Origin of the sequence: Agromyces archimandritae, assembly GCF_018024495.1 — a bacterium.
GTDB lineage: Bacteria > Actinomycetota > Actinomycetes > Actinomycetales > Microbacteriaceae > Agromyces > Agromyces archimandritae.
This window is the reverse complement of the sequence record NZ_CP071696.1, coordinates 569,644-626,477: the sequence shown is the minus strand read 5'-3', so window position 1 is coordinate 626,477 and position 56,834 is coordinate 569,644. Positions and strand designations below refer to the sequence as shown.

The following is a 56,834-nucleotide window of genomic DNA, read 5'->3' as shown; positions in this document are numbered from 1 at the left end:
GGCCGCCTCATCGCCCGCCGCCCGCGCACCGTCTGGATCGGGGCGACGCTCGCGCTCGCGGCGATGTGCCTCGGCCTGTTCGGGCTGAAGGCGGACGGGGTCGCCTCGAGCGAATTCGTCCTCGGCCACTCCGAAGCACGCGACGGGCAGGCCCTGCTCGGCGAGCACTTCCCGGCCGGTTCGGGCACGCCGGCGATCGTCATCGGCGAACAGGCCGAACTGCAGGAGATGGCCGATGCCGCGCTCGCGCAGGGCGGCGTCGACTCCGTCTCCGTGCAGTCGGCCGACTCGCCGTCGGGCCTGGCCCAGGTCACCGCCGACGGCATCCAGGCCTTCGGCCCGCCCGGCACCCCCGCCCCCGAGCCCACCGTCGTCGACGGGAAGGTGCTGCTGCAGCTCACCCTCGCCGACGCCGCCGACTCGCTCGCGGCCGAGGAGACCGTCGGCGCCCTCCGCGCCGGCTACGCGGATGCCGGCATCCACGCCCTCGTCGGCGGCGAGACCGCCGTCGACCTCGACACGAACGCGGCCGCGATCGCCGACCGGACCCTCATCATCCCGCTCGTGCTCGCAGCGATCCTCGTGATCCTCATGCTGCTGCTGCGCTCGATCGTCGCGCCGATCCTGCTCATCGCGAGCGTCGTGCTCTCCTTCGCTGCAGCGCTCGGCGTCTCGGCGCTCGTCTTCGACGGCGTCTTCGGTTTCGCGGGGGCCGACCCCTCGGTGCCGCTGTTCGGCTTCGTGTTCCTCGTCGCCCTCGGCGTCGACTACAACATCTTCCTCATGACCCGGGTGCGCGAGGAGTCGGCGCTGCACGGCACCCGCCGCGGCATCCTCCGCGGCCTCACCCTCACCGGCGGGGTCATCACCTCGGCCGGGCTCGTGCTGGCCGCGACCTTCGCCGCCCTCGGGGTGCTGCCGGTCCTCTTCCTGGCGCAGATCTCGTTCATCGTCGCCTTCGGCGTGCTGCTGGACACGTTCCTGGTCCGCACGCTCCTGGTGCCGGCGCTCGCGACCGATATCGGCCGGAAGGTCTGGTGGCCGTCGAAGCTTGCTCGCGGGGCAGAATAGCCGCAGCGCACGCGAACGGGGCCGGTGGATCATCCACCGGCCCCGTTCGCGTCAGCGCGAGAGGATCAGAGATCGAGCGCGCGCCGGATGAGCTCCGTCTGCTCGGCCGCGTGGCGCTTGGCCGAACCCGTCGCCGGGGCCGCCGACGCCGGGCGCGAAACGACCGAGACGCCGCGGGAGCCGAGCTTCCGGGTCTGCAGGAAGAAATAGGGCCAGGCGCCCTGGTTCTCGGGCTCGTCCTGCGCCCACACCAGCTCGGCGTTCGGGTAGGAATCGACCACGGCCTTCAGCTCGGCACCCGGCAGCGGGTAGAACTGCTCGAGGCGCACGACGGCGACCTCGGGGTTCGGCCGCTTGTCGAGGTCGGCGATCAGGTCGTAGTAGATCTTGCCCGACACGAACACGACCCGCTTGACGGCGGCCTTGTCGGTGATGCGGGCATCGTCGATGACCGGTTCGAAGCGGCCCTGCGTGAAGTCGGCGACCTCGCTCGTCGCACCCCGGAGCCGCAGCATCGCCTTCGGCGTGAAGACCACGAGCGGCCGGCGCGGCCGGGCGTAGGCCTGGCGGCGCAGCAGGTGGAAGTACGAGGCGGGAGTCGACGGCCGGGCGACCGTCATGTTGTTCTCGGCGCACAGCTCCAAGTAGCGCTCGATGCGGGCGCTGGAGTGGTCGGGGCCCTGACCCTCGTAGCCGTGGGGGAGCAGCAGCACCACCGAGGAACGCTGACCCCACTTCTGCTCGGCCGAGGAGATGAACTCGTCGATGATCGTCTGGGCGCCGTTGGCGAAGTCGCCGAACTGCGCCTCCCACAGCACGAGGGCGTCGGCGCGTTCGACCGAGTAGCCGTACTCGAAGCCCATCGCCGCGTACTCCGAGAGCAGCGAGTCGTAGATCCAGAACTTCGCCTGGTTCTCCGAGAGGTTCTGCAGCGGCAGCCACTCCTGGCCGTTCGCGCGGTCGTGGAGCACCGCGTGGCGCTGCACGAAGGTGCCGCGGCGGGCGTCCTGACCGGCCAGGCGCACCGGGGTGCCCTCGACGAGGAGCGAACCGAGGGCGAGCAGCTCGCCGAAGGCCCAGTCGATCTTGCCGTTGCGGCTCATGTCGAGACGCTTGTTCAGCAGCTGCTGGAGCTTCGGATGCACCGTGAAGCCCTCGGGACGGTTGTTGAACGCGTCGCCGATGTGGTGGACGACCTCGACGCCGATCCCGGTGGTGTCGAGTTCGGCCGCGGGCTCGGGCACCGGCACAGGGGCGGTGCCCGGGTTGCCGACGATCGGGATCGCGCCGGTCTGGGCGGCGTGCGTCTCGGCGAAGGCCCGCTCGAGGCGGCCCTGGAAGTCGCGGTGGGCCTCTTCGTACTCCTCCTGCGTGATGTCGCCGCGGCCGACGAGCGCTTCGGTGTAGAGCTTGCGCACCGAACGCTTGGCCTCGATGAGGTTGTACATGATCGGCTGCGTCATCGAGGGGTCGTCGCCCTCGTTGTGCCCGCGGCGGCGGTAGCAGACGAGGTCGATGACGACGTCGCGCTTGAACTCCTGCCGGTAGCGGTAGGCGAGCTCGGCGACCCGGACGACGGCCTCGGGGTCATCGCCGTTCACGTGGAAGATCGGCGCCTGGATGGTCTTGGCGACATCCGTCGAGTAGACCGAGCTGCGGCCCTCGGACGGGATCGTCGTGAAGCCGACCTGGTTGTTGATGTTCACGTGGACGGTGCCGCCGGTGCGGTAGCCGCGCAGCTGCGACATCTGCATCGTCTCGACGACGACGCCCTGGCCGGCCATGGCCGCATCGCCGTGGATGAGGATCGGCAGCGTCGAGAAGGTGCCGATGGGCTTGCGGTCCTGCTTGGCGCGCACGATGCCCTCGAGCACGCCGTCGACGGCCTCGAGGTGCGAGGGGTTCGCGGCGAGCGAGACGGGGATCTGGCGGCCGTCGTCGGCGGTGAAGGTGCCCTCGGTACCGAGGTGGTACTTCACATCGCCGGAGCCGGATGCGCTGAGGTCCTGCGTGCCCTCGAACTCGCGGAAGATCTGTCCGTAGGTCTTGCCGGCGATATTCGTCAGCACGTTCAGCCGGCCGCGGTGGGCCATGCCGATCGCGACCTCGTCCAGGCCCTCCTTCGCGGCGCCCTGCAGCACCTCGTCGAGGAGGGCGATGACGGACTCGCCGCCCTCGAGGCTGAAGCGCTTCTGGCCGACGTACTTGGTCTGCAGGAACGTCTCGAAGGCCTCGGCCTCGTTGAGCTTGCGGAGGATGCGCATCTGCTCGTCGTGGGTGGGCTTCTCGTACTTGCGCTCGACCTGGTCCTGCACCCACTTGCGCTGCACCGGGTCCTGGATGTGCATGTACTCGATGCCGATCGTGCGGCAGTACGAATCGCGGAGGATGCCGAGGATCTCGCGGAGCGTCGAGGTGCGCTTCTCGCCGAAGCCGCCCGTGACGAATTCGCGGTCCAGATCCCAGAACGTCAGGCCGTGGCTCTCGATCTCGAGATCGTGGTGGGAGCGCTGCAGGTACTCCAGCGGGTCGGTGTCGGCCATGAGGTGGCCGCGCACGCGGTAGGAGTTGATGAGCTCCTGCACACGGGCCGTCTTGTCGACGGCGCTGGCGAGGTCGACGTTGATGTCGGGCGCCCACTTGATCGGCGCGTAGGGCAGCCGGAGGGCGGCGAAGACGCCCTCGTAGAAGCCGCGCTGGCCGATGAGCAGCTCGTGCACCTTCTTCAGGAACTCGCCCGAGCCGGCGCCCTGGATGACGCGGTGGTCGTAGGTCGAGGTCAGGGTGATCGTCTTGCCGATCGCCAGGCCCGCGAGCGTCTTCGCGCTCGCGCCCTGGAACTCAGCCGGGTACTCGAGGGCGCCGGCGCCGATGATGCAGCCCTGCCCCTTCATGAGGCGCGGGACCGAGTGCACGGTGCCGATGCCGCCCGGGTTGGTGAGGGACACGGTGGCGCCGGCGAAGTCGTCGGCCTTCAGCTTGTTGGCGCGGGCACGCTGGACGAGGTCCTCGTAGGCGGCGAGGTAGTCGTTGAAGCTCAGGGTCTCGGCGCGCTTGATCGCCGGCACGAGCAGGGCGCGCGATCCGTCGGGCTTGGGTACGTCGATCGCGATGCCGAGGCCGATGTGGGCGGGCTTGACGAGCGAGGGCTTGCCGTCGACGACGTCGTAGAAGACGTTCTGGCTCGGGAACTCCTTCAGCGCCTGGATGAGCGCCCAGCCGATCAGGTGGGTGAAGGAGACCTTGCCGCCGCGCGAGCGCGCGAGGTGGTTGTTGATGACGATCCGGTTGTCGATCATGAGCTTGGCCGGGATCGTGCGCACGCTCGTGGCGGTCGGCACGGTCAGGCTCACGTCCATGTTCGCCGCGAGGCTCTTGGCCATGCCCTTCAGGGGCTTCGTCTCGTCCTGCGGTTCGTCCTCGGCGGCGACCGCCTGCGGGCTCGTGATCGGCAGGTCGGCCGGCACGGCGCCGGTGCGCGGGGCGACCGAGGTCGTGCGCGCGGCGGGGGTCTGGCCGATGACCGGGGCCGGGGCGGTCGCCGGCGCGGGCGCCGGGGCTGCCGGGGCGGATGCCTCGGGTTCGGGCAGACCGGGAGCGGACGCCTGCCCTTCCGCGGCGGCCGGGGCGGCCGGCTGCGCGGGGGCGGCGCCCGTCTTCACCTGCTGGTACTGCTCGAGCACCGGCCACCAGGTCTTGTCGACGGATTCGCGGTCGACGATGAACTTCTCGTACATCTCGTCGACGAGCCACTCATTGGCTCCGAATTCGCCGGACGTCGTCTCGTCGGGTCCCGACCCGGTCAACTGGCTCGACACAGCCTCTCGCCCACTCTCTCCGTTGGTGCTGGAATAGCTCATGATGATTGGACGGCGGCCGGCCTCTTCGGGCCGTGCGCACGGGCAGCACGCAGTGAAAACCGCCTCGTCAAGCCTACCCCGTCCCGGATGCGGGACCGGCCGGGAGCGCCGCCGTCGACGGTCGGCGGGCACCGGCGGCCGGTACCCTTGGAGCATGCAGTTCTATCGCACGGAGCCGAGTCACGACCTGACGTATTCGGACGTGTTCCTCGTTCCCAGCCGCTCCGATGTGACGAGCCGTCTCGACGTCTCGCTCGCCCCCGACGACGGCTCCGGGGCATCCATCCCGCTCGTCTCGGCGAACATGAACTCGGTCACCGGCGGGCGCCTCGCCGCGACCCTCGCGCGGCGCGGAGGCATCGGCGTGCTGCCGCAGGATCTGAACCTGCAGGAGCTCGACGCCGCCATCCGCTGGGTCAAAGACCAGCACCCCGCCTTCGACACCCCGTTCGCTTTCTCGCCCGAGCAGACCGTCGCCGACGCCCTCGAGCTCGTGCCGCCGGCCGCCGGCCAGGGCGTCGTGCTCGGCGGCGACGGCGGATACGCCGGCTGCATCCCCGCCGAACGCCTCGCCCGGGCCCTGCCCGACGCGCGCCTCGGCGACCTCGTGCACTCGGGGCTCACCGCGATCGATGCCGACGACGTCGACGGCCCGCGTGCCGTCTTCGACCTCATGGTCGCGGCCGATCTCGACTTCGCGCCGGTGCTCCGCCACGGCGAGCTCGTCGGCACGGTCAGCCGCAAGAGCGCGCTGCGCGGCACGATCTACCGGCCGAACATCGACGCCGACGGGCGTCTGCGGGTGGCCGCCGCCGTCGGCATCAACGGCGACGTCGCCGACAAGGCGAAGGCGCTCGTCGCCGCCGGCGTCGACATGCTCGTCGTCGACACGGCCCACGGGCATCAGGAGGGCATGATCCGGGCCGTCCGCACCGTGCGCGGGCTCGGCCTCGGCGTGCCGATCGTGGCCGGCAACATCGTCACGGCCGACGCCGTCGCCGACCTCGTGGATGCCGGCGCCGACGTGCTGAAGGTCGGCGTCGGCCCCGGCGCCATGTGCACCACGCGCATGATGACGGCCGTGGGCCGCCCGCAGTTCTCCGCCGTGCTCGAGACCGCCGAAGCGGCCCGCGAACTCGGCGCGAAGGTGTGGGCCGACGGCGGCGTGCGCTACCCGCGCGACGTCGCGCTCGCCCTCGCGGCCGGCGCCTCCTCCGTGATGATCGGCTCCTGGTTCGCCGGGACCGTCGAGGCGCCCGGCCGCCTCCGCGCCGACGCCGACGGGCGGCTCTTCAAGGAGAGCTGGGGCATGGCCTCGACCAAGGCCGTCCGTGACCGCTTCGGTCGCCTCTCCGCCTACGAACTGGCCCGCAAGGAGCTCTTCGCCGAGGGCATCTCCTCGAGCTCGATCTACCTCGACCCGCTGCGCCCCTCGCTCGAGGACCTGCTCGACATGATCACTTCCGGCGTGCGCAGTTCGCTCACCTACGCCGGGGCGCGTTCGATCGAGGAGTTCCGCGAGCGGGCGCTCGTCGGCATCCAGTCGGCGGCGGGCTACGAAGAGGGCAAGGCGCTGCCGGTCAGCTGGTAGCCGGCCGGCTCAGCGGTGCCGCCCGCGCAGCGCGCGCACGGTGAGCTGCACCGCGGCGATCACGAGGAGCGCGGCGAAGAGCCAGCCGCTCACCTCCGCCGGCACGAGGAACGCGAACGAGACGCCCACGAGCGAGCAGATCGTCGCCGCGAGCCCGACGACGGCGCCCGCCCGCAGATCCACGAGGCCGGCGCGAACGTTCGCGAAGGTGCCGCTCGCCGCCGTCGGCAGCATGATCGCCAGCGACGTGCCCTTGGCGACGAGATCGCCCGCACCGAAGAGGGCCACGAGCGCCGGCACGGCCACGACCCCGCCGCCGATGCCGAACAGGCCCGAGGCGATGCCGATGAGGATGCCGATGCCGAACAGCGCGAACGGCGTCCACCAGGCGAAGTCGATGCCGTCGCCGCCGCGGGGCGGCGCGACGAGCGCCATCCGGGCCGCCACGACGATGAGCAGGGCGATGAACGCCCAGCGCAGCACCCCGAGCGGCAGCCGCCTGAGCAGCCGGGCTCCGAGGAAGGAGCCGGTCACGCCGCCGGCGGCGACGAAGAGGGCGGCGAGCCAGTCGACCTGCCCGGCAAGCGCGTAGCTCGTGGCCCCGGCGACGGATGCCGGCACGATCGCGGCCAGCGAGGTCGCCGCCGCATGCCGCTGGTCCATCCGGCCGAAGCCGACGAGCAGCGGCACCATGAGGATGCCGCCGCCGACCCCGAACATGCCCGAGAGCAGGCCGCCGGCGGCGCCGATCACGGCGAGGCGGAGCCGGCGCGGGGGCGCACCGGCATCCATCGGGGAATCGTCGCGAGGCACCCCGACATGCTAGGTCGTGTTGCGGAACTCCGCACGCGCTGCGGCGCACGACGGGCGGCCGTTTGCTGCGTTGTCGTCGTCGGCCTCACCTCCAGTGAGGCTCTCCTCCTCCGCCTTGCATCCGGTCGCCCATCGCACGTCCTCGCCGCGCACGGAGTTCCGCAACACGACCTAGCGGCGGAAGACCGCCCGGATCCGGCCGATCCACAGATCCGCGCCGATATACTGCTGTGATCATGGACGACCCGCCCTCTGCGAAATCCCCCGGTCATAGACCCGTGCCCGTGATCGATCGGGGAGGTGCGGATGTCTGAGTGGATCCTGCTCGGCATCGGACTCCTGCTCACGATCGGCACGGGCTTCTTCGTCGCCAGCGAGTTCGCGCTGGTCAATCTCGATCGCGCCGAACTCGAATCCCGCCGCGCCAAGGGCGAGACCAGGCTCGGCCTCACCATCGCCGCGCTGAAGATCACCTCGACGCACCTCTCCGGTGCGCAGCTCGGCATCACCCTCACCACCCTGCTCACCGGGTACACGATGGAGCCGGCGATCACGTCGCTGCTGTCGGGGCCGCTGGCCGGCATCGGCGTGCCCGAGGAGTTCCGTGCGCCCGTCGGGGCGACGACGGCGATGGTCGTGGCGACGCTGCTGTCGATGGTGCTCGGCGAGCTCGTGCCGAAGAACTTCGCCCTCGCATTGCCGCGGGCGACCGCGAAGGTCGTCATGCCCTTCCAGGTCGCCTTCACCTGGCTGTTCCGCTTCGCGATCTCCGGGCTGAACGGCAGCGCGAACGGCATCCTGCGCGCCTTCGGCATCGAACCGAAGGAAGAGCTCTCCGGAGCCCGCAGCCCCGAAGAGCTCTCCTCGCTCGTGCGCCGCTCGGCCAGCGCCGGCATGCTCGAGCAGGACACGGCGACGCTGCTCGGGCGCACGCTGCGCTTCTCCGGGCATACCGCCTCCGACGTCATGACGCCGCGCCCGCGCATCGCGAGCATCCAGCGTCAGGACACGGCCGAGGCCGTCATCGAACTCGCCAAGCAGACCGGGTTCTCCCGCTTCCCGGTCTTCGACGAGAACCTCGACGACGTCGTCGGCATCGTCCACGTCAAGCAGGCCGTCGCCGTGCCGCGCGAGCGCCGCGCATCCGTGCCCGCCTCGGCGCTGCAGTCCGAGGCGCTCCGCGTGCCCGAGACGATGCACCTCGACGCGCTCCTCGAGGAGCTGCGCGGCCGCGGCTACCAGGTGGGCGTCGTCGTCGACGAGTACGGGGGAACCGCCGGTGTGGCGACCCTCGAGGACCTCGTCGAGGAGCTCGTCGGCGAAGTCTCCGACGAGCACGACCGCTCCCGCGCGGGGGTCGTCGTGCGCGACGAGGAGATCTCCTTCCCCGGCATCCTCCGCCCCGACGAACTCGTCGAACGCACCGGCATCCGCGTGCCCGAGGACGGCGACTACGAAACCGTCGCCGGCTTCGTGATGGCCCGCCTCGGCCGCCTGCCCGAGGTCGGCGACCACATCGCGATCGACTCCGGCACCCTGACCGTGCACCGCCTCGACGGTCGTCGCATCGACCGCATCCGCTTCACGCCGGCCCCCGTGCCGGCCGTCGCCGAGGAGGCCGGACGATGAGCGACTGGGCCGGAATCGCCTGGCTGTTCGTGCTGCTCGTGGCGAACGCCTTCTTCGTCGGCGCCGAGTTCGCCGTCATCTCGGCGCGCCGCTCGCAGATCGAGCCCCTCGCCGAGCAGGGCCGTCGCAGCGCCAAGACCGCTCTGTGGGCCATGGAGCACGCGACCCTCATGCTCGCGATGAGCCAGCTCGGCATCACCATCTGCTCCCTGCTCATCCTGAACGTCTCCGAGCCGGCGATCCACCACCTGCTCGAGCTGCCGTTGGCCCTCACCGGCTGGTCGGAGGAGGTCGTCGGCGGGATCGCGTTCGTCATCGCCCTCGTCGTCGTCTCGTACCTGCACGTCGTCTTCGGCGAGATGGTGCCGAAGAACCTCTCCTTCTCGATCCCCGACAAGGCCGTGCTCGTGCTGGCGCCGCCGCTCGTGTTCATCGCGCGCATCTTCCGCCCCGTCATCGTCTCGCTGAACGCGATCGCGAACGGCGTGCTCCGGCTCTTCCGCGTCGAGCCGAAGAGCGAAGCGGCCAGCACCTTCACGCTCGAGGAGGTGCAGACGATCGTCGACCAATCCCGTCGCGAGGGCGTGCTCGAGGATGCGAGCGGCACCCTGACCGCCGCGTTCGAATTCACCGCCAAACGGGTCAAGGACGTCGCCGTGCCCCAGCGCGACCTCGTGAGCCTGCCGCCGGAGGCCACCCCCGGCGACGTCGAGCGGGCCGTTGCCCGTCACGGCTTCTCGCGGTACGTGCTGCGCGGCGCCGACGGCGAACCCGACGGATACGTGCACCTGAAGGACGTCATCGATCTCGACGACGACGAGTTCGACCTGCCGATCCCGCCCAAGCGCGTGCGGCAGCTCGTCTCCATCTGGGACGGCACCGATCTCGAAGACGCGCTGGCGACCATGCGCCGCCTCGGCACGCACGTCGCGCGCGCCTTCGACGAGCAGGGCGCGACGACGGGCGTCATCTTCCTCGAGGACATCATCGAGGAGCTCGTCGGCGAGGTGCAGGACGCGACCAGGCGCAACTGAGCCGTGCCGGGTGCGGATGCCGGGGCGCGCCCTCGGCATCCGCACCCGGCCCCCGGGCGCGCTCAGCGCGCTTCGGCGCGCAGCCAGGCCTCGAGGGCGCCGGCGTCGGTGAAGACGTGGCCGCGGCCGCCGAGGGCGCGGGCGGCCTCGACGTTCTCGACCTTGTTGTCGATGAACACGAACTGCGACGGCGCGATGCCGAGCTCCTGCATGACGTGCTCGTAGATCGCGGCATCGGGCTTCACGAGCCGCAGCTCGCCGCTGACGAAGACGCGCTCGAACCAGTGCGCGAAGCCGCCGTGGGCGAGCCAGCCGCCGTAGTCGGCTGCGGCGTTCGAGCACACGGCCAGGCGTGTGCCGCCGTCGTGGAGGGCGCGGACGACGCGGAGCACCTCGGGGTTCACGCTCAGCCAACTGCGGTGGTCCAGGGCCCACAGCTCGGCGGCGTCGACCTCGTCCCAGTCGGCGCCGGTGTCGGCGGCGACCAGCCGCCAGTACTCCTGGATGGACGTCGTGCCCTCGTCGAGGCCGCGCCGGTGCGACCAGTACGCGGCTTGGAAGGCGGCGGGATCCACCCCCGAACGGGCTATGAGCGCGGCCTGGTCGGCGACGGAGGGCGCCAGCGAGACGACCTCGCCGTAGTCGAAGACGACGACGGCGTCGCGAAGCGTGATCGGTGCGGGGGCTGTATTCGGCATCCGCTCCAACATATCGTTGAGCCATGACGGAGACCTGGCGGGAATGGGCGGCCGAGGACACGGCCGCATGGATCCGGGTGCCGGGCGCCGGCGACGACAAGTACGCCAGGGGCGTGCTCGGCGTCATCACCGGCTCGCACGACTACCCCGGTGCCGCGGTGCTCGGGGTCGAGGCGGCCAACCGCGCCGGCATCGGCATGGTGCGCTATACGGGGCCGCGCGCGCTCGGCGCCCTCGTGCTCGCCCGCCGCCCCGAGACCGTGCTCGTGACCGGCCGCGTGCAGGCCTGGCTGCTCGGTTCGGGGATGGATGCCGGCAAACGCAACTTCCTGCTGCAGGGCGAACTCAGCCACGCCCTGGCCTCCGGCCAGCCCGTCGTGCTCGACGCCGGCGCCCTCGACCTCGTCGGTGTGCACACGGGCCCCACCGTCATCACCCCGCACGCCCGCGAACTGCAGCGGCTGCTCGACGCACGCGAGATCCCCGCGAGCCTCGAGGAGATCCGCGAGGCGCCGGGGGAGTGGGCCGTGCGCGCCGCGAACGAGCTCGGCACCGCCGTGCTGCTGAAGGGCGCAGTCACCCATATCGCCGACCCGACCGGTGCCCGGTACACGGTCACCGCGCCCGGCCACTGGCTCGCCACCGCCGGCACCGGCGACGTGCTCGGCGGCATCCTCGGCGCCTTCGCCGCCGGCCATGCCGACGCCCTCGCGCTCGAGGCGGGCGCCATCACGGCGCTCGCGGCATCCGCCGCCTTCGTGCACGGCCAGGCCGCGGCGGTCGCGAGCCTGGCGCGCGGCGGCGGGCCCGTCACCGCACTCGACGTCGCCGACGCCGTGCCGCCGGTGATCGGCGAACTCGCGGCGATGTAGCGCGCCGGGGCGGCCATCCGAGGGCTTCAGCCGAGGAAGCGGGCGAGGAACTCGCGGGTGCGCGCCTCGCGCGGGGCGCCGAAGAACTCGGCCGGCGGCCCCTGCTCGAGCACCCGCCCCTCGTCGAGGAAGACGACCCGGTCGGCGACCTCGCGTGCGAAGGCCATCTCGTGCGTCGCCATGAGGATCGTCGTGCCCTCGCCGGCGAGCCGCCGCACGAGCTCCAGCACCTCGCCGACCAGCTCGGGGTCGAGCGCGCTCGTCACCTCGTCGAGGAGGAGCAGCTCCGGTTCCGTCATGATCGCCCGCACGATCGCGACCCGCTGCTGCTGCCCGCCCGAGAGCCGGTCGGGGAATGCACCGGTGTGCTCGGCGAGCCCGATCGAGTCGAGCAGTTCGCGTGCCCGCTCCTCGGCCGCGAGCCGCGGCATCCGGTGCACGAGGCGCGCCGCGAGCGTCACATTCTCGAGCACCGACAGGTGCGGGAAGAGGTTGTAGTGCTGGAACACGGCGCCGATGCGGCTGCGGACGCGGTCGGCATCCGCTCGGGGGTCGGAGATGTCCTCTCCGCCCAGCAGGATCCGCCCGTCGTCGATGTGCTCGAGGAGGTTCACCGTGCGCAGCAGCGTCGACTTGCCCGACCCCGAGGCGCCGACGAGGGCCACGACCTCGTGCCGGTCGACGTCGAGGTCGATGCCGCGGAGCACCTGCCGCTCCCCGAAATCGCAGCGCACGCCGCTGAGGCTCAGCAGGCTCATACGAGGCCTCCCACCTGTTCGCGGGCGCGCATGCGCGCCGACACCCAGTCGGTCAGGCGGATCATCGGCCAGGCGAGCACGACGAAGCAGAGGCCCGCGACGACGTAGGGGGTGAAGTTGAAGAACTGGGCCGTCTGGATCTGCGCCGCACGCACCGCGTCGACGGCGCCGAGCACCGAGATCAGCCCGACGTCCTTCTGCATCGCGACGAAGTCGTTCATGAGGGCCGGCGTGACGTTGCGGATCGCCTGCGGCAGCACGACGCGGCGAAGCGTCTGCCCGTGGCTGAGACCGAGGGCGCGGGCCGCGAGCCGCTGCGAGGGGTGCACGGCCGTCATGCCCGCCCGGAGCACCTCGGCGACGTAGGCCCCGTACACGAGGATGAGGGCGATCGTGCCCCAGACGGCCACGTCGACGCGCGGGAAGAAACCGAGGCCCGGCACGCCGAAGCCCACGAGATAGAGCACGATGAGGAGCGGCAGGCCGCGGAACAGGTCGGTGTAGCCGGCGGCGAGCGCCCGGAGCGGGAAGAACACCGGGCCGCGAAGCGTGCGGAGCGTCGCCGTGACGACCGCGACGACGGCGACGCCGATCGCGGCGAAGACGAGCACGCGCAGGTTCAGCCAGAGACCGTCGAGCACCTTCGGCAGCGAGGCGAGGGCGATATCCGGGTCGAAGAAGGTCTGCTGGACGCGGGCCCAGCCGGGCGTCTGCACGACGAAGAGCCAGACGAGCACGGCGAAGGCGAGGGTGGATGCCGCGCTCACCGCCACGCTCGTCGCCGTCTGCCGGCGACGGTACGCCCGTCGCCCGCGCTCGAGCTCGCTCGGCCGCCACGGTTCGCCTGCGGCCTCGACGGTGCCTGCGGCCTCGACGGTGCGGGCGGGCTCGGCGGGCTCGGTCATGGCCTCAGCGGAGCACCGGCGCGTCGCCGGCATCGGCGAGCCACGTCGCGGCGAGCTCGTCGAGGGTTCCGTCCTCCCGCAGGGCGTCCACGGCCGCCGACACCTTCTCGGTGAGCGCCGAGCCCTTCGGCAGCACGAAGCCGAACTCGTCGCCGGTGCCGGCCGACGGCGGCAACTGCCCGACGATGACGCCGTCGTCGAGTTCGGCGCCGGTCAGGTAGAACGCAGTCGGCAGATCGACGACGATCGCGTCGACCTGCCCGTTCTCGAGGGCGAGCTTCGCGTCGTCGTTCGAGTTGAACACCTGCGTGCCGGCATCCGGCGCGATCGAGGCCTCGACCGCGCCGAAGCTCGTCGTGCCCGTCTGCGCCCCGATGAGCAGCGGCTTCAGATCCGCCAGGCTCCGGGCATCCGCCGCGGGCGAGTCGCCCGTCGTCACGACCACCTGCGTCGTCTCGTAGTACGGCGTGGAGAAGTCGACGTTCTCGGCCCGCTCAGGGGTGATCGAGAACTGCTGCAGGTTCACATCGAAGTCCTTCGGCCCGGGCTGGATGGCCTCTTCGAACGTCGTGCGCACCCAGACGACCTCCTCGTAGCCGAGTTCGGCGGCCACCGCATAGGCGACGGCGGACTCGAAGCCCTCGCCGCTCTCGGGCTCGTCGTCGACGACCCACGGCGAATAGGCGGGCTCGCCCGTGCCGACGGTGAGCACCCCGGGCGTCACCTCGCCCGTGCCGGTCGACTGCGGAGCCGGGTCGGCGGTGCAGCCTGCCGTGACCAGGGCGGCCGCGGCGACGACGAGGAAGAGCGGGATGCGGGTCATGGGAACCTCCGGGCAGGGTGTGGATCCAGCATCCCGCATCGGCACGCTCCGCATCGCCACGATGGCGGAATATGACCCGGCGCGTCGCCCGGGCGCCGCGGCGCCGTTCGCGGATCGGGCCCGCCGGAGCCGATATGCTCTCATCCATGTCGGTCGGAGGCACGCGCAGCGGCCGCGGGCGCCTCGGCCGGGCGATGAGCACGGCCGCCGCGCTGTGGATCGGGTTCGCGACCGTGCACGCGGGCCTGGCGGCGCTGAACCTCTTCGCCCCCGGGTACCCGCTCGGCGACGTCACCGGCGTGTACTTCGTCTGGGCCGAGAACGCCGCCCACGACTGGGTGCGGATGGGCATCGACGAGCCCTGGGTCTACCCGATCCTCGCCTTCGCCCCGATGGCCGCATCCCTCGCCCTCGGCCCCGAGCTCTACGCCTGGACGTGGCTCGGCATCGTCATCGCCCTCGACGCGGCCGTCTTCGCCGTGCTGCTCGGCCGCGGTGCCCGCAGCCGCCCGCGTCGCATCGCCGCCTGGTGGTGGCTCGCCTTCCTCGCCGCGCTCGGGCCGATCGCCCTCGGCCGCATCGACGCGATCACGGTGCCCTTCGCGATCGCCGGCCTGCTGTGGGCGGCCGGGCGGCCGCGCGTGGCCGCGGCCCTCATCACGATCGCCACCTGGGTCAAGGTGTGGCCGGCCGCGCTCGGCCTCGCGCTCGTGACGGCGTCCCGCAAACGCGGGGAGGTCGTGATGGTCGCCCTCGCCCTGTCGGCCGGGATCGTCGGCGTGAGCCTCCTGGCCGGCAGCGAACTGAACGTCTTCGGCTTCATCGGCGAGCAGACCGTCCGCGGCCTGCAGGTCGAGGCGCCCCTGGCCGTGCCCTGGCTGTGGGCGATCGCCCTGGGCGACACGGCCAGCCGCATCTCCTACGACCACGACATCCTCACGTTCCAGATCGACGGGCCGGGCGTGGAGATCGCATGGATCACGACGCCGCTCATGATCGCCGGGGTGCTCGCCTTCCTCGTGCTCGGCATCCGGGCCGTGCGCCGCGGCGCCGCCTTCGGCCGGGTGCTGCCGCCGCTCGCGCTCGGCTTCGTCGCCTGGCTCATGCTCGCCAACAAGGTCGGCTCGCCGCAGTTCGTCACCTGGCTGGCGGCGCCGATCGTCCTCGGCCTGGTGTACCGGCCGCACCGTTTCGTGCTGCCGGCGAGCCTCGCGCTCGCCGTTGCGGCGTTCACGCACGTCATCTACCCGTACCTCTACGGCTGGCTGCTGGTCGCCGACCCCGGGTTCGTGTTCCTGCTGACGGCCAAGCACGCCCTGGTCGCCGTCATCGCCGTATGGTGCGGGACGCGGTTGTGGCAGGCTGGGCGGCGGCGGCCGGTGGATGCCGCCCTCGCCGACACCCGCGGCCGCATCGCCGCCTGACGGCTCGTCGCCCGCACCTCCGAGGAAAGGACCCGCCCATGCTCGTCGCCTTCTCCGTCGCCCCGTCCGGAACCGGGCGCGCCGACGGATCCGTGCACGACGCCGTCGCCGCCGCGGTGCGGATCGTGCGCGAGTCGGGCCTGCCCAACCGCACGACGTCGATGTTCACCGAGATCGAAGGCGAGTGGGACGAGGTGATGGACGTCGTGCGACGCGCGACCGAGGCCGTGATGCCCTACGGATCGCGCGTCTCGCTCGTGCTGAAGGCCGACATCCGCCCCGGCTACTCCGGTGAGCTCGACGGCAAGATCGAACGCCTCGAGCAGGCGATCGAGCGCGACTGAACGCCCTCCGCCGGTCGAGGTGCGAGCGTCAGCGAGCGTATCGAGACCCTCCACACGTTGCAGGCACCGGGTCTCGATACGGCGCTGACGCGCCTACTCGACCGACGGGCGGCCTCCGCCGGTCGAGGTGCGAGCGTCAGCGAGCGTATCGAGACCCCGCTTGAGCGGGGGCCTCAGTCGGTCTGCAGGATGATGCCGTCGAGGATGGCGCGCTTGCGGAGGGCGACCTTCGTGCCGACGTCGAAGCCGTGCACCTTGTACTTCTCGCGGATGCGCTTCAGGTAGCTCTTCGCGGTCTCCTCGCTGATGCCGAGTTCGAACGCGACGCCCTTGACGGACTGGCCGTTGCCGTAGAGGGCCATGACGCGGCGCTCCTGTGCCGAGAGCTTCGGCGCGCCGGTCTCGTCGACGAGACGGCCCGCGAGCTCGGGGGTGAGGTAGGTGCCGCCGGCCTCGGCGATGCGGATCGCCTCGGCGATCTGCTCGACGGGTTCGGTCTTGACGATGTAGCCGAGCGCGCCGGCCGCCATGGCCTCGCGCACCACCGCCGGCTCGGAGTAGGTGCTCATGAGCACGGTGCGGACCCCGGCGGTCTTCAGCGTCGACAGCTTCAGCGAGATCGGGATGTCGTCCTTCAGGTCGAGGTCGAGCAGCACGACATCCGCCGGGAAGGCGGGGTCGGCCAGCAGCTCCGACCACGACGGCACGGCGCACACCACGCGGAGGTCCTTCGCACCGGTGCGGAGCCACTCGCTCAGGGCGCCCAGGAGGATCCGGTGGTCGTCGACGACGGCGAGTCGGATGGGCGGTCGGGATGGTGTCATTGGATTCCCCTTGTCTCTCGAGGAACGGTGCGCGGGGACGCGCCGTCGGCAGGTTCGCCCACGGTGATCCGACAGGCGATGTCGATGCGGATGCTTTCGGCGTCGACACGCAGTTCGTGCGGTCCGACACTACCGATGGCATCCCAAGTCGCCGCATCGAGGCGACGCTTCAACTGACTCGGTGCCCGAATTGTGACATTCACGACCGGGCCAGGGGTGTTTTCATCCCCCGTTTGCGGGACATCCGCGCCGAGGGCGAGCTCGACGGGGCCGGCCGCCTGCCGCGGCAGATCTCCGACGATGAGCCAGACCGCCTGCAGCAGGGCGTCGCGCGCGGCCGGGGCGAGCCGGCCCGCGTCCCCGCGCGGATCGACCACCCGCACCGCCCCGGTGAGGAACTCGCTCTCGGCGACCGCATGCTTCAGCCACGTGTCGGTGCGCCCCTCGATGAGGCGCACCCGAAGGGCCGCGGCGAGGGACGCGGCCTCCTCGGCCGTCTCGGGGGCCAATGGCAGCGTCAGCCGGCCCGAGGCGACGCCCTCGAGCAGGGTCTCCGCCTCGAAGTCGAGCGAGGCGAGCTCCTCCGAGGCCCGCATGCCGACCGCCTGGCGGTTCGTGGCGACGGTGCTCTGCACGATCGAGAGGTCCAGCTGCTGCTCCACCATGCGGCGGAAGCCGCCGGAGGCGACGGCCGCGAGGACGACGGGCAGGGCGCCGCTGCCGGCGATCGCGATGAGCCGGGCCGAGGCGTGCGCCGCATCCGGCGACGATGCGAGGCAGACGCCGGCGAGCACCGCCGCGAAGACCAGCGCGCACGCCGCCGGCGCCCGGCGCGCGACGAGCCAGGTGAACGGGGCGAGCAGGGCGATCGCCGCAGGCGCCGCCGTCGGCGTCACCCCGGCGCCGGCCTGCCCGTGCGTGGCCACGAGGTCGAGGGCGACCACGACCGCCGCGAGGGCTGCGGCGAAGCCGAACAGCAGCCGCGGCGTCCGGCCCGAACCGAGCCTGAGGGCCGCGGCGATGCCTCCGGCGCCGAGCGCGAGCACGAGCCAGGCGAGCCACGGCATCCGCCCGCCCGGAAAGTACGGCAGCGCGATGACGAGCCGCACGAGATGCCACAGCACGAGCACGCACACCACGAGCGCCGTGCCGCCGGCCAGCCGCACCCCGCCCGGATCGGAGCGGGCCACGCGCATCACCCGCTCACTCGGCTCGGGGCGGCGGAAGCCGCGCTCGGCGGCGGAGATCGACGTGCCGTTCACGGTTTCGGCACCTCCAGCATCACGGTCGTGCCCGATCCCGGGGAGGAGAAGACGCGCGCCCGGCCTCCGACGTGCTCGAGGCGGCCGACGACGGACTCGGCGAAGCCCAGGCGTTCGGCGGCGACGCCGGCCGAATCGAAACCGACGCCCTCGTCGGTGACCATGGCGCGCACCGTCCGGTCGTCGTCGCTGATCGTGACGTCGGCCCGGCTCGCTCCCGAGTGCCGGCGGACGTTCTCGAGGCACTCGCCGAGCGCCCCGACGAGGGCGTCGAGGGTCTCGCGGGGCAGCACGAGGCGGCGGGCGCCGTGCCAGCTCACATCCAGGCCCATGCGGCCGAAGCGCTGCCGCACGAGCTCGAAGGTCTGCCCGAGGATGTCGCCGGCCTCGGCCTCGGGGGAGAACAGGGCGGCGGAGGGCTGGCCGAGCGGCGCGCCGAGGCGGAGCTGCCGCAGCAGCCGGGCATCCTCGTCGGCCTGCTGGCGGAGGGTGTCGGCGCGGACGCCCACGCCCGAATGGGCGAGGAGGCTGAGGGTGGCCAGGACGGTGTCGTGCAGCACGCGCGCATCCTGGCGGAACTGCGCCTCCCGCTCGCTCGCCTGCCGTTCGGCGCGGTGCGCGCGCCCGATCTCGGCGGCGCGGTCGGCGGCCCGGCGGCCCGCGGCCTCCAGCAGAGCCCCCGCGAGAGCGAACGCCGCCCAGCCCGCCGCGATCGCGACGACGACCCCCGTGACCGGGCGGCCCGCGAAGACGGGGGCGGCGGCTGCGGCGAGCACGGCCGCCGCGAGCCAGGCGACCGGGGCGACGCCCCGGCGTACGACGAGCGGCAGCGCGACCGAGGCCGCAGTGAGGCCGCCGGAGACGACGATCGCCGTCGCCGCATCCGGCGTCCGGTGCGGCCCGGCGAAACCGACGGCGAGGATGAGCGCGGCCGAGGCGATCACCGTCAGCACGGGCTCGGCGCCCGCGCCGCGCATGGCGAACCTGGTGAGGAGCACGGCCTGCCCCATCGACAGCACGACGCAGACGAGGGCCGCGAGCTGCGGCATGCCGCCCGGTGCGAAGGCGCATGCCGCCGTGGCGATCGCGCCCGTGCCGCCGGCGATGCCCGCCAGGCGACGGAGGAGCCGATCGCGCTCCTTGAGCACTCGTTTCATGTTCAGCCAGTCGTTCGGGTCGCACGAAGCGACGCCGGCGACATGTCACACGATAGCGCGAAGTCGAGCATGCCTCGGACCCTCGAACAGGGGCCGTGGCATGTCACGCAGCGAGCAGGGCACCGAGCGCGGCGCCGACCGCCTCGTCCTCGATGAGGAACGCGTCATGGCCGAACGGCGAATCCACCACCACCGGCTCCGGACCGTGCACGCTGCCGCGCAGTCGGCGGGCGATGCGACGCTGCCCGTCGAGCGGGAAATACCGGTCGGTGTCGACGCCCAGCACGAGGCTCTTGGCCCCGATCGCATCGAGCGCTGCATCCACCCCGCCCCGGCCCCGGCCGAGATCATGCGAGTTCATCGCCTCGGTCAGCACGAGATAGCTGTTCGCGTCGAAACGGCGCGTGAAGCGGTTGCCGTGGAAGTCGAGGTACGACTCGACGGCGAAGCGGCCGCCGCCCAAGGGATCCAGCTCCGACTGCCACTGCCTGGCGAAGCGCTCGTCGAGCTCGCCGGCCGTGCGGTAGTTCAGCATCGCCATGCGGCGGGCGAGCGCAAGGCCCCGGTGCGGGCCGTCGCCGTCGGCCGCGTCGTAATACTCGCCGCCGCGGAAGCCCGGGTCGAGCCGCACGGCCTCGAGCTGCACCGAGTTCCGGGCGATCTGATCGGCCGTCGTCTCGGCCGGGGCGGCGAGGACCGCGATCCGCTCCACGCGATCCGGATGCGTCACCGCCCACTCGAGCACGTGCATCCCGCCCATCGAGCCGCCGACGACCGCGGCGAACCGGCGGATGCCGAGGGCCTCCGCCAGGCGCGCCTGCGCGGCGACCTGGTCGCGGATCGTGACGGCCGGGAAACGGGAGCCCCACTCGAGCCCGTCGGGAGCGAGCGAGGCCGGCCCCGTCGAGCCCTGGCACCCGCCGAGGACGTTCGGTGCCAGCACGAACCAGCGATCCGTGTCGACCGCCCGGCCCGGGCCGACCAAGCCGTTCCACCAGCCCGTGCTCGCCTGCCCGGGGCCGGGGACCCCGCTCACGTGGGCGTCGCCGGTGAGGGCGTGCAGCACGAGGATCGCATTGTCGCCGGCCGGTGAGAGCGTGCCGAACTGCTCGTAGGCGAGGCGAACGGCCGGCAGGCTCCGACCCGATTCGAGGTCGAGCCGCCCGAGGTCGGCGAAGCGGCGCTCGCCGACCGGGTCGCCCTCGCGCCACGCTCCCGTCGCCGGTGCCCGGCCGGGCAGGGCGCCTGCCTCCATCGGCACGGGGCCCGCGGGCACCGTGGCACCGGGCGCCGTGTCGGCCGTGGTCTGCCAGTCCATGGATGCGATTCTGCCGTGCGCGGCTGCGCGCCGCCCGATTGTTACGGGCGGCGCGCGCGGGTGGTCAGACGGCCGCCGCCTGCACGGCCGCGCGGGCCGCGGAGAGCCCGAGCTCCAGATCGGCCTTCAGATCGTCGACGTTCTCGATGCCGACCGACAGTCGCACGAGGCCCGGCGTCACGCCGGCAGTGAGCTGCTGCTCGGGCGTCAGCTGCGAATGCGTCGTCGACGCCGGGTGGATGACGAGCGAGCGCACATCGCCGATGTTCGCCAGGTGGCTGAAGAGCTTCAGGTTGTCGACGAAGGCGCGGCCGGCATCCACACCCCCCTTCAGCTCGAAGGAGAGCACGGCGCCGACGCCCTTCGGCGCGACCTCGTTCGCGATCGCGTACCACGGGCTCGTCGGCAGGCCCGAGTAGTTCACGCTCGCCACATCGGGGTGGTCGTCGAGCCACTCGGCGATGAGCTGCGCGTTCTGCACGTGCCGCTCGATGCGGAGCGAGAGGGTCTCGATGCCCTGCAGCAGCTGCCAGGCCGAGTTCGGCGAGATCGCCGAGCCGAGGTCGCGCAGCAGCTGCACGCGCGCCTTGATGATGTACGCAAGGCCATCGCCGACCGCGGCCGTGTAGCTCGCGCCGTGGTAGCTCGGGTCGGGTTCGGTGAGGCCGGGGAACTTCTCGACGTTCTCCGACCACGCGAAGCGCCCGCCGTCGACGATCGCCCCGCCGACGACGGTGCCGTGGCCGCCCAGGAACTTCGTCGCCGAGTGGATGACGATGTCGGCGCCGTGCTCGAATGGGCGGATGAGGTAGGGGGTCGCGATCGTGTTGTCGACGATGAGCGGGATGCCCGCCTCGTGCGCGACATCGGCGACGAGGCGGATGTCGAGCACGTTGATCTTCGGGTTGCCGACGGTCTCGGCGAACAGCAGCTTCGTGTTCGGGCGGATCGCGCGGCGCCACTCCTCGGCGTCGTCCTGGTTCTCGACGAAGGTCGTCTCGATGCCGAGCTTGCCGAGCGTGTACTTGAAGAGGTTGTACGTGCCGCCGTAGATCGACGAGGAGGACACGATGTGGTCGCCGGCCTCGGCGATGTTCAGCACCGCGAAGGTCTCGGCGGCCTGGCCGCTGGCCACCAGCAGCGCACCGGTGCCGCCCTCGAGGGCGGCGATGCGCTGCTCGACGACGTCCTGCGTCGGGTTCTGGATGCGCGTGTAGATGTTGCCGAACTCGGCGAGGGCGAAGAGGTTCTTCGCGTGCTCGGCGTTGTCGAAGACGTACGAGGTCGTCTGGTAGATCGGGGTGGCCCGCGCCTTCGTGACGGGGTCGGGCGCGGCGCCCGAGTGCACCTGCTTGGTCTCGAAACGCCAGTCGGCGCTGTGCTCGCTCATGTGGGCCTCCTTCGCGGTCGCGCCGGCTGCGGGCGCGTTCCGATCACGGTAGACACGGCATCCATGCAGGGCAATGGATGCCGACACACGACGTAACCGCCGGCGCTACGGGCGTTCTCGGGGCTCCGGGCCGGACGCATCCGCACCCGGGGCATCCGGCGCCGCCGACGGCGGATCCTTCTGCTCGTCGAAGGGCAGCACGAGCGTGCCCGTCGCCGTCGTCGGCTCGGGGCGGAACAGCCAGCGCGCCCGCGGCTCCACCAGCGGGCGGAACACGCGCCGGACGGGCCGGAGCGACAGCACGATCGACACGCCGATGCAGAAGACCACCATCGCCGGCAGCACCCAGAACGGCATCGGCCCCTCGAGCACCGGGGTCTCCCGCAACGGGTACAGCACGAAGGAGTGCAGCAGGTAGATGTACAGCGTCGCCGAACCGAAGCCCGTGAACCAGTGCTTGCCGCGCGGCATCAGGGTGAGGAACGCGCACGCCAGCACGAGCCCGAGCACGAGCAGGGCGAGGCGGATGAGCCCCGACCACGGCTCGTCGTAGCCGAGGGCGACATAGGCGTCGTCGAAGAGCATGAAACTGCGCAGCTTCACATCCCGCCACGTCTCGACGACCAGGACGGCCGCCGCGAGCACCGCCCCGAACAGGGCGATCGCCCCCGCCCGCCACCGCCACGCGATCGACTCGGGCAGCTCGAGCCAGCGGCCCGTGAACCGCGACTGCCGCAGCTTCCAGCCGAACACGAAGAACGGCAGCATGCCGAAGGTGCGGGTCAGCGCGAGCGTCGAGTCGACCGTCTCGGCGTACCCTGCGCCCACCGAGATCACGATCGAGATGAGGAACGGCCAGCGCAGCAGCACCAGGTAGGGCAGCACGATCCGCCAGATCGCGAGCGCGATGAGGAACCAGAGGGTCCACGACGGCTTCGTGAAATCGAGCGGCACCGGTTCGCCCTGCAACCACTTCACCACCGTCCAGATGGTCTGGAAGATGAAGTACGGGAACACCACATCGGTGAGGCTGCGGCGCAGCGACCTCGCCGTCGGCGGCCCCGACTTCGCGAAGTACCCCGACACCGTCACGAAGACGGCGACGTGGAACGAATAGATGAAGAGGTAGAAGCTGTAGGCCGCGTCGTCCTCGGCGATGAGCGGCAGGATGCCGTGGCCGACGACCACGAGGACGATCGCGATCCACCTGGCGTTGTCCCACAGGGGGACCCGTCTCTTCTGGCCCGCCCTCGTGTGTTGCATCACCCCATTCAAGCAAACGGGGCACGCCGGCCGCGAAGGCGGGCCCGGCACGGCATGATGGTGGCATGGTCAAGCGTGCAGTGGTGACGGGTGCGAGTTCTGGGATCGGGGCGGCGACGGTGCGCGCCCTGCGCGAAGCGGGTTGGGACGTCGTCGGCGTCGCCCGCCGCGAGGATCGTCTCCGCGAACTCGCCGACGAGACCGGTGCCTCCTTCTTCGTCGCCGACCTCACGAAGCAGGAGGACGTGGATGCGTTGCGCGACCATCTTGCGGCGACGGGCGGCATCCACACCCTCGTGAACAACGCAGGCGGCGCGAAGGGCATGGACAGCGTCGAGGCCGGCTCGGTCGAGGACTGGCAGTGGATGTTCGACGTCAACGTCATCGCCGTCAAGCGCGTCGTGACCGCGATGCTGCCGCTGCTGCGGGCCGCGGCCGCCGAGACCGGCGAGGGCGTCGACATCGTGAACGTGACCTCGACGGCCGGGCACGTCGCCTACCCGGGCGGCGGCGGCTACAACGCCGCCAAGCACGCCGCGCACGCCCTCACCGAGGTGCTGCGCCTCGAACTGAACGGCGAACCGATCCGCGTCATCGAGATCGCCCCCGGGATGGTCCGCACCGACGAGTTCGCACTCGTGCGCTTCGGCGGCGACCGGGCGAAGGCCGACGCCGTCTACCAGGGCGTCACGCATCCGCTCGAGGCCGGCGACATCGCCGCGATCATCCGCGACGCGCTGCTGAAGCCGTGGTGGGTGGATCAGGACCTCATCGTCGTGAAGCCGGTCGCGCAGTCCGCGCAGCACCTCGTGGCGCGCGGGCCGCTGAAGCCGGCCGAATAGGGGCACGAGGGGGAACGATGTCCGGGGGGACGAACGGCGGTACGGCCGCGACCGAGCGGGTCGCCGCCGTGCGCCGGGAACGCTGGGAGCGGGCTGTTTCGGGCTGGCTCGTGGCCGCCGGCCTCGTCTTCATCGTCGCCTACTCCGTGTGGGTGCTCGCGCCCGCCCTGCCCGATCCGCTGCGTCGTCTGCTGCTCGCCCTCATCGCGATCACCTGGGCCGCCTTCGCCGTCGACGTCGTCGTGCGCATCGTGCTGACACCGGCCGGCGGCCGCTGGCGCTTCGCGTTCACGCATCCCGTCGACGTGCTCTCGGTCGTGTTCCCCGTGTTCCGCGCGTTCCGCGTGATCGCCCTCATCGACCGGGTCGCGTTCTTCCGGCAGCGGGACGGGGCCGCCGTGCGCTCGCGGATCGTGGCGCTCGCCGGATGCTACGCGCTCGTGTTCGTCTACTTCATCTCGCTCACGACGCTCGAAGCCGAACGCGAGGTGCCGGGGGCGACGATCACGACCTTCGGCGATGCCGTGTGGTGGGCGTTCGTGACGATCGCCACCGTCGGCTACGGCGACACCTACCCGGTGACGCCGCTCGGCCGGGTCGCCGGCGTCGCGCTCATGATGGGCGGAGTGGCGATCGTCGGCACGGCGTCGGCGACGATCCTCTCGTTCATCGACGAACGGATCGGCCGGCGCAGGCCGCGGCCCCCGTCGGTCGAGTAGCGCCGAAGGCGCGTATCGAGACCTTCACGCTGCAGGCGCCGGGTCTCGATACGGCGCTGACGCGCCACCTCGACCGACGGGCGGTCATCCCCGCCGGTCGAGTAGCGCCGAAGGCGCGTATCGAGACCTTCACGCTGCAGGCGCAGGGTCTCGATACGGCGCTGACGCGCCACCTCGACCGACGGGCGGTCATCCCCGCCGGTCGAGTAGCGCCGAAGGCGCGTATCGAGACCCCTCGCCGGCGCGGCGGAATCGCTGCTCGCGGACGATTATCCTTGTCGGATGACGTTCGATGCCGATGACTCCGCAAGCCAGACGGGCGCCGAGGTGCGCCGCGAGATCCTCGAGTGGTCCGATTTCGCCGACGCCTCGCGCAGCCTCGCCGAGGACGTGCTGCGGAGCGGCTTCCGCCCCGATGTCGTGATCGCCATCGCCCGCGGCGGGCTGCTGCTGGCCGGCGGCATCTCCTACGCGCTCGGCACCAAGGCGTGCGGCTCGATCAACGTCGAGTTCTACACGGGCATCGACGAGCGCCTGCCGGAGCCCGTGCTGCACCCGCCGATGCTCGACGTGCCGGCGGTGCAGGGCAAGCGCGTGCTGCTCGTCGACGACGTCTCCGACTCGGGTCGCACGCTCGCGAAGGTCGTCGCCCTCCTCGAGGAGGCCGGCGCCGAGGTCCGCACGGCGACCCTGTACGCGAAGTCGCACACGGTGCTCGAGCCCGACTTCACCTTCCGCCACACGGACGACTGGATCGTCTTCCCGTGGTCGGCCCTTCCGCCCGTCGACGTGCCCGCCGCCTCGTGAGCGTCCACCTCGTCGGCGGCGGGCTGAGCGAGACGCCGAACGGCGCCGCGTATGCGGCGTTCCTCGCCGAGGCGGGGTCGCGTGCGGCATCCGCCGGGCGTGTGGATGCCGCGGGCCGGCCGTTCCCGCGCATCGCCGTCATCGCGGTCCGCGCCGACGGGGCCGAGCATGCGGCCAGGCTCGTCGCCGAGACCGCTGCCGCCTTCGATCCGGTCGTGACCGTCGTCGCCGAGGGCGCCGAAGTGCCCGCCGCCGCGATCGCCGACGTCGACGGGATCCTCGTCGGCGGCGGGCTCACCCCCGCCTACCGGCTCGCGCTCGAACCGCGCTTCGGCGAGATCCGCCGGCAGGTCGCCGCCGGCATCCCGTATCTCGGGTTCTCGGCCGGGGCCGCGATCGCCGCGGAACGCGCCCTCGTCGGCGGGTGGCGCGTCGGCGGCGTGGCCGTCGCCCCCGAAGAGGCGGCCGAGGACCTCGACGAGCTCACCGTGGAGGGCGGCATCGGCCTCGTCGACGTCGCCATCGACGTGCACGCGGCCCAGTGGGGCACCCTGTCGCGGCTCATCGCGGCCGTCGAGGCCGGCATCGTCGACGGCGGCCTCGCGATCGACGAGCACACCGCCCTCATCGTCGGCGAGGGCGGCCTCGGGGTCGCCGGTGCCGGGAGCGTCTGGCGGGTGCTGCCCGACGAGCACGGCGTGCTCGTCTCGACGATCGGAGCGTGAGGTGGCGGCCGTGCCCACCCGGCGGTTCCGCCCGGACGACGGAGGCGTGACATGCCGATGACGCTGCCCGAGCTCGGCGAGGCCGGGCTCATCGACCCCGGCTGGGCCGCCGCACTGGAGCCCGTCGCCGTCGACATCGCGCGCATGGGCGACTTCCTGCGTACCGAACGAGAGTATTTGCCCGCGGAGGATCTCGTGTTCAGCGCCTTCCGCGCTCCGCTCGAAGACGTGCGGGTGCTCATCGTCGGGCAGGACCCGTACCCCACACCCGGGCATCCCATCGGCCTGTCGTTCGCCGTCGACCCTCACGTGCGGCCCATCCCACCCAGCCTTGCCAACATCTACCGCGAACTGCACGACGACCTCGGCATCCCGCCCGTGCCGCACGGCGACCTCACGGCCTGGACCGAGTCGGGCGTGATGCTCCTGAACCGGGCGCTCACCGTGCGGCCGGGTGCCCCGGCATCCCACCGCCGCAAAGGCTGGGAGGCGGTCACCGAGCACGCCATCCGCACCCTCGCCGCCCGCGGCACGCCCCTCGTCGCGATCCTCTGGGGCCGCGACGCCGCGAATCTGAAACCGCTGCTCGGCGACGTGCCCGCGATCGAGTCCGCCCACCCGAGCCCGCGCTCGGCGTCGCGCGGCTTCTTCGGCTCGCGCCCCTTCAGCCGCGCGAACGAGCTCCTCACCGCCGCCGGCGGCGACCCCGTCGACTGGCGGTTGCCGGGGTAGCGGCCCCGCGGCATCCACACCCGAAAACGTCACACGGCGGCAACATGCGGCGCGTAGCCTTGGCGCATGCTCGAGGAGGAATACCAGCAGCGGCGGTCGCTGCCCAGGCACCTGCGCAAGGCGGAGCCGGCGGAGGCGCCCTTCGAGTACACGCTGCGGGATGCGCGCGCGGCCGATCTGCCGGCGGTGCGGGAGATCTACAACCACTACGTCGCGAACTCGATGGTCACTTTCGACGAGGAGCCGATGACGCTTCGCGCGTGGAAGACGAAGTTCGCGTATCTCGACCGGCTCGGGATGCCGTTCATCGTCGCCGAGTCGCCGTCGGGGCAGCTGCTCGGCTATGCGCTCGTGTCGCCGTGGAAGCAGAAGCGCGCCTACCGGTTCACGGTCGAGAACTCGATCTACCTGGGGCCGGCGGCGACCGGCAAGGGCCTCGGGCGGGCGTTGTTCGCCGAGCTCATCGAACGGGCGCGGGCGGCGGGGCTGAAGGAGATGATCGCCGTCATCGCCGATCAGGGGGCCGAGGCGTCGATGAAGCTGCACCGGGACTTCGGCTTCGAGGAGATCGGGCGGATGGGCCGGGTCGGCTTCAAGTTCGACCGCTGGCTCGGCACGGTGCTGATGCAGAAGTCGTTGAAGTAGGCGGCGCGGGCGTCGGCGGCAGGTCGTAGGCTCGCCGCATGAGCGAGCTGCACGACCTCACCGCCCTCGAACTGCACGGCGCGCTGCAGCGCGGCGAAACCTCCCCGGTCGACGTCGCCGGGCATTTCCTGGCTCGCACCGAACGGCTGAATCCGGTGTACGGCGCCTTCGCGACGGTGACGCCCGAGCTCGCCCTCGAGCGGGCCCGTGAGGTCGAGCGGATGCCGAAAGCGCTGCCGCTGTGGGGCATGCCCCTCGGCGACAAGGACCTGAACGACCGGGCGGGCGTGCCGTCGGGGTACGGTTCGCGGGCGAGCGCGGGGTTCGTGCCCGAGGTCTCCGACGACCTCGTGCGGGCGGTGGATGCCGCCGGCGCGGTCTCCCTCGGCAAGACGGCGACGCCCGAGTTCGGGCAGCCCTGCTACACGGAGACGCGCGTGGGGCCTCCGGCGCGCGACCCCTGGGATGCGTCGCGAGGAGCGGGCGGGTCGAGCGGGGGAGCGGCGGCGGCCGTCGCTGCCGGGATGCTGCCGTTCGCGCCCGGCTCCGACGGCGGCGGATCCATCCGCATTCCCGCGGCCAGCTGCGGGCTCGTGGGGGTGAAGCCGTCGCGCGGGCGTGTGCCGGCCGGCTCGGGGCTCGGTTCGCCGGGCGGGCTCGTCGTGGCCGGCCCGCTCGCGCACACGGCGGCGGATGCCGCGCTGCTGCTCGACGGGCTCATCGCCCCCGGCGGGTATCCGGCGCGGCATCCGTATGCGGTGCGGGCTCCGGGCGGCGACGGCCCGTTCCTGGGGGCGGCGATCCGCGGCGAGGGGCGCTTCCAGCTGGGCGTCTGCACGGCAAGCCCGTGGGACGACGTCGCCGACATCCGCCTCGAACCGGAGGCGCGCGCGGGCCTCGACGCGGCCGTCCGCGCCGCCGTGGCCGCCGGGCACGGCATGGAGGAACTCGCGCCCGCCCCCGAACCCGGCTACGCGGAGGCGTTCATCGCGCTGTGGCAGGGGAGCGCGGCGGCGATCCCGGTCGACGGCGAACGGCTCGGCCTCCTCGAGCCCCTCACCCGGTGGCTGCTCGAGACCGGCCGCGCCCGGCCGGTGCGGCGCTTCGCCGAGGCGCAGGCGTGGCTCGCCGGCTTCGAGCGGCGCACGATCGAACGCTTCGCCCCGTACGATGCGGTGCTCACGCCGGCGCTCGCGTCCCTGCCGCCGGCGGTCGGCTCGTGGGATCTCGAGGACGGCGCCCGCAACTTCGCCCAGCAGGTGCGGTTCACCCCGTACACCTCCTTCGTGAACGTCTGCGGGCTGCCGGCGATCACGCTGCCGACGGCGTTCACCGAGTCCGGGCATCCGGTCGGCGTGCAGCTCATCGGCCGGCCCGGCGGCGAGGCGACCCTGTTCGCGATCGCCGCACAGCTCGAGCGGCGCCTCGGGGTCGCGGGGCGGCGGGCGCCGGCTCTCGCGGAGTGAATCCGCGCTCGACGGCGCGCCGCGCCGTATGCAACACTTAGGTAATGCTTACCTCAGCCGCGCAGGTGAAGACCCGCACCGCAACCCGACCGGCCTACCGGGGCTTCCGCGCCTCGATCGTGCGCGCCGAGCAGCTGAGCCCGTCGTTCCGCCGCATCACCTTCGGCGGCCCCGAACTCGCCGACTTCGGCACCGCCGGCCTCGACCAGCGGGTGAAGGTCGTGCTGCCGCACCCGGAGCGCGGCTTCGCCGACTTCCCGACCGGTGAGGACTGGTATTACGCCTGGCGTCAGCTGCCGGTCGTGCGCCGCAACGTGTTCCGCACCTACACGGTGCGGGCGGTGCGCCCCGAACTCCACGAGGTCGACATCGACTTCGTCTGCCACGGCGACACGGGCCCCGCCTCGGCGTGGGCGATCCGCGCCGAAGCCGGCGACGAGGTCGTCCTCGTCGGCCCCGATGAGCAGAGCGAGGGCCGCACCCTCGGCATCGACTGGCGGCCCGGCGACGTCGACCGCATGCTCCTCGTCGCCGATGAGACGGCCGTGCCCGCGGCATCCGCGATCATCGAGGCCCTGCCCGCCGACGCACGCGGCGCCGTCTTCCTCGAGGTGCCGGCCGGCGACGACCGCCTCGAGCTGCGGGCGCCGGCCGGCATCCGCGTCGAGTGGATCCCGCGCCGCGCCGGGCAGGTCCACGGCGACGGGCTGCTGCCCGCCGTGCGCGGCTGGCTCGGCCTCGAAGGGGGCCCGGCCGTTGCGGGCGCGCCCGCGGCATCCACCGCCGAACCCGCCGACGAAGGCGTGTTCTGGGAGGTGCCGGAAGGCACGAGCGCCGACGGCCCCCTCTACGCGTGGATGGCCGGGGAGGCCTCCGCGATCAAGGCCCTGCGGCGCATGCTCGTGCAGGAGGCCGGCATCGACCGCCGCCAGGTCGCGTTCATGGGCTACTGGCGGCGCGGCAAGTCCGAACTCGACTGAGATGACGACCGCGGTTCCGCATCGGCCGGCGGTGCGCTCCGGCGGCGCGCCCCGCACCCGGCCCGCACGTCGCATCGGCGTCGTCGCCGGCGCCGTCGTCGTCCTCGCGCTCGTCGTGTGGGCGAGCTTCGCGCTCGGCGTGCGGCACATCGACCCCGGCGAGGTGTGGCGGGCGATCGTCGCCTTCGACCCCGCAGACGTCGATCACAAGATCGTCGTCGAGCAGCGCCTGCCGCGCACCGTCATCGGCCTGGCCGCCGGCATCGCACTCGGCCTGGCCGGCACGCTCATCCAGGGCGTCACCCGCAACCCCATCGCCGACCCGGGCCTGCTCGGCATCAACGCCGGCGCCTCGCTCGCGGTCGTCTGCGGCATCCAGTTCCTCGGCGTCACCTCGCCGATCGGCTACGTCTGGTTCGCCTTCTTCGGGGCCGCGGCCGCGGCCGCCGTCGTGTTCTCGATCGGCAACGCGCGGCCGGTACAGCTCGCCCTCGTCGGCGCCGCGCTCACCGCGCTCATCACGCCGCTCATCACGCTCATGCTGCTCGGCGACACCGAGACCTTCAACCAGTACCGCTTCTGGGCGGTCGGCTCCCTCACCGGGCGCGGGCTCGACGCGGTCGCCGTGCTCTGGCCCTTCCTCGTGGCGGGCGCCGTGCTCGCGGCCGTGCTCGCCCACCGGCTGAACGGCCTCGCGCTCGGCGACGACGTCGCCCGCGGGCTCGGGCAGCGGGTCGGCGTCACCCGCGGCCTCTCGGGGGCGGCCATCGTGCTGCTGGCCGGCACCGCGACGTCGCTGGCCGGCCCCATCGCCCTCGTCGGCCTCGTCGTGCCGCACGCCGCACGCCGCCTCATCGGCAGCGACTACCGGTGGATCACGGCGCTGTCCGTCGTGCTCGGCCCCGTCATGCTGCTCGCCGCCGACGTCATCGGCCGGCTGCTGGCCGCGCCCGCCGAGCTCGAAGCCGGCGTCGTGGCCGCCTTCCTCGGCGCGCCCGTGCTCATCGCGGTCGCGCGCGGCCGGAAGGTGGCGGGCCTGTGAGCGCCGCCCTCGCCGAACCCGCGGTCGCCGATACCGCCGCGGCCGTCGCCGCCCAGCGCCGCGGATCCCGCCGCCGGCTTGCGATCATCCTCGCCGCCGCGGCCGGCCTCGTCCTCGTCGTCGGCGTCATCGCCCTGCAGCTCGGCGCCGCCGGCCTCACCGTCGACCGCGTGCTCGCCGCCCTCGTGGGCGCCGGCGACGACGGCGACCGGTTCGTCGTCATGCGCCTCAGGCTGCCGCGGGTGCTCGCAGCCGTGGTCGTCGGGGCCGCGTTCGCGCTCGCGGGCGCCGTGTTCCAGTCGGTGCTCCGCAACCCGCTCGCCAGTCCCGACATCCTGGGCATCGCCGGCGGTGCGAGCCTCGGCGCCGTGTGGGCGATCCTCGTGCTCGGCCTGGGCGGGCTCGCCGTCTCCGGCGTCGCGTTCGCCGGAGCCCTCGTGATCGCCGGGCTCATCTGGGCGTTCGCGTGGCGGCAGGGCCTGCACGGCATCCGCTTCATCCTCGTCGGCGTCGGCTTCGCCTACCTGTGCAGTTCGGTGCTCGCCTGGCTCCTCGCCCGCGGCGAGGTGCGCGAGGCGCAGTCGGTGCTCGTGTGGACGGTCGGCAGCATCGCCGACATCCGCGGCGAGGAGCTCGGGATGCTCGCGATCGCCGTCGCGGTGCTCGCCCTCGTCGTCGGCGCCGCGTCCCGGCCGCTCCGGGCGCTCGCCCTCGGCGACGACCACGCCCGCGGGCTCGGAGTGGATGCCGGCCGTGCCAAGCTCGTGCTCCTCTTCGCCGCCGTCGGCCTCGTCGCCGTCGCGACCTCGGCCGCCGGCCCGGTCGCCTTCGTCGCCCTCATCGCGCCGGCGATCGCCCGCCGCCTGCAGGGCGACGGGGCGGCCGCGCTCGCGGCATCCGTCGCGGTCGGCGCCGCCCTCACCCTCTCGGCCGACGTCATCGGCCAGTACGCGATCCCGGGGCTCACGGCCCCGGTCGGCATCGTCACGGGGCTCATCGGGGCCCCCTACCTGCTGTGGCTGCTCGCCACCGACGAAAGGAGGCGCCGCGCATGACCGATGCCGTCGCATCCACCGCACCCGAGGCATCCGCCCCGCCGCCCGCTCTCGCCGCCCACGGCGTCGAGATCGGCTACGACGGCCGCCGCGTCATCGACGGCCTCGACCTCGAACTTCCCGCCGGGCGCGTGACCGCGATCGTGGGCCCGAACGCGTGCGGCAAGTCGACGCTGCTGCGCGGGCTCGCCGGCCTGCACCCGCTGGAGGGCGGGCACGTCTCGGTGGGGGAGCGCGATGCGCGCACCCTGTCGCGTCGCGAACTCGCGCGGCTCATCGGCGTGCTGCCGCAGTCTTCGATCGCCCCAGACGGCGTGCTCGTCGCCGATCTGGTGGCGCGCGGGCGCTTCCCGCATCAGGGCTGGTTCGGGCGGCACTCGAGCGACGACGACCGGGTCGTCGCCGAGGCGCTCGAGGCCACGGGCGTCGCCGATCTCGCCGACCGGCGCCTCGAGGAGCTCTCGGGCGGGCAGCGGCAGCGGGTGTGGATCGCGATGGTGCTGGCCCAGCAGACCGAGATCGTGCTGCTGGACGAGCCGACGACCTACCTCGACGTCACGCATCAGCTGGAGCTGCTGGACCTGCTCGCCGATCTGAACCGCACGCGCGGCACCACGGTCGTCATGGTGCTGCACGAGCTGAACCTCGCCGCCCGTTACGCCGACCACATGGTCGTCATGCGGGGCGGCCGCGTCGTCGCGGAAGGGGCGCCGGGGGAGGTCGTCACCGAGGAGACGGTCTCGGGCGCGTTCGGGCTCGAAGCGCGCGTCGTGCCCGATCCCGTGTCGGGAACCCCGCTCGTCGTGCCGATCGGCCGCACGCATTCGGCGGCGTGAGCCCCGCGATGCCGCCCGGCGAGCACGCGGCGCCGAATTAGCTTAGGCTGGCCTTACCCAACCCCGACCCTCGAAGGAGTCACCGTGCGTCACCGCCGTGCCATCGCCGCGCTCGCGACCGCCGCGTCCGCCGCCCTCGTCCTCTCGGCCTGCGCCACCGGCAGCACCGAGACCGAACCGAGCGACGGCCCCGCCGCCGGCGGTGCGAGCGACGAGTTCCCCATCACGATCGAGCACGCCTTCGGCGAGACCGAGATCACCGAGGAGCCCGTGCGCGTGGCCACCTGGGGCTGGGGGTCGACCGAGGCTGCGATCGCGGCCGGCGTCTACCCCGTCGCCGTCGCCGAGCAGGTCTGGACCGTCGGCGAGGGCAACCTCCTGCCGTGGGTCGAGGACGCCTACGAGGAGGCCGGCGAAGAGCTGCCGGTCGTGCTCACCGACGCCGAGGGCGGCGCGACCGTGCCCTACGAGGAGTTCGTCGAAGCCGACGTCGACGTCATCATCGCGCCCTACTCGGGCCTGACGGAGGAGCAGTACGAGCTGCTCTCCGAGATCGCGCCGACCGTCGCCTACCCGGGCGAGCCGTGGGGCACCACCTGGGACGACACGATCCGCATCACCGCCGACGCCCTCGGCCGCAGCGCCGCCGGCGACGAGATCCTCGAGGGCATCGAGTCGACCCTCGCCGGGATGGCCGAGGCCCACCCCGAGTTCGCCGGCAAGACCATCGCCGGCGTCTGGGACGGCGACGGCGTCATGAGCGTCTACACCGAACTCGACCCGCGCGTCGGCATCCTCACCGAACTCGGCCTCGAGATCGCCCCGGCCGTCTCCGAACTCGACACGAGCAAGGGCGGCTTCTACTACGACCTGAGCTACGAGAAGATCGACGCCATCGACGCCGACGTCGTCATCAGCTACCACGCCGACGAGGCGGCCGCGAAGGAGTTCCTCGAGAAGCCGGCCCTGCAGGTGATCCCGGCCGTCAAGGCCGGCCGCGTCGCGCAGGTCTACGACCCGGTGACGGTCTCCTCGGTGTCGCCGCCGACGGCGCTCACCTTCGACTGGGACGGCGGCCTGCCGATCCTCGTCGACAAGATCGCCGAGGCGCTCGCGAAGTAGCGCGTGCACGAAGGGGGTGGATGCCGGCATCCACCCCCTTCGTCGTGTGCGGATGCCCTGGCGCGCGGCCCGGCATCCGCACCCGCCAACCCTCAGCGGCGACGGCGCAGGTACCCGCCGTCTTCGAGGCCGGCCTCGATCTCGAAGCGGTTCTTCAGCGGGTCGAACCCGGCGGCGAGGTAGAGGATCGGGAACAGCATCCCGTACCGCTGCCACTGCCGCTTGTGCACGGCCTCGTGCCTGAGCACCCGCGCCCCTGCGTTCCGGTCGGTCAGGTAGCAGCCGCCGACGCATGATCCGCCGCGTCGGAACGCCCACGACGGCATCCCGCGGAACACCCACAGGCCCTCGCGCCGCTCGAGCGGGCCCGTGCTCAGCAGGAACCCCCAGGTGAACCCGACGGCGGTCGCATACGCGTAACCGAGGCGGCTGATCCATGAGTCCGTGAGCCGGATCCTGAGCATCACGCGTTGCCGCCGCTCGCCGCCGTGTCGCGGCCGAGCTCTTCGAGCAGCCGCAGCCACACCTCGCTCATCGTCGGGAAGGCCGGCACCGCGTGCCACAGCCGGTGCACGGGCACCTCGCCGACGATCGCGATCGTCGCCGCGTGCAGCAGCTCGGCGACGTCCTGCCCGACGAAGGTCGCCCCGACGACGACGTGCTTCGTATCGTCGACGACGAGCCGCGCCCGACCCTCGTAGCCCTTCGCGTGCAGGCCGGCGCCGGCGACATGGCCGATCTCGTAGTCGGCGACCCGCACGGCCATGCCGGCGGCCCGCGCCTCCGCCTCGGTGCGGCCGACGGCGGCCACCTCGGGCTCGCCGAAGACGACCTGCGGCACCGCGCGATGGTCGGCGGTGGCGACGTGCGCGCCCCACGGGCCTGCGTCCAGGACTGCCCGGCCTTCGGCCCGCACCGCGATCGTGTCGCCGGCCGCGCGCGCCTGGTACTTGCCCTCATGCGTGAGCAGGGAGCGGCCGTTGACGTCGCCGACGGCGTAGAGCCACGGGATGCGGTCGCCGGTGTCGACGGTCATGCTGTCGTCCACGTCGAGCCGGCCATGCCCTGCAGAGCCGTGCCCTGCAGAGCCGTGCCCCGTAGAGCCGAGCCCTGCGGTGTCGAGCCCGAGCCCCTCGGTGCGGGGGCGGCGGCCGGTGCCGACGAGCACGTCGTCGGCGACCAGGGTGTCGCCGTCGCCGAGGTCGAGCAGCACCTCGTCGCCGCGGCGTTCGACTCGGACGGCCTGGCTGTTCAGGCGCACGTCGACGCCGAGGCCGGCGAGCCCGCGGGCGACGGCCTCCCCGGCGAAGGGCTCCATGCGCTCGAGCAGGCCGTGGCGGGCGATGACGGTCACCCGCGTCCCGAGATCGGCGAACCAGGTCGCCGCCTCGACGGCGACGACCCCGCCGCCGATGATCGCCAGCCGTTCCGGCACCTCCTGCACGGCGGTCGCCTCGCGGCTCATCCAGGGGTGCGCCTCGGCCAAACCGGGCACGGGCGGGATGACGGGCTCGGATCCGGTCGCGACGGCGACCGCGTGCCGGGCGTGGATGACCGTCTCGGCGCCGTCGGGCCCGGTGACGATCACGCGCTTCGGACCGTCGAGGCGGCCGTGGCCGCGGACGAGGCGGATGCCGGCGGATTCGACCCAGGCGACCTGCCCGTCGTCGTTCCAGTCGGCGACCTCTTCGTCGCGGTGGGCGAGCATCCGGGCCGCATCGAGGTGCCCGCCGGCGGCCTCGGCGGCGCCGGGCACGCGTCGGGCGGCCCGCAGCGCGGCGCCCGGGCGCAGCAGCGCCTTCGAGGGCACGCACGCCCAGTACGAGCATTCGCCGCCGACGAGTTCGTGTTCGACGATGACGGTGTCCAGACCGCCCTGCACGGTGCGGTCGGCGACGTTCTCGCCGACCGGCCCGGCGCCGATGACGACGACGTCGGTCTCGATCTCGGTCGAGGCGCCGCCGGTGCCGGATGCGTTCGTGTCGCGTTCCATGGTTCCCCCTTCGTATGCCGCCTCAGGCGGCGGCCGGGCGCGCGGTGAGCGCGCCGATGAGCCTCAGGATGGTGGAGAGGTCGTCGCTGTCGGGCCCCGCGCCACCGGGTGCGAAGCCGGCGATCGAGGCGCCGGCGAGCGGGAATCGATCGGCCAGGGCGCGCACGAGTGCGATGAGCGGGGCGGCGTCGACGCCGAACGGCATCGGATAGCTGAGCCCGGCCAGGGCTGAGGGGTCGAGCACGTCGAGGTCGACGTGGATGTACAGTGCGCCGGCCCCGGCGGCCTCGATCGCGCCGATCGCCGCCGCCGGGTCGGAGAGGTCTTCGACGGTCAGCAGCGGGATGCCGTGCTCGCCGACGTAGCGCGCTTCTTCCTCGTCGATGGATCGCGCCCCGCCGAGGACGAGCCGCTCCGGAGGCACGCGCGTTTCGGCGTCGAGGGCGAGCCCGTCGGCGCCGTCGCCGGCGATCGCGCGGAGCGTCATCCCGCCGAACGCCCCCGAGGGGCTCGTCTCGGGCGTCTGCAGATCGGGGTGGGCGTCGAGCCAGAGCACGACGAGCTCGTCGCCGGCTCGGCGCGAAGCGTGCGCGACGGCGCCGACGGCGGCGCCGCAGTCGCCGCCGATGAGGATGACGGGCTCGTCGACGGTGTCGAGTGCGGCTTCGACGAGCTCGCGTACGTGCCTGAGCGCGCTGAAGCGTTTGACCCCGGTGCCGAGGGAGTCGCCGGCCTCGACGGGTACATCGAGCACCTGCGTGGCCGCTCGCGGCAGTTCGCCCGCGACGGCGTGTGCGCCGTCGGAGTGGCTCATGGCACGGGCCGAGCCGGAGCCCTGCCACTGCGGGACGACGATGAAACGTGCGGGCATGTTCCCTGCTGTTCCCCTTCCGGGACGGTCCGGCGGCCGGTCGCGAAGACGGAGCGGGCCGCGGAGGCGGCGACACGGCCGAGGTCGCGGAGGTCGCGCCGGGCGGGCGCGACCTCCGCAGAGCCTCAGGAGATCGCGCCCGAGGCGCCCTTCGCCTTGAGGGCGGCGAGCCGGGCATCCACTTCGGTGGTGGTGCCGACGTCTTCGAGCTCGTTGAACTGGGCGTCGAGGCTGGATGCCGCGAGCTCCGCGGCACCGCGCACCTTGGCCTCCTCGCGGCGGATCTTGTCTTCGAAGCGCGACACCTCGCTCGTGGGGTCGAGGATGTCGATGGACTTCACGGCATCCTGCACCTGCTGCTGCGCCGCGGCCGACTTCGACCGGGCGACGAGCTCGCTGCGCTTGCTCTTCAGCTGGTTCAGCTTCTCCTTCATGCCGTTCAGGCCCGACTTCAGCTTGTCGACGACCTCGGTCTGCGAGGCGATCTGCGGCTCGGCGGCCTTCGCCTCGCCCTCGGCGGAGATCTGGCGGCTCAGGGCGACCTTGGCGAGGTTGTCGAACTTGTCGGCGCCGGCGGTGTCGCCGGATGCGCGCAGTTCGTCGGCCTTGCGACTGGCCGCGAACGCCTTGTCGCCCCACTCCTTGGCGGCCTCGACGTCTTCGCGGTGGTCGTCTTCGAGGAGGCGGAGGTTGCCGATGGTCTCGGCGATGGCGGCCTCGGCGTCGGCGATGGAGTTCGTGTAGTCGCGCACCATCTGGTCGAGCATCTTCTCAGGGTCTTCGGCCTGATCGATGAGGGCGTTGATGTTGGCGCGCACGAGTTGCGAGATGCGGCCGAAGATGGACTGCTTGCTCATGAGGGTGGTTCCTTTCCCGGTGGTTCGTGGATGGATGGCGCGGGCCTGGGCCCGTCGTCGTTCGCCGTCAGAATCGGCCTCCGCTCCCGCGTCTGCCGCGCGTGCCGCCGCCGCCGAAGCTGCCCGGCGAGCGCCCGCCGCCGAAGCCGCCGCGTCCGCCGCCGAAGCCGCCGCCGCTGCTGCGCCCGCCGCCTCCGAAGCCGCCCATGGCGCCGCCGATGAGGATGCCGCCGAGGATCGCGCCGAGGTCGCCGCCGCCTCCCCGGCCTCCGCCGTATCCGCCGCCGAGGCCCCCGCCGGGGCCGCCGCCGAATCCGCCGACGTCCTGCCGGGCGAGTTCGAGGGCCTGGCCGGCGAGCGATGCGGCCCGGTCGGCGGCGCCGACGGCGGCCGAGGGGTCGCTCGTCTGCAGCTGTTCGGCCTGTGCGAGCAGGCGCCCGGCTTCGGAGAGGCGGGTGCGGGCTTCGGCGCCGACGGCGCCGCGTCGGGCGACGATGAAGTCCTCGGCCTGTTGCACCTGCGTTCGTGCGGCCGTCAGGCTCTGCCCGAGCCGGGCCCTGGCCCGGTCGGCGTTGGCCTGCGCGGTGCGGGCGCGTTCGATGAGGCGGTCGATCTGCTGGTCGGCGGCCTGCAGCCGGCGCACGAGGGCGAGCGGGTCGCGGCCGGCGGCTGCCCGGGCGGTGCGGATCGCGTCGGCTTCGCCGGCGGTGCGTTCGGCGAGCGGGCCGGCTTCGGGGTCTTGCAGGGTGCGTGCGGTCTGCACATCGGCGTCGAGGTCGGTCAGGCCCGCGTCGATGGCGCCGTCGGCCTCGCCGAGGTCGTGCTCGAGGCGCTCGACGGCCTGGGCGAGGAGGCGCGCCTGGTCGACGGCCTCTTCGGCGGCGCGGATGTGCACGGCGGCCTCGCTCGTGTCGTCCTGTTCGAGGGCGGTGCGTGCGGCATCCAGCTCGGTGCGGGCGAAGGCGACGCGGTCTTCGGCCTGCGCGGGGTTGTCGGCGACGGATGCCAGGGCCGATGCCGTGTATGCCCCGCCGAGTTTCGCGAGCCGTTCGGCGGCCGGGCCGGTCTCGCCCTCGGCGGCGGCGAGGGCGGCGGCGACCCGCTCGAGTTCCTTGGGCGCGTTCTGTTCGAGGGACCGCAGCTGGTCGAAGCGTTCCGCCTGTTCGTCGAGCGCGCGGTCGGCTTCGGCGGTGAGCTCAAGGATCCGCGTGTACCAGGCGCGGCGCTCCTCGTCGGTGTCGGGTTCGGCGTCGTCGAGGCGCTGCTGCAGGCCGAAGGCTTCGCGGATCTTGGCTTTGGCCGTCTCGATGGCCTCGGCGAACGGGGCTGTGGCGACCTCGCCGTAGGAGGCTACGGCGAACCCGAGCTCTTCCTCGCTCGTCTTGATCGCATCGTCGCCCTGCACGAGGGCGCCGCCGGCGCGGCGGCGGAGCTCGTCGAGGGGGAGCGCCGCGGCATCCGCACCCCCGGCTGGCGTCTGCTTCTTGCGTTGCGAGCGTACGATCAGCCAGATCACGACGGCGATCGCCGCGATCACGACGATCGCCCAGAACAGGCCCCAGCCCCAGCCGCCGCCGGTGTCGCCGATCGCGTCGGCCGCGGCGATCGCCGCGCCGGCCCAGTCTTCGTCGCGCAGCTTCGGCTCGATGTCGTTCTGCGAGATGCCGTCGATCTTCGCGGCGTCGAGGGAGGCCTCGGCATCGGCCGAGAGGTAGTAGGCGCGGCCGTCGACGGCCACGGCGAGGAGGTAGTCCTCCTTGCCCATGTTGTTCTGCGCCGCGGTCTGATCGGCCCATTCGGAGGCCGCCTGCGGGTTCTCGAATTCGTCGACGAAGGCGACGAAGAGCTGCCGGCCGGATGCGTCGGCGGCGCGGTCGATCGCCTCCTCGACCTCGCCGAGGCGGTCGCCGAGCACCCCGGCCTCATCCACGACGGGCGAAGGGCCGAATCCGACCGGATCGCTCGCCGCCGCCGGTGTCGCGCCGGCGGCGAGCACCCCTCCGACGGCCAGCATCAGTCCTGCGAGCGCCGTTCCGACGCCGTGACGTGCCCTCACCCGCATGTCGCCTCCTGCCGAGTCCTTCGAGTCTATGGCGGGGCGCCGACACGCGTCCATGCTCGCCGGACGCCTGCGGCGCGTCCCCCGCGTGCGGGGCGTCGCACCGCAGGCCCCGCGACGCCGGGCATCCGCTACGACGGGCGGATGCCGTGCTCGCCGATGAGCGGCACGAAGCGCACTCCGCCGAGCTCGGCGACCTCGAGGCCGTCGTCGCCGAGGGTCGCGCGTACGAGCTGCTGCCAGCCGTCGCCGCGTTCGAGCGGCATGACGATGCGGCCGCCTTGCGCGAGCTGGCCGATCCACGGCTCCGGGATGCCGGGGCCCGCCGCAGCGGCGAGGATCGCATCGTACGGGGCGTTCTCGGGCACCCCCAGCGTGCCGTCGCCCGTGACGACGCGCACGTTACCGACGCCGGCCGCCGCGAGCGCGGCCCGTGCCCGATCCGCCAGCTCCGGCACGACCTCCACCGAGACGACCTCCCGCGCGATGTGCGCGTAGACGGCCGCGGCGTATCCCGAACCCGTGCCGACGTCGAGCACGCGGTCACCGGCCGTCAGCCGGGCCGCTTCGGCGGTCAGGGCGACGATGTAGGGCTGCGAGATGGTCTGCCCCGAGCCGATCGGCAGCGGGTGGTCGGCATAGGCTTCGCCTGCGATGGATGCCGGCACGAACGCCTCCCGCGGCACGCTCCGCATCGCCGCGATCACCGCCGGATCGCGGATCCCGCGCGCCTCGATCGTCCACGCGACCATCTCGCCGCGCTCGGCCGCCCGCCCGTCGTCGCCCATGATGCCCCCTGCCCTCAGGCTACGCCGGTCACTTCTCGGCGCCCGCGAGCATCCCCTTCATGAAGTAGCGCTGCAGGAAGAGGTAGGCCACGAGCATCGGCACCACGCCGATCAGGGCGGACGCCACGGCGGCGTTCACATTCGAGCCCTGCGAACCGAAGAAGGAGGCGATCGCGGGCGCGAGGGTGCGCATCTCGTTGCCGGTGAGGATGTACGAGCTGAGCGCGAATTCGTTCCAGACGTACACCGAGGTGAGGATCACGACCGTCGCCGTCACGGGCTTCAACAGCGGGAACACGATGCGGGAGAGCGTCTGCAGGCGGTTCGCCCCGTCGACGCGGGCGGCCTCTTCGAGCGAGAGCGGCACCGCCCGCAGGAACTGGGTGTACAGGAAGATCGCCCGCGGCAGCTCGAGGCAGGTGAGCGGCAGGATGAGGCCCGCGTAGGTGTTCAGCAGGCCGAGCTGGTTGAGCAGCGAGTACAGGGGCACGAGGATGCTGAGCGGCGGCACCATCATGACGGCGAGGATGAGGAACTCGACCGAGCGGTTCAGCCTGGTGCGTCGCCGCGCGAGCGGATACGCGGCCAGGGCCGCGAGCACGCACGTGAGCACGGTCGTCACGACCGTGACGATCACGCTGTTGCCGATGGCGCGGAGCACCCCGCCGTCCTCGACGGCCGAGGAGAAGTTGTCGAATGTGACGGCGTCGAAGGGGAACCACCACACGGAGGACAGGTCGGTCTGCTCCTTGAAGGCCGTCGTGAGGGCCAGGTAGAACGGCACGAGCTGCACCGCGCAGAAGAGCAGCACCACGACGGCGATGAGGATTTTCGTCGATCGACGCATCTCAGTTCTCCAGACGCGATCGGGTGCGGTCGAACCAGAGGTTCAGGAGCACGGTGCAGGCGGCGATGATGAGGAACAGGACGAGGCCCTGCGCGGCGGCGTAGCCGGCGGACTGATTGCCGAAGTAGGTGCGGCCAATGAGCGTCGACACCGAGTTGGTGGCGTAGCCCGGCCCGCCGCCGGTGAGCACCTGGATGATGTCGTAGAGCTTGAGCCCGCCGATGAGGTTCAGCACGACGCTCGCGGAGAACGCCGGCATGAGCTGCGGGATCGTGATGGTGCGGAACTGCCGCCACCCCGTTGCGCCGTCGAGGGAGGCGGCCTCCTTGATCTCGGCGGGGATGCCCTGGAGCCCCGAGAGGTAGATGATCATCGAGATGCCGACGAACTGCAGCGAGTTGATGAGCACGATCACGGCGACGGCGAACCCGGCGTCGGCGAGCCAGGCGACCGGTTCGGCGCCGAAGGCGGCGGTGACGTCGTTCAGCGCGCCCTGGTGGTATCGGAACACGAGGTAGTACATCGTGCCCATCACGACGGGCGAGACGAGGGCCGGCAGGTAGATGATCGCGCGGGCCACGTTGCGGCCGCGCAGGCGCTGGTCGAGGAGGACGGCGAGCAGCAGCCCGATCAGCTGCTGCAGGATCGTGCTGCCGATGCCGTAGACGAAGGTGTTCACGAGGGCGGTGCCGAAGTTCGGATCGGCGAAGAGCCTCGCGAAGTTCTCGGCGCCGATGAAGTCGCGCTCGGGCGAGTAACCGTCCCAGTTCGTCGTCGCCAGCCCGATGCCCGAGATCACGGGCACGACGATGAAGACCGCGAACAGGATGAGCGCGGGTGCGTACATCAGGTTGATCGACGAGCCGGCGAGGCGCCGGCCGAACGGGCCGCGGCGGGCGGCGCGAGGCGGAGCGGATGCGCTCATGGGAGTCCTTTCCTCGCCGCGGGCCCGGGATCCCACCCGGGCCCGCGGCCGAACGGCTCGGGTCAGTCGCCCTGGCCGTACAGGGTGTCGAACTCGGTCTTCATCTGCTCGGCGGCCTCCTTCGCGGTGGCCTGGCCCGTGATGACCGAGTCGGTCGTGGCGATCATCGTCGCCCACATGCCGCTCGGCAGCGAGACGCGGTCGAAGAACGGCTTCGTGGGCAGCTCGCCGGGGGTCACCCAGGTGTCGTAGCTCGCCTGGATCTCGCCGAGGTCGGGTTCGGCATCCGTGAGCCCGGAGTAGGTGCCGATCGATTCGGAGAGCTTGGCGGCATGGTCGGGCTCGGCGAGGAACGCGAGGAGCGCGAGGGCCTCGTCCTTGTGCTCGCCGCCCTTCCACACGCCGAACGAATTCACGCCCTCGCCGCCCACGAGGTAACGGTCGCCGTCGTCGGTGGGCAGGGGGATGAAGCCGACGTTGACGTCCTCGTCGTAGCCGAGGGCCGTGGTGAGCAGCGTGGGCTGGTTGAAGGCGAACGCGGCCTGACCCTGGGCGAGCTGGAGGGCCATGTCGTCGAGCGACGCCGAGACGTAGTCGGGGTTGATGTAGCCGGCCTCGACCCAGCCCTGGATGCGGTCGAGCACCTGGTCGGTGTAGGCGTCGGTGTCGAAGTCGCCGTCGCCGAAGGCCGCGAGCTCGTCGTCGGTGAAGGCGTTCGAGGCGATGAAGTCGGCGAGGTTGGCGGGGGAGCTGCTCTTGCCCGACAGGGTGATCGGGGAGACGCCCGAGGCCTTGATCTTCGCCAGCGCGGCGTCGAAGTCGTCCCATGTCTCGATGGATGCGGGGTCGACGCCGGCCGCTTCGAGCACGTCGAGGTTCGTGTTGATGCCGGTGACGGTGTATTCGATGGGCAGGGCGTAGAGCTCGCCGTCGGCGTCGCGCATCGACTCGTCGAGCGCCGGGTTCACCTTGTCGGCCCACGGCTGCTCGGTGAGCGGTTCGAGGAACTGACGGTAGCGCAGCACCGACCATCCGTGCGTGGCGAACACGTCGGGCAGGGTGCCGGAGGCCATCTGCACCTTGAGGTTGTTCTCGTAGGCGGTCGTGGCTGCGGTCACCTCGACCTTCGTGCCGGTTTCGGCCTCGAACTCGTCGAGGAGCTCGGCGAGGACTTCGTTCTGGGCGCTGTCGGCCGTCATGTAGAGCGAGAACTGCAGGGTCGTGGAGTCGTCGCCGGCGGCCGAGCAGCCGGAGAGGAGGAGGGCGGAAGCGGCGGCGAGCGCCGCGACCGGGAGCATTCGGTGGGTCATTCGATTCCTTACGTCGACGTCGTTGGCAAGTACGGGGCGGTGCGTGCGAGCACGGGCTCGCGGGTTCAGGGGGCGTCCACCTCCTCGACCTCGAGGAGCAGGGCCTGTTCGGTGAACATCTGCGGGATCGCGATACCGGCGGTGCCGAGCAGCCGGCCGGTGGTCGCAAGGCCCTCCGGCATCCACTCGGGGGCGACGAGGCCGGCGGCTTCGCCCACGGCACGCACGCGGTACCTGCGGTCCGCGTCGAGGCCCGGCAGCGCGGCGCGGCCGAGGGGCGCGAGCGGCGAGCGCGTCACGACCGCGAGCTGGTAGCGGGCTCGGCGGCCGTCGGGGGCGACGACGCCGAGCAGCCTGGCGCTGCCGTCGGCGAGGTCGCGTCGGTGCAGCCGGCCGGTGAACAGCAGCTCCCGGTCCGCACGGAAGCGACGAACCCATTCGGCGAGTCGGTCGAGTTCCTCGGGGCCGGCGGCGGTGAGATCCCATTCGATGCCGTAGTGGCCGAAATACGCGCCGACGGCGCGGAAGTCGAGCGAGGCGGTTCGGCCGGTCGTGCGCGCGCGGGTCGAGCCGATGTGCGAGCCCAGGAGTTCGAGGGGCAGCAGCTGCGCGGTCCAGCGCATGATGTCGAGCCGTTCGAGCGGATCGATGCAGTCCGACGGCCAGAACCGTTGCGCATGCTCGACCATCCCGAGGTCGATGCGGCCGCCGCCAGAGGCGCAGCTTTCGATCTCGAGCCCGGGGGAGGCGGCCCGGAGTTCGTCCATGAGCCGGTAGGCGGCGAGCGTCTGGCGGTGCACGGCGGGGCTTCCGGCGTCGGCCGGATGCCCGGCGGCGATCAGATCGCGGTTGTGGTCCCACTTCAGGTAGGAGATGTCGTACTCGTCGAGCAGGGCGGCGAGGCGGTCGCGTACGTGCTCGTAGGCGGCGGGTTCGGCGAGGTCGAGCACCTGCTGCGAGCGCCATTCGACCGGCGGTTCGGTGCGCGCCGAGAGCATCCAATCGGGGTGGCCGCGTGCCAGGTCCGAGTCTGCGCTCAGCATCTCGGGCTCCACCCACAGCCCGAACTGCATGCCGAGCTCGCGCACCCGGTCGACGAGCGGGTGCAGGCCGCCCGGCCAGACATCGCCGTCGACGTGCCAGTCGCCGAGGCCGGAGGTGTCGTCGCGGCGACCGCTGAACCATCCGTCGTCGAGCACGAAGCGTTCGACGCCGATGTCGGCGGCGCGTTCCGCGAGGTCGAGGAGCCGGTCGAGGTCGTGGTCGAAGTAGACGGCCTCCCACACGTTCAGGGTCACGGGGCGGGCGGTGCCGGGGTGGTCGGGGCGTGCGCGCAGCCAGTCGTGGACCGAGTGCGCGAGGTCGTCGAGCCCGTCGCCGGTGCCGAAGTAGATCCACGGGGAGGCATAGCGTTCGCCGCCGGCGAGGCGGATCTCGCCCGGGAGCAGCAGCTCGCCGCCGGCGACGAGCTGGAGGCCGTCGGCGCCGCGCTCGATCCAGCTGCGGTGGTTTCCGGAGAAGCCGACGTGCACGCCGTGCACGCGGCCCGAGCCGGGCGCGAAGTCGAAGCCGCGTCGGCCGCAGCAGAGCATGGGCGGTGCGTCGAAGCCGGTTCGCCCGTGGCGGCCGTCGTGCAGGTGGATGCCGGGGGTCACCGCTGCGCGGAAGGGCGTGCGCTCCTTGGTCCAGCGGCCGGCGAAGTCCAGCAGTTCGTCGGCCTCGAGCGGCACGGGCATGGCGATCGCCGCTTCGTCGAGCAGGTATGGCGTCCTGAATCGGTTCTCCACGTCGAGCCGGGTGCGCACGAGCCCGGTGGGCAGCATCTCGACGACGAGCGCGACGGCGAGGCCGGCTTCCTCGTCGAGGAGGTCGAAGGCGATGGTGCCGGCCCCGAGGTGCACGGCGTCGTCGTCGATGCGGATGTCCGCGGCATGCGCCTCCACGCCGGTATGCCGGAGCACAGGGCTCCAGCCGGAGCCGTCCGCCCGACGGCCGGCGAGTGCCGGACGCCCCTTCCACCCGGAGGATTCGAGGGGGAGGAGGCGCTGAGCGGCGGGGATCGCGGGCGCGTGATGCGCGTCGACGCCGTGGCGGCCGAACGCCGCGGCCGCACGCAGGTCCGCGGTGGCGGGTTCGCCGATCGCGGCGCCCCAGTGCACGACGACGGGGACGCCGCCGTCGCTCCAGTCGAGCACGAGCGCACGCCCGCCGGCCTGGAGGGCGGCCCGCACGACGCGTGCTTCGAGGATCACGATGGCTCCGATTCGGGTGCTGCGATGAGTGATGCTCGGTGACTCTACTCAAGTAGATCATCGTTTGGCAAACGCAAACGATGGTCCTGCGAGCACGGGTCTATACGGGTAGAGTCGGGATCGCGGCGCCCGGTCGCCCGGCACGTCGTTCACGCGCATGCCGCCGGGCGTGCGCCACGATGTTCCCGAACCGTCCCGGACCCAGCGGAGAGCCCAGATGACCCCCACCGAAGCCGCGCGGTCGGCCACCCGCTCGGATGTGGCACGGCTCGCAGGCGTGAGCACCGCGGTGGTGAGCTACGTCGTCAACGACGGCCCCCGCCCCGTCGCCGCGGAGACCCGCCGGCGCGTCCTCGACGCGATCCGCGCCCTCGGATACCGGCCGAACGCGAGCGCGCGGGCGCTGAAGCGCGGGTCGACCCGGTTGCTCGGCCTCGTCGTCTCGGAGATCGTCAACCCGTTCCATTCGGAGTGCATCGATGCGCTCGACCTCGCCGCTTCCCGGCACGGGTACTCGCTGCTTCTGGCGAGCACGCGAAACGACGACGAGCGCGACGGACTGCTGCGCTCGACCCTCATCGAACGGGGCGTCGAGGGCATGATCTTCCTCTCGGTCTTCCCCGACGAGCGCCGCGGCGCCGGCGAGCCGGAACCCGACGCGCACGTGCCCCGATTGATCCTCGATCGCGCAGCCCCGGTGCAGGGCTTCGCGACCGTCGGCGCCGACACGGCCGGCGGTGCCGAGCGTGCGACGGAGCACCTGATCGCGCACGGCCATCGCCGCATCGCGTTCATCGAGGGGCCCCTCCGCCCGATCATCGGCGACGACCGCCGGGTCGGATGGGAGCGCGCGCTCCGTGCAGCGGGGCTGCTCGAGGGGCCGCGCGTCGTCGCGGAGTGGAGCCGCCAGGGCGGAGCCCGGGCCGCCCGCACCCTGCTGGCGTCCGACGATCCGCCGACGGCGATCTTCGCCGGTTCCGACCTGATGGCGATCGGCGCGCTCCAGGCGCTGCACGAAGCGGGCAGGCGCGTGCCCGAGGATGTCGCCGTCGTCGCGTTCGACGGCACCGCCGAGTCGGAGTTCTCGGTGCCGCCCCTCACCGCCGTGCGGCAGCCGTTCGCGGCGATGGCCGATGCGACCGTCGAGGCCTTCGCGACCCCGGGCGCCGTCCCCGGTCACACCACGTTCGACATGCAACTCGTCGTGCGCCGCTCGTGCGGCTGCCGGGGCGGCATCGACGCGACCGCGCGTTGAAGCCGATCGCTGCCGCGGATCCCGCGCGCCTCGATCGTCCACGCGACCATCTCGCCGCGCTCGGCCTCCCGCCCGTCGTCGCTGTCCGGTGGATATGGAGCCTGCGTTACATGTAACATTGGACCCATGGCTGTGCGCGAGCGAGTGAGCGAGTACCGGGCGCGGATGCGTGCACGCGGCTTCCGACCCGTGCAGGTGTGGGTCCCGGACGTGCGGACCAGCACGTTCGCCGACGAGGCTCACCGGCAGTCCGCAGCGGTCGCGGCAGCATCGCGACAGAGCGACGACCAGACGTTCATCGAGGCCGTGTCCGCACCATGGGACGACGAGGCGTGAACCGCGGCGAGCTCTGGACCGTCGCCGGCGGTGTCTACGCATCCGAGCCGCGACCTGCGCTCATCCTGCAGGACGACCGATTCGACGCGACCGACTCGGTGACCGTCGCCCCGCTCACCCGTACGTTCGTGGATGCCCCTCTGCTCCGGATACCGCTTGCGGCGACAGAAGTCTCAGGCCTTCGTGCGGCCAGTCAGGTCATGATCGACAAGGTCACCACGGTCACACGTTCGAACGTCCAGGAGCGCATGGGCCGGCTGACTTCGGCGCAAATGGTCGAGGTCGAGCGCGCCCTGCTCGCCTTCCTCGGTCTCGCCGGATAGCCGGCGGCCGCCGTGTCACCGACCTCGGCCGCACCATTCCGGCGAACCCTGAACAGGGCCTGCCGACCGGAGCCAGTCGGGCATTACCGTGGGACGCGAGAGGCCTCCGCGCGTTCGAGCTGAAGAATCTGATAGCTCCAACTCAACCTCGGAGGCCTGTTCTGCGTCAAGAACGAGGAGGTTCCGTGACTGAAGCAACGTGGCTGTATCTCTATGAGAATTGTGAGCAGAAGCGCCTATATGTCGGTATTGCAAAGAACATGAGTCGCGTCTGGGAGGGCCACAACAGTGACGCGGAAGACCTTCGTGACGCAGACGGGACCCGGATCCTTCAATCCGTGGAGCCCTTCTCGTCTCGAGAAGACGCGCTCAAGGCGGAGGCGATCGCGATCCACGTGGCGGCGCTGTCTGGCATGACGGTGCACCACGATGAAGACAGCAATGGGGAGCTGCGCTCAGCGCCTGATGGCACGGTCCAGCTGACGAACCGTGCCGGTACCGACTCGACGGCGGTCCTTGGCCCTGCGGTGAAACGACAAGACGGAAAGGTCGAGTTCACGAGTCTGACCAACACGGTCATCGTCACGATCAGAGCGGACAAGATGGACGAACGCCCTGGACCCTACGGAGGGAACGGGGGCGCCGTGTTCTCGCAGCGAGCACAGAAGTACTGGCCGATCGCGGCTCGTAAACAGCCGAGGGTGAAGCGACTCCTCGCGATCCTATCTGGATCCCACGGCGTCATCCTCGGTGACTGGGATGTCGACACCGGCGCTGACTACGGCCCTGCGAACGAGGTCATCCCTCTCAAGAATCCGAATCAGGATGACCCCCGTGGGATCAAGGGGATGCGGCTGGTCGGGGTTCGCGGGCAATCCGGCAGGATCTACTCCCAGGATCTTCGCGGTTCCGTACCCTCTCGGACTCTTTGAGCGCCGCACGTGGCGGGCGTCAATCTTGGGTACTCACCGTGGTGATCGGCGATATGGATTCGTCTGGTGTTTCGGCGAACCCCGAACAGGCCCACCAGCCCGAAATGAAAAACGGCTGACCCCGCGACATCCGCGGGTTCAGCCGTTCACCATGTCCTGAAACATCACAGTCCTGAGACATCACAACGTGCCCCCGGAGGGATTCGAACCCCCGACCTACGGTACCGGAAACCGGCGCTCTATCCCCTGAGCTACGGAGGCGCACCGCATGAGACTACCACCTCCGCGGCCGCCTCATCGCACGCGAGTGCGGCCGCGGGGGCGCCCTCAGGCGGGCGGAAGCGCGGCGATCACGGCGGCCACGAGCGGCTGCGGGTCGCCGGGTTCGGCGTAGGCGGTCGAATCGACGGCGATCCAGTAGGGGCCGGTGAACACCTGTGCGGTGCCGCGGTCGCCGCCGGCGTGGAAGTAGCCCTCCACCTCTGGCGGGGTGCCGTAGGTGGGTACGGGGATCGCGGCGGTGATCGCGGCGTTGCGGAGCGATTCGCCGGCGGCCTCGGCGGGGGTGGCGACGAGGACCTCGAGGGCGGCGCCGCCCGGGTCGGTCCAGCCGCAGACGGTGCCGTCGAGTTCGGCGGCGCGCTTGCCGAGCGCGGTCCGGGGTTCGTGGGCCGGATCGGGCGTGTATCCGGGGGCGGATGCGGCGAGCGCCTCGGCGGTGAGGATGCTCGCGCAGTCGGCCTCGAAGGGGAGGGTCGGTTCTGCGGTTTCGGCGGGTTCGGCGGGGGCTTCGGGGCCGGGTGCGGATGCGTCGGCGGACGGCTCGGGGAGGGATCGGCGTTGCCTGCGGGGGCTGCGCAGCCGGCGAGGAGGAGGATGCCGGCTGCGGCGATCGCGAGGGCCGCGCGGCGGGGAGTCGGGGGTCGGGGGTGGGCGGCATGGAGCGACTGTACCAAGGTCGAACCGGTAGGATTCGGGGGTGACTCCCGACGATCTCTCCCGCGCCCTGCTCGACCTCGTGACCGCTCTGGTCGCGCGCCGACGCGCGGGCGGCGCGGAGGTCGAGATCGTGCTCGGCGAGGCCGACATCCCGCTGACCCGGCCGAAGCAGCGCGAGCACGGCGACTGGGCGTCGAACATCGCGATGCGGCTGGCGAAGCCGCTCGGTTCGAACCCGCGCGAGATCGCGACGGAGCTCGCGGCCGGCCTCGCCGAGGTCGGCGGCGTCGCGAGCGCCGAGGTGGCCGGCCCGGGATTCATCAACGTGCGTCTCGATGCGGCCGCGGCGGGTGCGTTGGCGAAGACGATCGTGGATGCCGGTGCGGCGTTCGGCCGGAATGCGACGCAGGCGGGGGCTTCCGTCAATATCGAGTTCGTGAGCGCGAACCCGACCGGTCCGCTGCACATCGCCCACACGCGGTGGGCCGCCGTCGGCGATGCGATCGCCCGGGTGCTGGCGTTCAGCGGCGCCGAGGTCGCCCGCGAGTACTACATCAACGATGCGGGCGCCCAGATGGATCGCTTCGGCGAGTCGATCGTCGCGTCCCTCCAGGGTCGGGAGAAGCCCGAGGGCGGCTACTCCGGCGAGTACATCGACGAGCTCGGCAAACGTGTGCTCGAGGCCCGCCCCGACTTCCTCTCCCTCGGCGAGGACGAGCAGGTCACGGTCGCACGCGAGATCGCGTATCCGATCCAGCTCGATGAGATCAGGGCTTCCCTCGACGCGTTCGGCGTCGTCTTCGACGGCTGGTTCTCGGAGCGGACGCTCCACGCACCCGGTCCCGACGGAGGTCCGAGCCTGATCGATCAGGCCCTCGATCGCCTGCGCGCGCAGGGCCACGTGTTCGAGAAGGACGATGCCGTCTGGGTGCGTACGACCGATTTCGGCGACGACAAGGACCGCGTGATCCGCCGCTCGAACGGCGAGTACACCTATTTCGCCGCCGACGCCGCCTACTACCTCAGCAAGAGCGACCGCGGCTTCGATGTGAAGGTGTACCTGCTCGGCGCCGACCACCACGGCTACATCAACCGCTTGAAGGCGATCGCCGGTGCCGCGGGCGACGACCCGAAGCGCAATGTCGAGGTGCTCATCGGCCAGATGGTGTCGATCAACGGCGCGCGGCTGTCGAAGCGCGCGGGCAACATCATCGCGATGGACGACATCGTCTCCTGGCTCGGCGTCGACGCCCTCCGGTACTCGCTCGAGCGCTCCCCGGTCGATTCGCCGCTCGACCTCGACCCCGAGGTCCTCCAGCGCCGCACGAACGACAACCCCGTGTTCTACGTGCAGTACGCGCATGCGCGCACGGCCGCGGTCGCGCGGAACGCGGCCGCCGCCGGGGTGGATCGTTCCTCGTTCGCGCCCGAGCTCCTCACGCACGAGTCGGAGTCGGCGCTGCTCGGCGCCCTGCAGGAGTTCCCGCGGGTCGTGGCGCAGGCGGCCGAACTCCGCGAACCGCACCGGGTCGCCCGGTACATCGAGGAGCTCGCCGGCCTCTTCCACCGCTGGTACGACACGTGCCGCGTGCTGCCCTTCGGCGACGAGCCGGTCGGCGATCTGAACCGTACGCGCCTGTGGCTGAACGACGCGACGGGCCAGGTCATCCGCAACGGCCTCGCCCTGCTCGGCGTCTCCGCCCCGGAGCGCATGTGAGCGATCGCCCCACCGAGGCGTTTCCGACGACGCCGTACCCGACCGAGGTGCTCGCCCCGGCATCCACGCCGCCGAACGACGGGGGTGCGGATGCCGGCGCACGCCCGGCTCGGTCGCGCGGTCGCGGCTGGTTCATCGCGCTCGGCGTCGTCGTGCTGCTCGCGGTCGGTCTCGTCGCGGCCGAGTTCATCGTGCGCGGCCAGATCGAGCAGCGCATCTCCGGTGAGGCGGAGCAGAACCTGCCGGAGGGCATCACCGGCGAGGTGACGACCGAGCTCGGCGGCTTCTCGGTGCTCGCGCAGCTGATCGCGGGCCGTTTCGACGAGGTGCATCTGAGCGCCCCTGAGTTGAGCTTCCGCGGCGACGCGCTCTCGGCGGAGGTTCATGCGTACGGGGTTCCGCTCGCCGAGGGCGGCACGGTCGGCCATGCCGAGGGCGAGCTGTCGGTGGATGCGGCGATCCTCGCCGAACAGCTCGAGGTTCCCGGAGACGGGGCGTTCACGCTCGGCGACGGCACGATCAGCTACGGGGATTCGACGAGCTTCCTCGGGCAGGAGATCGGGTTCACGGTGACGGCGACGCCGGCCGCGGCCGGTACGGCGATCCTGCTGCAGCCCGAATCCGTCGAGGTCAACTGGGGCGGCGCCTCGCTCGACCTCGGCGGTCTCGCCGACCGCATCACGGGGTCCGAGCCGGTGTCGCTGTGCGTCGCCGACCGGCTGCCGGAGGGCGTGGAGGTCCGCCATGTCGGTGTCACGCCGGAGCGGGCGACGGTCCGGGTGGCCGCGAGCGGCTTCCCCCTCGACGCCGAGATGCTGGAGCGCCCGGGCAGCTGCGAGTAGAGGCGTACCGCGGGGTCGGCGCGCGGCGGCATCCGCTCAGGTGCTCTCGCGTTCGACGACGCTCGACGGCGCCCCGGTCCACTCCCCGGGGTCGAGGCCGAGGGCGATCCGCGCCGCACGGCGGCCGTACGCGGCGGCGTCGATGCGGAGGGTCGTGAGCGCCGGCCTGATGAGCCCGCCGTATCCGCGCTCGTCGAAGCCCATCACGGCCAGGCGCGCCGGCACCTCGATGCCGAGTTCGGCGGCGGCGACGATCACGGCGAGGGCTTCGTCGTCGCTGTAGCCGGCGACGGCGGTGACGGGGGAGCGGTCGAGGAGGCCGCCGAGGGCGTCGCGGCGTGCATCGCGGGGCCCGTCGAGGTCGAGTTCGAGCAGGACCGGCTCCGGGATGCCGAGGCGCGCCGCCGCACGCCGCGCGTGCTCGATGCGCGCCGGCAGCGCCGGACCGGCGGCGGCCCGGCCGGCGGGCACGGCGAGGGCGATCGCCCGGTGCCCGCGCTCCGCCAGGTGCTGCAGTTGCGCGTAGGACTGGTAGGCGAAGCCGACGTGATCGCCCGCGACGAACCCGGAGACGTCGTCGGCGCGTTCGTCGCCGACCGCGAAGTCGGCGAGGTCGAGCACGGCGCGCGGCGCCACGGCATCCACCACCTCGGCGGGCACCCCGCCGGCCGCCGAGGTGAGCAGCAGCGTGAAGCCGTGCTCGCGGAGTTCGGCGTCCATGCCCGCGACGAGCTCGGCGACGCGTCCGCCGCCCGCGAAGACACCCGTGTTCAGCACGACGATGCGGGACCGCCCCTCGCGCAGCGACCGTGCGATGCCGTGCGGCGCGTAGCCGAGTTCGGCGGCGGCCCGGCGCACGCGTTCGCGGGTCTCGGGGCGGATGGTCTGGCCGGGCGCCTCGTTCAGCACGTAGCTGACGGTCGCCGTCGAGACCCCGGCGGCCCGCGCGACGTCGCGGATCCGCACCCGGGGCTCGTTCATGTCCGCACGCTATCACTTAACCGATTAAGTGCCTAGCCTGGAACTGAGGCCGATCCATCCCCGGCCCCGGAAGGAGCGCACCGTGCGCGCATGGCAGTTCGAGGGCCGCGGCAAGCCCATCGCCCTGAACGAAATCCCCGAACCCGCAGCCGGCCCCGGCGAGGTCGTCATCGACGTGCAGGCCGCCGGGCTCTGCCACAGCGACCTCATGTACATGGAGCTCGGCGAGGGCGTCATGCCCTTCCTGCCGATGACGCAGGGCCACGAGAACGCCGGCGTCATCAGCGCGATCGGCGAGGGCGTGGAGGGCTGGGCCGTCGGCGACCTCGTCGGCGTCAACTCCGCCGGCGAGCGGCCCCCGCTCGGCATGTTCACCCCCGGCGGCTTCGCCGACAAGCTCGTCGCGAACGCCGCCGACCTCGCACGCGTGCCCGAGGGCCTCGGCCCCGAGCTCGCCGCGATCGCCACCGACGCCGGCATGACCTCCTACCACGCGGTCATGGTCACCGGCGGCGCGGCGGCCGGCATGAAGGTCGGCATCATCGGCTACGGAGGCCTCGGGCAGATCGGCACGCGCGCCGCCGTCCTCGCCGGCGCCGAAGTGCACGTCGCCGAGCTGAAGCACGACGTCTGGGACCTCGCGAAGGCCGCCGGCGTCGCCGACGTCGTCGAGGACGCCGCCGCGTGGAAGGGGCAGGGCTTCGACCTCGTCGTCGACTACGCCGGCTTCGACACCACCCAGAAGGCGATCGACGCGATCCGCCCGGGCGGCACGGCCGTGCAGGTCGGCCTCGGCAAGCCGACGTTCACCGTCGTCACCAACACCCTCCTCGGCAAGAACCTCCGCGGCTCCCTCGGCGGCACCGTCGCCGACATCGAAGAGGTCTTCCGACTGCTTCTCGCCCGCGAGATCGAGCCCGCGTACACCGTCATCGGCTTCGACGAGATCGGCGAGGGCCTCGAACGGCTCCGTCGCGGCGAGGTCACCGGGCGGCTCGTCGCCCGCGTCGCCGGCTGACGCGCTCCGCGGCGCCGCACCGCCTCGGGCGGCGCCGCGGCCGGCCGGTACTCACCGCCACGACGTCATACAACGGACCCGGCATCGGCCGGCGACTAGGCTGAAACCCTGCCCGCATCCCCGCGGGCCGGCTTCAGGGGCCATGCCGGGTCCGCTCGCCGGGTCCCCGCGTTCGCCCCGCTCACTCGACGAGGTCTCCCCGTGTCCCACGCTTCCGCCGATGCCGACGTGCTCGATCCGGCCGTCTGGCCGGCCTCCGCCCACCGCGACGCCGCCGGCGCGATCGTCGTCGGCGGGGTGAGCGCCCCCGAGCTCGTCGCCCGATTCGGCTCGCCGCTCTACGTCCTCGACGAAGACGAGGCGCGCGCCCGCGCGCGCCGCATCCGCACCGCCCTGGCCGACGCCGCCCGAGCCATCGGTACCGAGGCGCACGTCTACTACGCCGGCAAGGCCTTCCTCTCGGGCGAAGCGGCCCGGTGGATGGTCGAGGAGGGGCTCGGCATCGACGTGTGCACCGGCGGCGAACTCGCCGTCGCGCTCGCCGCCGGCGTCGCCCCGGCGCTCATCGGCTTCCACGGCAACAACAAGTCGGTCGCCGAGATCGAACGGGCCGTCGCCGCCGGCGTCGGCACGATCGTCATCGACAGCGAGATCGAGATCGAACGCGTCGCCCGGGCGGCCCGGGCCGCCGGCCGCGTGCAGCGGGTGCGGCTCCGCGTCAACAGCGGCGTGCACGCATCCACCCACGAATTCCTCGCGACCGCGCACGAGGACCAGAAGTTCGGCGTCCCCCTCGGCCGCGCCGTCGAACTCGGCGTCCGCATCCGCGCGCACGACTCCCTCGACTTCCTCGGCCTGCACTGCCACATCGGCTCGCAGATCTTCGACGCCGGCGGCTTCGCCGAATCGGCCGCACGCCTCCTCGACGCCCACGCCGCGCTCCTGGCCGGCGGCGAGGTGCCCGAGCTGAACCTCGGCGGCGGTTTCGGGATCGCCTACACCTCCGATGACACGCCGGCCCCGATCGAGGAGATCGCGGCGGGCATCGCGGCGGCCGTGGCCGATGGATGCCGTGAGCGCGGCATCCGCCCGCCCCGCCTCGCCTTCGAGCCCGGCCGTGCGATCATCGGCCCGGCCGGCGTCACCCTCTACACGGTCGGCACCGTCAAGGCCGTGCCGATCGACGGCGGCGTGCGGCACTACGTCTCGGTCGACGGCGGCATGAGCGACAACGCCCGCCCCGCCCTCTACGGCGCCGACTACACGGTGCGGCTCGCCTCGCGCACCGGCACCGCCGACCCCGTGCTCGTGCGCGTCGCCGGCAAGCACTGCGAGGCCGGCGACATCGTCGTCGACCACGACCAACTGCCCGGCGACGTCGGGCCCGGCGATCTCGTCGCGCTCGCCGCGACGGGCGCGTACTGCTGGTCGCTCGCATCCAACTACAACCACGTCCCGCGCCCGCCGGTCGTCGCCGTCGCCGGCGGCGAGGCGCGCGTCATCGTCCACGGCGACACGGAGGAATCCCTCCTCGCCCGCGACGCCGGACTCCGAGGGAGGAACTGATCCGTGTTCGCCTACCGTTCCCTGCGCGTCGCCCTGCTCGGGGCCGGCACCGTCGGCTCCCAGGTCGCCAGGCTCCTCATCGACGAAGCCGATGAGCTCGCCAACCGCGTCGGTGCCCGCCTCGAACTCGTCGGCATCGCCGTGCGCGACCCCGACGCGCCCCGCGACACCCCCCTGCCGCAGGAGCTGTTCACGACCGACGCCGAATCGCTGATCCTCGGCGCCGACATCGTCATCGAGCTCATGGGCGGCATCGAACCGGCACGCACCTTCGTGCTGCAGGCCCTCGGCTCGGGGGCCGACGTCGTCACCGGCAACAAGGCGCTCCTGGCCACCCACGGCCCCGAGCTCGCCGAGGCCGCCGAGCAGGTCGGCGCCCAGCTCGCCTACGAGGCGGCCGTCGCCGGGGCGATCCCGATCATCCGGCCGCTGCGCGAATCACTCGCCGGCGACCGCGTCGAGCGCATCCTCGCGATCGTGAACGGCACCACGAACTTCATCCTCGACCGCATGGACTCGACCGGCACGAGCCTCGAGAACGCGCTGGCCACGGCGACCGAGCTCGGCTATGCCGAAGCCGACCCCACCGCCGACATCGGCGGGTACGACGCCGCGCAGAAGGCCGCGATCCTCGCGAGCCTCGCCTTCCACACCACCGTGCCGCTCGCCTCGGTGCACCGCGAAGGCATCACCGAGATCTCCGCGGCCGAGGTCGCCGCCGCCGCCGACGCCGGCTACGTCGTGAAGCTCCTGGCGATCTGCGGGCGGATGACCGACCCCGATACGGGCGAGGACGCGGTCTCGGTGCGCGTGCACCCCGCACTCATCCCGCGCACCCACCCCCTGGCATCCGTCCGCGGCGGCAACAACGCCGTCTTCGTCGAGGCCGAGGCCGCCGGCCCGCTCATGTTCTACGGTGCAGGCGCCGGCGGGGTGCAGACCGCCTCCGCGGTGCTCGGCGACCTCGTCGCCGTCGCCCGCCGTCACGTCGTCGGCGGCCCCGGCCTCGGCGACTC

52 protein-coding genes and 1 tRNA gene (2 of these 53 only partly in view) are annotated in these 56,834 nt (G+C 72.2%); 28 read left to right on the top strand and 25 right to left on the bottom strand.

Annotated elements, in window-relative coordinates; all coding sequences use genetic code 11:
• Positions 1-1,071: the end of an MMPL family transporter gene (locus tag G127AT_RS02995; protein WP_210899616.1), read on the top strand. 1,176 nt of this gene lie to the left of the window's left edge; only the last 1,071 of its 2,247 coding nucleotides appear in the window; the start codon falls outside the window, past its left edge; it ends in the stop codon at positions 1,069-1,071.
• Positions 1,072-1,136: 65 nt separating this feature from the next.
• Here G127AT_RS02995 and G127AT_RS02990 read toward each other — a convergent pair whose 3' ends face one another.
• Positions 1,137-4,889 (bottom strand): multifunctional oxoglutarate decarboxylase/oxoglutarate dehydrogenase thiamine pyrophosphate-binding subunit/dihydrolipoyllysine-residue succinyltransferase subunit, encoded by a 3,753-nt coding sequence (locus G127AT_RS02990; protein WP_210899614.1) that lies wholly within the window; start codon positions 4,887-4,889, stop codon positions 1,137-1,139.
• A 196-nt stretch (positions 4,890-5,085) separates the two neighbouring features.
• On the opposite strand from G127AT_RS02990, the gene guaB1 reads away from it, so the two are divergent.
• Positions 5,086-6,522: a GMP reductase gene (gene guaB1 / locus G127AT_RS02985; RefSeq protein ID WP_210899612.1), complete on the top strand. Its 1,437-nt coding sequence runs from the start codon at positions 5,086-5,088 to the stop codon at positions 6,520-6,522.
• A 9-nt stretch (positions 6,523-6,531) separates the two neighbouring features.
• On the opposite strand, the gene G127AT_RS02980 is transcribed toward guaB1, so the two are convergent.
• Positions 6,532-7,335, bottom strand: coding sequence for a sulfite exporter TauE/SafE family protein (locus tag G127AT_RS02980; protein ID WP_210899610.1), 804 nt, complete (start codon positions 7,333-7,335; stop codon positions 6,532-6,534).
• A gap of 306 nt (positions 7,336-7,641) precedes the next feature.
• Between G127AT_RS02980 and G127AT_RS02975 the strand changes: the two genes are divergently transcribed.
• On the top strand, positions 7,642-8,964 hold the full coding sequence (locus G127AT_RS02975) for a hemolysin family protein (protein WP_210899608.1): 1,323 nt from the start codon (positions 7,642-7,644) through the stop codon (positions 8,962-8,964).
• Entirely contained in the window at positions 8,961-9,998 is a 1,038-nt protein-coding gene (locus G127AT_RS02970) for a hemolysin family protein (protein WP_210899606.1), read from the top strand. Before G127AT_RS02975 ends, G127AT_RS02970 begins: the two co-directional genes overlap by 4 nt.
• A 62-nt stretch (positions 9,999-10,060) precedes the next feature.
• Here G127AT_RS02970 and G127AT_RS02965 read toward each other — a convergent pair whose 3' ends face one another.
• Positions 10,061-10,696, bottom strand: a complete 636-nt coding sequence (locus G127AT_RS02965) for an HAD family hydrolase (RefSeq protein ID WP_210899604.1) — start codon at positions 10,694-10,696, stop codon at positions 10,061-10,063.
• A gap of 23 nt (positions 10,697-10,719) precedes the next feature.
• On the opposite strand from G127AT_RS02965, the gene G127AT_RS02960 reads away from it, so the two are divergent.
• A complete protein-coding gene (locus G127AT_RS02960) occupies positions 10,720-11,568 on the top strand; it encodes an ADP-dependent NAD(P)H-hydrate dehydratase (RefSeq protein WP_210899602.1) in 849 nt (282 codons plus the stop codon).
• A 26-nt stretch (positions 11,569-11,594) separates the two neighbouring features.
• On the opposite strand, the gene G127AT_RS02955 is transcribed toward G127AT_RS02960, so the two are convergent.
• From G127AT_RS02955 to G127AT_RS02945, 3 genes are read right to left on the bottom strand one after another with little or no spacing between them, the layout of a single operon-like run.
• Positions 11,595-12,326, bottom strand: coding sequence for an amino acid ABC transporter ATP-binding protein (locus G127AT_RS02955; protein ID WP_210899600.1), 732 nt, complete (start codon positions 12,324-12,326; stop codon positions 11,595-11,597).
• A complete protein-coding gene (locus tag G127AT_RS02950) occupies positions 12,323-13,231 on the bottom strand; it encodes an amino acid ABC transporter permease (RefSeq protein ID WP_210899598.1) in 909 nt (302 codons plus the stop codon). The genes G127AT_RS02955 and G127AT_RS02950 overlap by 4 nt, the downstream gene beginning before the upstream one ends.
• A 4-nt stretch (positions 13,232-13,235) precedes the next feature.
• Positions 13,236-14,054 carry an ABC transporter substrate-binding protein gene (locus G127AT_RS02945; RefSeq protein WP_210899596.1) on the bottom strand — a complete coding sequence of 273 codons (819 nt, stop codon included), beginning with the start codon at positions 14,052-14,054 and terminating at the stop codon, positions 13,236-13,238.
• 146 nt (positions 14,055-14,200) lie between these two features.
• Here G127AT_RS02945 and G127AT_RS02940 point away from each other — a divergent pair, with 146 nt between their 5' ends.
• Complete coding sequence (locus tag G127AT_RS02940) at positions 14,201-15,478, top strand: glycosyltransferase family 87 protein (protein ID WP_210899595.1); 1,278 nt, start codon at positions 14,201-14,203, stop codon at positions 15,476-15,478.
• A gap of 38 nt (positions 15,479-15,516) precedes the next feature.
• Positions 15,517-15,822 carry a thiamine-binding protein gene (locus G127AT_RS02935; RefSeq protein WP_210899593.1) on the top strand — a complete coding sequence of 102 codons (306 nt, stop codon included), beginning with the start codon at positions 15,517-15,519 and terminating at the stop codon, positions 15,820-15,822.
• A gap of 173 nt (positions 15,823-15,995) precedes the next feature.
• On the opposite strand, the gene G127AT_RS02930 is transcribed toward G127AT_RS02935, so the two are convergent.
• The 6 genes from G127AT_RS02930 to G127AT_RS02905 all read right to left on the bottom strand — a co-directional run bounded on the left by G127AT_RS02930 (position 15,996) and on the right by G127AT_RS02905 (position 23,036).
• Positions 15,996-16,646, bottom strand: a complete 651-nt coding sequence (locus tag G127AT_RS02930) for a response regulator transcription factor (RefSeq protein ID WP_210899591.1) — start codon at positions 16,644-16,646, stop codon at positions 15,996-15,998.
• Positions 16,643-17,908, bottom strand: coding sequence for a hypothetical protein (locus G127AT_RS02925; protein ID WP_210899589.1), 1,266 nt, complete (start codon positions 17,906-17,908; stop codon positions 16,643-16,645). Before G127AT_RS02925 ends, G127AT_RS02930 begins: the two co-directional genes overlap by 4 nt.
• Positions 17,905-19,065 (bottom strand): sensor histidine kinase, encoded by a 1,161-nt coding sequence (locus tag G127AT_RS02920; protein WP_210899587.1) that lies wholly within the window; start codon positions 19,063-19,065, stop codon positions 17,905-17,907. The genes G127AT_RS02925 and G127AT_RS02920 overlap by 4 nt, the downstream gene beginning before the upstream one ends.
• A 103-nt stretch (positions 19,066-19,168) precedes the next feature.
• Positions 19,169-20,383 carry a homoserine O-acetyltransferase MetX gene (metX, locus tag G127AT_RS02915; protein ID WP_210899585.1) on the bottom strand — a complete coding sequence of 405 codons (1,215 nt, stop codon included), beginning with the start codon at positions 20,381-20,383 and terminating at the stop codon, positions 19,169-19,171.
• Between the two features lie 64 nt (positions 20,384-20,447).
• Entirely contained in the window at positions 20,448-21,773 is a 1,326-nt protein-coding gene (locus tag G127AT_RS02910) for a bifunctional o-acetylhomoserine/o-acetylserine sulfhydrylase (RefSeq protein ID WP_210899583.1), read from the bottom strand.
• Between the two features lie 105 nt (positions 21,774-21,878).
• Positions 21,879-23,036, bottom strand: a complete 1,158-nt coding sequence (locus G127AT_RS02905; protein ID WP_210899581.1) for an acyltransferase family protein — start codon at positions 23,034-23,036, stop codon at positions 21,879-21,881.
• A 65-nt stretch (positions 23,037-23,101) separates the two neighbouring features.
• Between G127AT_RS02905 and G127AT_RS02900 the strand changes: the two genes are divergently transcribed.
• From G127AT_RS02900 to G127AT_RS02845, 12 genes are all read left to right on the top strand, one after another.
• The gene (locus G127AT_RS02900) at positions 23,102-23,878 is read left to right on the top strand and encodes an SDR family oxidoreductase (protein ID WP_210899579.1); all 777 of its coding nucleotides are present in this window, start codon (positions 23,102-23,104) and stop codon (positions 23,876-23,878) included.
• 17 nt (positions 23,879-23,895) lie between these two features.
• Positions 23,896-24,597: a potassium channel family protein gene (locus G127AT_RS02895; protein ID WP_210899577.1), complete on the top strand. Its 702-nt coding sequence runs from the start codon at positions 23,896-23,898 to the stop codon at positions 24,595-24,597.
• Positions 24,598-24,879: 282 nt separating this feature from the next.
• Positions 24,880-25,404 carry a phosphoribosyltransferase gene (locus tag G127AT_RS02890; RefSeq protein WP_210899575.1) on the top strand — a complete coding sequence of 175 codons (525 nt, stop codon included), beginning with the start codon at positions 24,880-24,882 and terminating at the stop codon, positions 25,402-25,404.
• Positions 25,401-26,129: a Type 1 glutamine amidotransferase-like domain-containing protein gene (locus G127AT_RS02885; protein WP_210899573.1), complete on the top strand. Its 729-nt coding sequence runs from the start codon at positions 25,401-25,403 to the stop codon at positions 26,127-26,129. Before G127AT_RS02890 ends, G127AT_RS02885 begins: the two co-directional genes overlap by 4 nt.
• A gap of 51 nt (positions 26,130-26,180) precedes the next feature.
• Positions 26,181-26,861 (top strand): uracil-DNA glycosylase, encoded by a 681-nt coding sequence (locus G127AT_RS02880; RefSeq protein ID WP_210899572.1) that lies wholly within the window; start codon positions 26,181-26,183, stop codon positions 26,859-26,861.
• Between the two features lie 66 nt (positions 26,862-26,927).
• Positions 26,928-27,506: a GNAT family N-acetyltransferase gene (locus G127AT_RS02875; RefSeq protein WP_210899570.1), complete on the top strand. Its 579-nt coding sequence runs from the start codon at positions 26,928-26,930 to the stop codon at positions 27,504-27,506.
• Positions 27,507-27,544: 38 nt separating this feature from the next.
• Positions 27,545-28,972, top strand: a complete 1,428-nt coding sequence (locus G127AT_RS02870; RefSeq protein ID WP_210899568.1) for an amidase — start codon at positions 27,545-27,547, stop codon at positions 28,970-28,972.
• Positions 28,973-29,016: 44 nt separating this feature from the next.
• Positions 29,017-29,952, top strand: a complete 936-nt coding sequence (locus tag G127AT_RS02865) for a siderophore-interacting protein (RefSeq protein WP_210899566.1) — start codon at positions 29,017-29,019, stop codon at positions 29,950-29,952.
• 1 nt (position 29,953) lies between these two features.
• Positions 29,954-30,994, top strand: coding sequence for a FecCD family ABC transporter permease (locus G127AT_RS02860; protein ID WP_210899564.1), 1,041 nt, complete (start codon positions 29,954-29,956; stop codon positions 30,992-30,994).
• Positions 30,991-32,049 (top strand): FecCD family ABC transporter permease, encoded by a 1,059-nt coding sequence (locus G127AT_RS02855; protein WP_210899562.1) that lies wholly within the window; start codon positions 30,991-30,993, stop codon positions 32,047-32,049. Before G127AT_RS02860 ends, G127AT_RS02855 begins: the two co-directional genes overlap by 4 nt.
• Positions 32,046-32,885 carry an ABC transporter ATP-binding protein gene (locus G127AT_RS02850; protein WP_210899560.1) on the top strand — a complete coding sequence of 280 codons (840 nt, stop codon included), beginning with the start codon at positions 32,046-32,048 and terminating at the stop codon, positions 32,883-32,885. The genes G127AT_RS02855 and G127AT_RS02850 overlap by 4 nt, the downstream gene beginning before the upstream one ends.
• Before the next feature lie 84 nt (positions 32,886-32,969).
• Complete coding sequence (locus tag G127AT_RS02845; protein ID WP_210899558.1) at positions 32,970-34,007, top strand: iron-siderophore ABC transporter substrate-binding protein; 1,038 nt, start codon at positions 32,970-32,972, stop codon at positions 34,005-34,007.
• Between the two features lie 92 nt (positions 34,008-34,099).
• Here the strand turns inward: G127AT_RS02845 and G127AT_RS02840 are convergent, their stop codons facing one another.
• The 10 genes from G127AT_RS02840 to G127AT_RS02795 form a co-directional block, all read right to left on the bottom strand.
• Entirely contained in the window at positions 34,100-34,471 is a 372-nt protein-coding gene (locus G127AT_RS02840) for a Fe-S oxidoreductase (protein WP_210901775.1), read from the bottom strand.
• Positions 34,471-36,000, bottom strand: coding sequence for a dihydrolipoyl dehydrogenase family protein (locus tag G127AT_RS02835; RefSeq protein WP_210899556.1), 1,530 nt, complete (start codon positions 35,998-36,000; stop codon positions 34,471-34,473). The genes G127AT_RS02840 and G127AT_RS02835 overlap by 1 nt, the downstream gene beginning before the upstream one ends.
• 22 nt (positions 36,001-36,022) lie before the next feature.
• Complete coding sequence (locus tag G127AT_RS02830; RefSeq protein ID WP_210899554.1) at positions 36,023-36,871, bottom strand: arginase family protein; 849 nt, start codon at positions 36,869-36,871, stop codon at positions 36,023-36,025.
• A gap of 125 nt (positions 36,872-36,996) precedes the next feature.
• Positions 36,997-37,728, bottom strand: a complete 732-nt coding sequence (locus tag G127AT_RS02825; protein ID WP_210899552.1) for a PspA/IM30 family protein — start codon at positions 37,726-37,728, stop codon at positions 36,997-36,999.
• Positions 37,729-37,795: 67 nt separating this feature from the next.
• Complete coding sequence (locus G127AT_RS02820; protein ID WP_244857704.1) at positions 37,796-39,790, bottom strand: TPM domain-containing protein; 1,995 nt, start codon at positions 39,788-39,790, stop codon at positions 37,796-37,798.
• Between the two features lie 128 nt (positions 39,791-39,918).
• Positions 39,919-40,575 (bottom strand): protein-L-isoaspartate(D-aspartate) O-methyltransferase, encoded by a 657-nt coding sequence (locus tag G127AT_RS02815; protein WP_244857703.1) that lies wholly within the window; start codon positions 40,573-40,575, stop codon positions 39,919-39,921.
• A 28-nt stretch (positions 40,576-40,603) separates the two neighbouring features.
• Positions 40,604-41,422 carry a carbohydrate ABC transporter permease gene (locus tag G127AT_RS02810; RefSeq protein WP_210899550.1) on the bottom strand — a complete coding sequence of 273 codons (819 nt, stop codon included), beginning with the start codon at positions 41,420-41,422 and terminating at the stop codon, positions 40,604-40,606.
• A 1-nt stretch (position 41,423) separates the two neighbouring features.
• Entirely contained in the window at positions 41,424-42,347 is a 924-nt protein-coding gene (locus G127AT_RS02805; RefSeq protein WP_210899548.1) for a carbohydrate ABC transporter permease, read from the bottom strand.
• 62 nt (positions 42,348-42,409) lie between these two features.
• Positions 42,410-43,657 carry an ABC transporter substrate-binding protein gene (locus G127AT_RS02800; RefSeq protein ID WP_210899546.1) on the bottom strand — a complete coding sequence of 416 codons (1,248 nt, stop codon included), beginning with the start codon at positions 43,655-43,657 and terminating at the stop codon, positions 42,410-42,412.
• Between the two features lie 65 nt (positions 43,658-43,722).
• Positions 43,723-45,909, bottom strand: coding sequence for an alpha-galactosidase (locus G127AT_RS02795; protein WP_244857702.1), 2,187 nt, complete (start codon positions 45,907-45,909; stop codon positions 43,723-43,725).
• 217 nt (positions 45,910-46,126) lie between these two features.
• Between G127AT_RS02795 and G127AT_RS02790 the strand changes: the two genes are divergently transcribed.
• From G127AT_RS02790 to G127AT_RS16280, 4 genes are all read left to right on the top strand, one after another.
• On the top strand, positions 46,127-47,164 hold the full coding sequence (locus tag G127AT_RS02790) for a LacI family DNA-binding transcriptional regulator (RefSeq protein ID WP_210899544.1): 1,038 nt from the start codon (positions 46,127-46,129) through the stop codon (positions 47,162-47,164).
• 126 nt (positions 47,165-47,290) lie between these two features.
• The gene (locus G127AT_RS02785) at positions 47,291-47,500 is read left to right on the top strand and encodes an antitoxin MazE family protein (RefSeq protein ID WP_210899542.1); all 210 of its coding nucleotides are present in this window, start codon (positions 47,291-47,293) and stop codon (positions 47,498-47,500) included.
• Positions 47,497-47,823, top strand: a complete 327-nt coding sequence (locus G127AT_RS02780; RefSeq protein WP_210899540.1) for a type II toxin-antitoxin system PemK/MazF family toxin — start codon at positions 47,497-47,499, stop codon at positions 47,821-47,823. The genes G127AT_RS02785 and G127AT_RS02780 overlap by 4 nt, the downstream gene beginning before the upstream one ends.
• Before the next feature lie 185 nt (positions 47,824-48,008).
• Entirely contained in the window at positions 48,009-48,755 is a 747-nt protein-coding gene (locus G127AT_RS16280) for a GIY-YIG nuclease family protein (RefSeq protein ID WP_210899538.1), read from the top strand.
• A 188-nt stretch (positions 48,756-48,943) separates the two neighbouring features.
• On the opposite strand, the gene G127AT_RS02770 is transcribed toward G127AT_RS16280, so the two are convergent.
• Positions 48,944-49,016, bottom strand: a tRNA-Arg gene (locus tag G127AT_RS02770).
• Between the two features lie 66 nt (positions 49,017-49,082).
• Positions 49,083-49,844, bottom strand: a complete 762-nt coding sequence (locus G127AT_RS02765) for a hypothetical protein (RefSeq protein WP_210899536.1) — start codon at positions 49,842-49,844, stop codon at positions 49,083-49,085.
• Between G127AT_RS02765 and argS the strand changes: the two genes are divergently transcribed.
• Positions 49,735-51,411: an arginine--tRNA ligase gene (gene argS, locus G127AT_RS02760; protein WP_210899534.1), complete on the top strand. Its 1,677-nt coding sequence runs from the start codon at positions 49,735-49,737 to the stop codon at positions 51,409-51,411. The two genes, G127AT_RS02765 and argS, sit on opposite strands and share 110 nt — an antisense overlap.
• Positions 51,408-52,253 (top strand): LmeA family phospholipid-binding protein, encoded by an 846-nt coding sequence (locus G127AT_RS02755; protein WP_210899532.1) that lies wholly within the window; start codon positions 51,408-51,410, stop codon positions 52,251-52,253. Before argS ends, G127AT_RS02755 begins: the two co-directional genes overlap by 4 nt.
• Before the next feature lie 36 nt (positions 52,254-52,289).
• Here G127AT_RS02755 and G127AT_RS02750 read toward each other — a convergent pair whose 3' ends face one another.
• A complete protein-coding gene (locus G127AT_RS02750) occupies positions 52,290-53,234 on the bottom strand; it encodes a LacI family DNA-binding transcriptional regulator (RefSeq protein ID WP_210899530.1) in 945 nt (314 codons plus the stop codon).
• 82 nt (positions 53,235-53,316) lie between these two features.
• On the opposite strand from G127AT_RS02750, the gene G127AT_RS02745 reads away from it, so the two are divergent.
• From G127AT_RS02745 to G127AT_RS02735, 3 genes are all read left to right on the top strand, one after another.
• A complete protein-coding gene (locus G127AT_RS02745) occupies positions 53,317-54,252 on the top strand; it encodes a zinc-binding dehydrogenase (RefSeq protein ID WP_210899528.1) in 936 nt (311 codons plus the stop codon).
• 201 nt (positions 54,253-54,453) lie between these two features.
• Positions 54,454-55,818, top strand: coding sequence for a diaminopimelate decarboxylase (lysA, locus tag G127AT_RS02740; protein WP_210899526.1), 1,365 nt, complete (start codon positions 54,454-54,456; stop codon positions 55,816-55,818).
• Positions 55,819-55,821: 3 nt separating this feature from the next.
• Positions 55,822-56,834, top strand: partial view of a homoserine dehydrogenase gene (locus tag G127AT_RS02735; protein ID WP_210899524.1) — the 5' portion only. It continues 298 nt past the right edge of the window; only the first 1,013 of its 1,311 coding nucleotides appear in the window; it begins with the start codon at positions 55,822-55,824; its stop codon lies off the right edge, out of view.

Coding starts and splice junctions, on each gene's coding strand:
- guaB1 (WP_210899612.1), top strand. CDS start 5,086: ATGCAGTTCTATCGCACGGAGCCGAGTCACGACCTGACGTATTCGGAC.
- G127AT_RS02975 (WP_210899608.1), top strand. CDS start 7,642: ATGTCTGAGTGGATCCTGCTCGGCATCGGACTCCTGCTCACGATCGGC.
- G127AT_RS02970 (WP_210899606.1), top strand. CDS start 8,961: ATGAGCGACTGGGCCGGAATCGCCTGGCTGTTCGTGCTGCTCGTGGCG.
- G127AT_RS02965 (WP_210899604.1), bottom strand. CDS start 10,696: ATGCCGAATACAGCCCCCGCACCGATCACGCTTCGCGACGCCGTCGTC.
- G127AT_RS02960 (WP_210899602.1), top strand. CDS start 10,720: ATGACGGAGACCTGGCGGGAATGGGCGGCCGAGGACACGGCCGCATGG.
- G127AT_RS02955 (WP_210899600.1), bottom strand. CDS start 12,326: ATGAGCCTGCTGAGCCTCAGCGGCGTGCGCTGCGATTTCGGGGAGCGG.
- G127AT_RS02950 (WP_210899598.1), bottom strand. CDS start 13,231: ATGACCGAGCCCGCCGAGCCCGCCCGCACCGTCGAGGCCGCAGGCACC.
- G127AT_RS02945 (WP_210899596.1), bottom strand. CDS start 14,054: ATGACCCGCATCCCGCTCTTCCTCGTCGTCGCCGCGGCCGCCCTGGTC.
- G127AT_RS02940 (WP_210899595.1), top strand. CDS start 14,201: ATGTCGGTCGGAGGCACGCGCAGCGGCCGCGGGCGCCTCGGCCGGGCG.
- G127AT_RS02935 (WP_210899593.1), top strand. CDS start 15,517: ATGCTCGTCGCCTTCTCCGTCGCCCCGTCCGGAACCGGGCGCGCCGAC.
- G127AT_RS02930 (WP_210899591.1), bottom strand. CDS start 16,646: ATGACACCATCCCGACCGCCCATCCGACTCGCCGTCGTCGACGACCAC.
- G127AT_RS02920 (WP_210899587.1), bottom strand. CDS start 19,065: ATGAAACGAGTGCTCAAGGAGCGCGATCGGCTCCTCCGTCGCCTGGCG.
- metX (WP_210899585.1), bottom strand. CDS start 20,383: ATGGACTGGCAGACCACGGCCGACACGGCGCCCGGTGCCACGGTGCCC.
- G127AT_RS02910 (WP_210899583.1), bottom strand. CDS start 21,773: ATGAGCGAGCACAGCGCCGACTGGCGTTTCGAGACCAAGCAGGTGCAC.
- G127AT_RS02905 (WP_210899581.1), bottom strand. CDS start 23,036: ATGCAACACACGAGGGCGGGCCAGAAGAGACGGGTCCCCCTGTGGGAC.
- G127AT_RS02900 (WP_210899579.1), top strand. CDS start 23,102: ATGGTCAAGCGTGCAGTGGTGACGGGTGCGAGTTCTGGGATCGGGGCG.
- G127AT_RS02895 (WP_210899577.1), top strand. CDS start 23,896: ATGTCCGGGGGGACGAACGGCGGTACGGCCGCGACCGAGCGGGTCGCC.
- G127AT_RS02890 (WP_210899575.1), top strand. CDS start 24,880: ATGACGTTCGATGCCGATGACTCCGCAAGCCAGACGGGCGCCGAGGTG.
- G127AT_RS02880 (WP_210899572.1), top strand. CDS start 26,181: ATGCCGATGACGCTGCCCGAGCTCGGCGAGGCCGGGCTCATCGACCCC.
- G127AT_RS02875 (WP_210899570.1), top strand. CDS start 26,928: ATGCTCGAGGAGGAATACCAGCAGCGGCGGTCGCTGCCCAGGCACCTG.
- G127AT_RS02870 (WP_210899568.1), top strand. CDS start 27,545: ATGAGCGAGCTGCACGACCTCACCGCCCTCGAACTGCACGGCGCGCTG.
- G127AT_RS02865 (WP_210899566.1), top strand. CDS start 29,017: ATGCTTACCTCAGCCGCGCAGGTGAAGACCCGCACCGCAACCCGACCG.
- G127AT_RS02860 (WP_210899564.1), top strand. CDS start 29,954: ATGACGACCGCGGTTCCGCATCGGCCGGCGGTGCGCTCCGGCGGCGCG.
- G127AT_RS02850 (WP_210899560.1), top strand. CDS start 32,046: ATGACCGATGCCGTCGCATCCACCGCACCCGAGGCATCCGCCCCGCCG.
- G127AT_RS02840 (WP_210901775.1), bottom strand. CDS start 34,471: ATGCTCAGGATCCGGCTCACGGACTCATGGATCAGCCGCCTCGGTTAC.
- G127AT_RS02835 (WP_210899556.1), bottom strand. CDS start 36,000: ATGGAACGCGACACGAACGCATCCGGCACCGGCGGCGCCTCGACCGAG.
- G127AT_RS02830 (WP_210899554.1), bottom strand. CDS start 36,871: ATGCCCGCACGTTTCATCGTCGTCCCGCAGTGGCAGGGCTCCGGCTCG.
- G127AT_RS02825 (WP_210899552.1), bottom strand. CDS start 37,728: ATGAGCAAGCAGTCCATCTTCGGCCGCATCTCGCAACTCGTGCGCGCC.
- G127AT_RS02820 (WP_244857704.1), bottom strand. CDS start 39,790: ATGCGGGTGAGGGCACGTCACGGCGTCGGAACGGCGCTCGCAGGACTG.
- G127AT_RS02815 (WP_244857703.1), bottom strand. CDS start 40,575: ATGGGCGACGACGGGCGGGCGGCCGAGCGCGGCGAGATGGTCGCGTGG.
- G127AT_RS02810 (WP_210899550.1), bottom strand. CDS start 41,422: ATGCGTCGATCGACGAAAATCCTCATCGCCGTCGTGGTGCTGCTCTTC.
- G127AT_RS02805 (WP_210899548.1), bottom strand. CDS start 42,347: ATGAGCGCATCCGCTCCGCCTCGCGCCGCCCGCCGCGGCCCGTTCGGC.
- G127AT_RS02800 (WP_210899546.1), bottom strand. CDS start 43,657: ATGACCCACCGAATGCTCCCGGTCGCGGCGCTCGCCGCCGCTTCCGCC.
- G127AT_RS02790 (WP_210899544.1), top strand. CDS start 46,127: ATGACCCCCACCGAAGCCGCGCGGTCGGCCACCCGCTCGGATGTGGCA.
- G127AT_RS02785 (WP_210899542.1), top strand. CDS start 47,291: ATGGCTGTGCGCGAGCGAGTGAGCGAGTACCGGGCGCGGATGCGTGCA.
- G127AT_RS02765 (WP_210899536.1), bottom strand. CDS start 49,844: ATGTCGGCCTCGCCGAGCACGATCTCGACCTCCGCGCCGCCCGCGCGT.
- G127AT_RS02750 (WP_210899530.1), bottom strand. CDS start 53,234: ATGAACGAGCCCCGGGTGCGGATCCGCGACGTCGCGCGGGCCGCCGGG.